Genomic DNA, 57671 nt, shown 5'->3' on the forward strand with positions numbered 1-57671 from the left:
CCAAAGACCGGACTCGACCTCACACCGCGTAACCCCCGCCGTTAAAGATCTCTAGACCGCGTATCAAAGACCAAACGCCACAGTCGCACCGCTCTACCTGCTCGTCGCTGGCCAGCGTGGCCATTGCGTTCCGCTGGTATCCGTGGTTGCGCATGGAAAGCTCGACGATCCAGCGGGGCAGGTGTCCTTGGTGTGCACTTCACCGGAGGTGGCGCCGCAGTCGCGGTCTTCATCGGGGACGCAGATGGGGCCGCGAAGACGGGGAGTGACTCAGTACGACGGTGGTCATGTGGTACTCGGGAAGCGGTAGCGCCTGCGAGGCGGGCTGTCGATGCTGGTGGCGTCAGGCATGTTCAGTCACCTCTTCCTGTGGGTCCGGGATGCGCTGTCCGCGTGACTCCGCCACCCGGAGCACGTCGGTCAGGGCCTCGGCCATTCGACAGGCCAGCCAGCGGTACTCATTGGCCGACAGCGCCCGCGCCGGGGGCCAGGACTTCGCGGGCGTGCTCCAGCAGTTCTTCTCCCATGCTGAGTTGGACGGCTTCGATGCTGTCGGCGAGTGTGGACAGGTAGCCCCTGCCGTCGGTGCTCAGGTAGCACGGGCGCCCGTCTGGAGTCGTCCACGGCAATAAGCGGTGGCCGACCAAGCCCGATGCCGCGTCGTACAGTTCCCTGCGTCGCATGCGGTCCGCGTCGCTCCTGGGCTTGGTCACCGTGCACCCCTGGCTGGGTCGCTGATAGGGACACGGTGACCGTAGGAGCTGACTGTGCGTCACTCCATGCATGCGCCAGGACAGTTCTTCACGACGCAGGGTGTGCGAAGTGCTGCGCTGCGTGGTAGCTATCCGACGACGCTCAAGTAGGAGGCCATGTCGACACACGTCCGATCCTCGCTCCATCGAATCACGTCGTTGACGCACTCTTCAATCGGAAAGGCGGGGCCTGGCGAATACAGCGATCCGCCCGCCACGGGTGCCATCCGTCCAGAAAGGGTTCAGCAGGTCTCGTCCTGCCATACGAGGAACTCCCGTGGGGCCTTCCTGGAAAGCAGGTCGACAATCGGCAGCTCCGCCAAGATGCTCAGCCACGCGTCGAGCGAGTAAGCACCGCCAGGGAACCACCATTCCGCGTGGCCTCCCAGATTTTCAAGCTCCTCGTCCAAAGAATACCTGAGCTCGAACATCACTTGAAGGTAGCCCACATGCTCCCCGGAGGAATCCGCTACCTCAAGCTGCCGGACCAGGCTCAAAGAAAAGGTGGGATCCGGTAGCCATCCCGCCTTTCCATACTGAAAGAGATACCCATCTGCGTCAGGGTCGTCAGGAACGTCGAATTGAACCTCAGAAAACCTTCGTACGACGTCGAAGAACCGCCCGTTCGGAGAGTCGACTGACACTGCGCCCGCAAACATCTCACGTGCGATCTCCACCGCTCCACGCGTTTGCTTCCCCTTCAACGGCCTGCCTTTCCGTCCTGGGTATGAGAACGCACACCGGACCCGCCGGCCAGTAGCCCGGCGGCCCCTCCGGTGAAACTTCCGGCAAGGCCAGAATCGGCGCATCCAGCGAGGAGGAGGGACTCCCGATCAGCTCACCCAACAATAGAGGATGGTGGAAGCGGCCTCCGGGTCAAGGTCCAGGCCTTCATCCGCCTTCTCCTCCGCCCACCATTGGCCCAGCTCGTCGATTTGCGAGACGCAAGCCGGTGCGAGTGAGGTCACGAGGACGTCGGAGACCCTGATCACAGCAGGACCGCCGTCACTCTCGGCCATGACCTCCGGGGCTTCTTCCCGGACAAGATCTTCGAACGAACGACCACTGAGATGAGCTTCCTATTCCAGAAGCGCTGCCTCTGCGTCGAAATTCCCCAGACAAACCAAGGGAAATGAATCGTCCGGACCGGCGTCCAGCACCCCGACCGCACCGGCCCGCGGTGCCACGAAGAATTTCACGACACTACTCACGGTTCACCCCGGGATCAATTCGACGCAGGACTGAGCCCCACCGGCCTCGTGAGACCCGCCCTCTGGCGTCAGTCCTCAACTGGTTCCACTCGAATGGGTTGAGCACCACCCAGATAGAGCATGCACCCCGCGTCCTCCACATCCGAGTTCTCTGGTGGGACCACGTAGATCCCTGCGGTGGGCGCGGGGAACCAGCCGAGATTACGCGGAGGGTCATACGCCTCGTAATGACCGACGTAGAGCCTCGCCGGCGGAATGGATACCGTACAAACATCTCCCACACGGAGCTCGGACAGCTCCGGTTCCACTCGATATGGAACCCATTCCCCGTGAGAGTTTTCACCCGGGAAGGAGAATGTGCCATCCCAGCGAAAATTCGAGGAGCGGTCGATCACCCCCCACGGCCATTCCACAATAATCCGGCGCGAATGCACCGCGACCACCCGAGCACTTGCCGGCTCACAGGAGACGACGACTTCGTCGCCGATCTCAGGGATCATATCTTTTCGCCACCACCAGTTCTGGCCGCCAGTCCAGCAGACCCCCTGGCCCAACGGCGCCACGAAAGAGGTTCACGATACTAGCCAGGGTTCATCCCGGGCGGCCCAGTCGTGTCGCGGGTCGGAGTCATCGCCAGAAGCGCCTCCGGGCACAGCTCGCGGCCCACAGTACCCACACCCTCTGCCGGGAGGGCCCCGGATACCTCGGGGCCCACGGTTTCGCAGGAGGACGTACTGAGCACAGAACGCGATGCGAATGGCCCGCCGGGGATTCCAGCGGGCCATTCATGGAATGCGGCGAGCACGTCCAGATGTGCTCGCCTCACTCCAGGGTCAGGCAGCGATCGTCAATTGTTCACGACGGGGTCGCTATTCCTCTTCGTGTACCGCAGAGATGGATCGCTCCCAATATGTCAAGCGATCCTCGGAATACTTGTTCAGTACCTCCCAGACGTCGCCGATGGAAACATGCGCGGGCACGTTGGCGGACACCATGCGCTGGCGCCACAACTCACTTTCGCAGCCAATCCTGCGGAGCTCATCGCGGACCGTTTCCACCAGTTCGGCGTCTTCCGTCCAGATCGCCACCGTGGAGTTCCCCGCATCTTTCACCTTGCGGGAAAACCACAGCCGGTCGTCGCTCCGCTCGGCTCGCACCTCGTCACCCAGGCTGACGCCGGTCACGAGAAACGGGATGCTGCACAGGCGGTAGGTGTCCGGGGCGGAGGTGTCGGCACCCCAGACGCTCTCAACGTGCACGCCGGTCTGCTCCGCGATTTCAGGGTCCAGTCTGAACGCGATCTTCACGGTAGCCGTTTCCTTCACCCTGGGATCCCTCCGTTGAGGAGCAAGAGGAACTGTAGGGGCCCCATATCGCTCTTGAGCTGGTTACAGTCCCGGCATGCTACACGCCCATTGCTGGCCTCACGGGTGCCACCCATGGCCACAGGCTGCCAGTGATCCAGTTCCATCTGGAAGTGCGGAGGTTTCACACCGGTGCGCGACGGGTTCGCAATGTCCACCGGGTCTCCGCAGTAGTCACACATCAGGTAGCCGTCGTTCTCGACGAGATTGCCGTCGACGATCTCCTGGCGCACCTTCTGGGTGAACTCGCACTTGCTGGGGCGCTTCTTCTTCGACGCGTTGTGGACGAGAAGGTCGGCTTCGCCGGCTTGGACGTGGTAGGTGTGCTGACCCGCGACGGTGAGGTTGTGGACGCGCTGGGTTCGGTAGGTGTCCGAAACCGTGGTGATCTGGACCCAGGTCCCCGCGGAGGTCTGGAGCCACATTCCTGGCTCCAGCTCACCCGCTTCCGCCCACCGCCCGAAGTCGGGCAGCCAGAAGGGATGTCCGTCAGTCGCCGTGATCTTGGCGGGCTTGGCCTTTCCGTTCTTGCCGTCGGTGTCGACGGTGAGCGTGACCAGGTGCTTGACGCCGTCACCGATGATGGTGTCGACGACGGGGCGCGCCTGGAGCTCACCGGTTTCCGGGTCGGAGGCCAGAACCATTTCGCCGATCTTCAGATCCTCGATGTTCTTCGCGGATCCGTCGGCCATGACGATCTTGGTGCCGGGAACGAAGCTGTTCGGCACGGGTTCCTGTTGCGGTATCGGGCAGGAACCCCCATCCGCCTCCGCCTTCTTGCCCTTTTGGGACGAAGCGCGATGCTTCCCCTTGCCCCCGTCCTTGGGCTTGGACTTGGACTTGGGCTTGTCACCGGCCTTGGCCTTCGGCTTGGCCTTGGCGGCCTTGTTGCTGCCCTTGACCGCGTCCGCGGCCTTCGCGCCCTTCTTCGCCCACTTCGCCGCGGTCGCCGCCGCGCCCACGCCGGGAATGGCCGCGGCCATGGACAGCGCCGCGTCCTCGTAGTTGCCCTCGGCCGCGTACCAGACGCCGTTGGCGACGTCCGCGACCTCGCCGATGACCGGGACCATGCCCGCCACGTCGAGGGCCGCGTGGCCGATGTCCGAGAAGGAGATGTCGTCGAAGAAGTGGCCGTCGATCTCGACGAACGAGATCGGGTTGCCGCCCGCGAAGGCGTAGCGGTTGCCCGTGTACGGGTCGGTGGCCAGGGACATGTCGTCCAGGGCGCCGCCGTACATGTCGCGGGTCAGGAACCGGTTGAGGCCCGGGTCGTAGTTCCGGAAGCCCATGTCATAGGTGCCGGAACCGTCGTCGTAGCGGTGGGCGTTGTAGCGGTAGTTGTTGTACTGCTCCTTGTCGGGGTTCGCGGCGTCGGGCTTGTCGGCGCCGGTGAACTGCTTCTCGTCGTCGGAGCCGTAGGCCGTGTAGCCGTAGGTGGCGCGGGTGTTGCCGTCGTCCTTGGTGACGGCCTCCACGTCACCCTTGGGGTGGTAGAGGTACTGCGAGTACTCCTTCGTCGCGTCGGTGTTGTGCTTGATCTGGGTGAGCTTCTGGCCCCAGGGCGAGTACTGGTAGGACTTGGTCGCCTTGCCGGCGACCTCCTCCCGCAGCACCTTGGACTCCATGCCCAGGTAGGTGAAGAGCGTCGTCTTGCCGCTCGTCCCGGACGTGGTCTGGGACGCGGTGCGGTCGAAGGCGTCGTAGACGTACGTCGTCGACTTCGCCGACGTACCCGTACCGGCCGTGTGCTTGGCGATGCGGTCGAAGCCGTCGTACGCGTACTTCTCCTGCACCGACCCGTTCGACGAGACCGTGTCCAGGCGGCCCAGCGGGTCGTAGTTGTACGTGGCGGAGACGCCGCCGGTCGTCGTCTTCAGCAGGCGGTTGCGGTCGTACGTCGACAGCGTCTTCGCGGTGCCCATCGTCTGCTCGACGATGTTGGAGTTGCCGTCGTAGACGTACTCCTCGGTGCCCGCCGCGTCGCCGGTCTTGGTGACCTTGGCGATGCGGTCCTGCGGGTCGTAGGCGAACGTCGAGACGGTGTCCAGGTAGTCCGCCGGGTTGTCGGCGTTCATCACCTTCGCCGTGTCCTTGGAGCGGTTCCCGTTCGGGTCGTACTCCAGGTCGTGCGAGGCGACGACCGTGCCACCGCTCTTCTTCTCCACCTGCGACTTGACCGCGCCGTTGAGCCAGTAGCCGTAGTCGACGGTGTTGCCGTTGGGCTTGACCTGCTTCAGCGGCTGGCCGCGGTCGGTGTAGGTGAAGGTGGTGATCTGCTGGTTGCCGGCCGTCGGCGAGTCCGCGTTCGTGATCTTGTTGATCATGTCGCGGACGTCGTACTCGGACTTCGACCACGTCACGTCGTGCGTGGTCGTCACCGGGTTGCCGTTGGCGTCGTAGGTCAGCGCGGTGGTGTTCTTCACCGTGCTGCCGAGCTTCTCCTCGACCTTGGACAGCTGGTTCAGCTCGTCGTAGGTCATCGTGTACGCGTCGGCCTTGGCGCCCGGCGAGAGGTCCTTGACCTCCGACAGCAGACCGTTGACGTCGTAGCGGTAGGTGAAGTCCTTCTTCTCGTTGTCGACGTCACCCGCGTTCGAGCGGACGAGCTTCACGCCGTCGGCGACGACCGTGCCGTCGGCCGCGTCCGTGAGCGTGATCTTCTGGGTGCCGGACTCCGTGAAGGAGTACGAGCCCAGCGAGACCCACTCGCCCTTGCGCTGCGTCTGGTTGACCGGCTTGGTGACCGAACCGGACGCGTGCGTGATCTGGTACGGGGCGTTGGTCGCCGCGCCGGTCACGTCACCGTGCCGGACGAAGACCTCGTACGAACCGTCCTGCGGGATGGTCAGCTGCCACGTGAAGGACGACAGGCCCAGGCCCTTGGGGGCGGTACGGGTGTCGTAGCCCCACTGGCCGGTGGCCGTGGACGTGGACCACGTGCCCTGCGAGGCCGTGTTGTGGACGTCGGAGGAGTCGACGACCACGACCTGGCTGCCGACGGGGATACCGTCGTCGGAGCGGGCCTTCTGGTTGCCGGACGGGTAGAAGTCCCACGTCATCGTCCGCTGCGACGAGCCACCGGCCGAGGTCAGCGTGTTCTTCGTCTGCTGGCCCAGGTTGTTGTAGTCGTACGTCGTGGTGATGTCGAACGGGTCCTGCGCGGACTTCGTCCAGCCGTTGTCGTAGTAGGTGTAGTGGGTGTCGTTGCGGACCGTCTGCCCCTGGGACGGCGGCGCGGAGACCCGCTGCAGCTGGCCGACCGCGTCGTAGAAGAAGAGCGTCTTGTCCGGGGTGTTGTAGCGGGTGTCGTCCTTGTCGAAGGGGCGGAGCTGCTCCTTGACCCGGTTCAGCTCGTCGTAGATCGTCTCGGACGTGTAGTCGGTCGCGTCGTCCGTCGTTTCGACGCCGCGCGGGCTGATCTCCTTGGTCTTGTTGCCGACCTCGTCGTACTCCAGCCTGGTCGTCCGGTAGGTGATGTTCCCCGAGCCGTCCTTGGAGTACGGGACCTTCACCTCCTTGGTCAGGCCACGCCGGTCGAAGACCATCTCGGTCGTGTTGCCCTCGGCGTCCGTCGACTTGTCGACGCGCCCGTCGAGGTCGTAGTTGACGGTGGTGAACGTGCCGGCGGCGTCGATCGTCTTGGTGACCCGGTGGTTCAGGTCGTAGACGTACTTCGTCGTGTAGTCGGCCGTGTCGGCGGTGGCGTTCTTCTTGGGGTCGACGACGGTGACCAGGTTGCCGACGTTGTCGTACTGGCTGGAGACCTTGTCGCCCTTGGCGTTGACCACCGAGACCGGCTGGTAGATCTCGTCGTACGTGTACGTGGTGGTGTAGTCGCCGACCGTCGCCGTCAGGTTGCCCTTGGGCTCGGTGACCGTCTTGACGTTGCCGACCTTGTCGTACGTGGTGGTCGTGCGCCGCTCGTCGTCGGTGTCGAGGTCCTTCGGGGCGAGCGTGGCGGTGACCTGGTCGGCCGCGTCGTACACGGACGAGGACTCCGCGCCGTTCGGCGAGAAGACCTTCACCATGTTGTTGTTGGCGTCGTACACCGGCGCCGGGGTGGTGATGAAGACACCCGCCGCCTGGTCCTTCGGCTGCTTCTGCTCCAGCGGGCGGCCGAAGTAGTCGTACGTCTGGGTGACCTTGGCACCCTTGGCGTTGACGACCTCGGTGGTGTTGCCGCGCTCGTCGTAGACGAAGGTCGTGACGTTGTTCAGCGCGTCAGTGATCTTCTTCGGGTAGCCGGCCGGGCCGAAGTCCGCGTAGAGCGTCGCGTGGCCGTTGGCGTCGGTCTGCTTGGTGGGCTGGCCGTACCCGTCGTACTCCGTCGCCGCCGTGTAGTCACCGGCGGTCGTCGTGGCGACGCCCTCCGGGTCCGTCACGGACGTCTGGTTGCCGAACTGGTCGTAGCCGAACTCCCAGGTGTTGCCGAGGGGGCTCGTCTTGCGCCACAGGTCGGCGGAGTAGCCGTCGAGCCGCGTCGTGTACTCGAACTTCGTCGCCTTGTCCGGGTACGAGGCCGGGTTGCAGTAGTCCGTGGGGTTGAACTGGGTCCAGGACTTGGTGACCTCGGCGTCCCACTGGCGCAGCGGGTAGCCCGTCTTCGCGTCGTAGCAGTACGCGGTCTTGGCGCCGTTGGCCTCCTCCATGTAGACGACGTTGTTGTCGGCGTCCCAGCTCATCTTGCTGGTCTGCGCCTTGGCGTTCGTCATCTGCACGGGACGGCCGAAGTCGTCCAGGACGTGGTCCGTGGCGCGCAGCTCGGCGTCGGTGACCTTGGTGTCGATGAACTTCGGGTTCGCCGTGTTCGGCTTGTAGGCGAAGTTCGTGGCACCGCCCAGGCGGTCGGTGATGGTCTGGGTCCACCAGTGGTACTTCGGGTCGTCGCCCTCCTTGGGGTAGTAGTACGCCAGGGAGGTCGCGTTGCCGCGCGGGTCGGTGGCCTTGACCAGCTTGACGTTCTTCATGCCCTGCGTCGCGTCGTAGGTGAACGCGAAGACCTTGGGCTGCGAGGACGCCTCACCGTCGACGACCTGCCCGAGCAGACCCGTGTCGGTGTAGTAGAACGAGATCTTCCGGCCCGAGATGTCCGTCATGGACTTCACGTGGTCGTAGATGTCGGGGTCGTTCAGGCTGGTGCCGGAGACCTTGGCACCCGTGTCGTTGATGTACTGGTAGCTCGCGTCACCCTTCTTGTAGTAGTCGAGGGTGAGCGTCTGACGGCCGGCCGGGTCCGTGATGTACGCCAGGAACTTGGTCGGCTTGTTCTTGGACCTGCGCTCCTCGTACGTGAACGTCTGCGTGTTGCCGTCATTGTCGACCGCCGACGTCATGTAGCCGTCGCAGCCGAAGAGGAACCGCGTCCCGTCCGGGCGCGTGAGCGTCCAGGCGTCGGGGACCGGGTCCTTGGTCGGCTTGCAGTCCAGGTTCGCCTTGGGCGTGACCTTGAAGTGGACGCCCGCCGGAGCCAGCCAGCTGCCGTCCGCCTGCTTGCGGAAGGTGTGCGTGGTGCCGTCGCCGTCCGGGAGCCTGATCTCGGTCGGGTTCGTGTTCGGGTGGAAGTCCAGCGGCGCGCCGAGCCGGGTCGGGCCGGAGACCTGCGCGGACCAGCCGTGACCGAGGACGGTGTCGGAGGTGTCCAGGGTGTTGTACGCCAGGCGCGCGAAGGTGTTCAGGCCACGGCCCGGGTTGTTGATGGCGTTGTACTGCCAGACGCTGTTGCCGGCCGCCACGTTGTTCATCAGCGACGAGCCCGCGCCGGTGTTCTTGCCCGAGTACGAGTAGAACTTCTCCAGGCCCAGCTGGTTGGAGGTCGGGTCCTCGATCGCCACGTTCTGCTTCAGCGGCGGGATGCCGCCGGTGCCGGCGGACAGCCAGGTGCCGTCGGCGACCTTGCGGACGTCCCAGCCCAGCACGTACTCGCGGCGCTTGTTGCCCGAGTCCGAGTTGATGGCCGTGTTGACCTGGGCCTGGATCGTGGCGGACTTGCCCGGCAGCAGCGCCGGGATCGCCGTCTTGAGCTGGTTGCCGCCCGTGGTGACGTCCGTTCCGTCCGGGAGCTTCCAGGTGTAGGACAGTTCCCGCTCACCGGCCGCCCACGCGGTGGCGGTGGTGTTGGTGACCGTGAAGTCCACCGTGTAGGTGGAGTTCGGGGTCATCCGGGCCGGGGTCGTCGGCGCGTAGTACGTGTCCTCGGTGGTCGCGTCGACGTAGATGACCCGCATGTACGGGCGCAGCTGCGGGTCGGCGGCCTCGGCCGACAGGAACAAGGTGCGCTCCTGGGGGCCGGTGGTGGACTCGTCCTTCAGCCTGACGGCCACGCCCTTGTTGCTGGCGGGGGTCTTGACCCAGGACTTCATCAGTCCGGTGGCGTCCCACCAGTGGCGGCCGACTTCGTCGGTGATCTGCGGGACGGTGTCGGCGACGGTCGCCGACATGTCGCCGCCCGGCGTCGTCCAGGCGGTGGTGGCGTTGGCGTTGTTCCAGGTCGCCGTCGTCTCGTCGAAATCGCGGGTCAGCGAGTGGAGCTCGTAGACGGCGCCGTTCGTCTCGCTGGTGGTCTCCGCGCCCCACATGTAGAACGTGTTCTCCAGCACCGTGGCGGTGGTGGGGATGTCGCTGGTGGGGAACTTCAGCACGGCACGGGTCTTGCCGTACGTGGAGGAGTTGTTGCCCACGCTCAGCCAGGTCTGCCCGATGTCCCAGGACTTGATCTTGTCCTGGTTGGTGGTGGGCTGGGCGGAGGAGAGGGTGGTGTCGGTCTGGCCCGCCTGGATGATCTTCATCGTCCGGCCGGCCTTGGGGATACCGACGACCCGGGTCGGGGAGCCGAGCAGCTCGCCGCCCTTGGTCTTGACCGCCAGCTGGTAGTAGTACGACTTGCCGATCTCGGCGGTGCTGGAGTCGGGGGTGGGGACGGCGGTGGTGTCGGTGTACGTCGTCGCGCTCGCCGGGATGGGGGCGATCAGCGTGGCGGCGGACGGGGTGAAGACCTGCTGCGTGGAGCGGTGCAGCTGGTACTCGACGATGTCCAGACCGCTGTCACCGGTGGTGTTGCTGTACTTGGCCCACGACAGCTCCGGACCGGTGGAGTGCACCACGGTAGGCGAGTTCAGCGCGGCGCCGACCTTGCCGTAGGTGACGGTCAGGCGCGGGTAGGTGGAGGTCTCACCGCCGTAGTCGTTGCCGTCGGCCGCCTCGTAGCGCGGACCGCCGGTCAGGGCGGTCGACGACTCGTCGGTGGCCTTCAGCACGAAGCCGTGGTTCGTGGCGGTACCCGAGACCCACTTCTGGACGGTGTCGGCGACCGGGAACTTGTGCCACTGGTTGTACTCGCCCTTGTTCTTCACGATCGTGGCCGGGTTCACCAGCCGGACCGCGTCGGCGAGGGTACGGGTGGTGGCAGAACCCGTGTCACCCAGGACGACCTTGCCCGCGGTGCCCTTGGAGAACCAACGCTGGGTGGAATCCAGCGTCTTCCACGTGGCACCGGTCCCGGTCTGGTTGACCGTGTAGCTGTTGGTGCCGTCCCGGTGGGTGACGGTGTACGGCGCGGCCGTGGCCGCGTCGGAGGCGGCCGGATAATGCACGTCGACGCGGTAGCTCGCGGTCTCCGGCACCTTCGGCTGCCAGGTGTACGTCTCACCGGTCGCGGTGTTCTTGTTGTACGCGTAGTCGCCGCTGATGGCCGCGCTCGTGGAGCCCTTGGGCCACTCGCCGACCGCCGCCGTGCCCGCGTCGCCGTCGTCCTGCTGGACGCTGGTCCCCGACAGCTCACCCACCAGGGTGCTGGTGTTGGACCAGGTCGCCGTCGACTCCGCCCACGAGCCGGTCGCCCGGTAGGCGCCGATGGTGACGTCGTTGCCGTTGGTGGTGTGCGCCTGGTCGAAGTACATTTCCAGGCGGGCGGTGTCGATGTCGACACCCGCCGGGATCTCATCGATCGGGAACTTGATCAGCGAGCGGGCGGTCCCGGTGTCCGTCTTGCCTGCCGACAGCTTCCAGGTGGTGTTGAAGTTCACCCCGGGCTGGTCGGACAGCACCATCGCGTCCTGCGACTGCGACGCATTCGGCGTGACCGTGATCGTCGGATCGATGACGACCGGATACTGCCGCTCCTTCGCCGCCAGCCAGGAGGCGTCCGGAGTGACCGTCAGCGTCCAGCCCTTGCCGTTCTTGGCGCGGGTGAGCTTCTGGGTGACCTGGGTGCTGTACGTGCCACCGGTCGGCGACAGCGTGTCCTTCTTCGCGTCCGTCATGTACGGCGCGGGGATCACCATCACCGGCGTCTGCGGTGCCTCACCGAACAGCGCGATGGAGCCGTCCTTGCGTACCTCGGGCGTCAGGCCCTCGGTGTCGAGGGTGAAGGTGAACTTCACCGGTCCGGCCGGGCGCTCGGCCAGGACGATGTTCTCCTTGACCTGGCCGGCACCGACGACGTACTCCAGGTCGGCCCCCGGCACCGCGCCCTTGTAGGTGACGGTGGCGCCCTTCGCCTCCGGCTTCAGCGCCGCCTTCGCGCCATGGAGGCCCAGCGTGACCGAACGGCCGTCGGGAGCCTCGTACCGCAGCAGCTTGTCGGGGCTCGTAACGAATGAACTGCGGGCGCTGTTGGTGGTGTTGGCGAAACCCTGGGCGGTGGGCTTGACCGCCGGGTCGATCGTCTTCCACGACGAGCCCGAACGGTACGACGTCGGCACCGCCGACAGCTCCGCCTGCACCCGCCCGTCCGACAGCTGCCAGAACCGCGCCTGCGACGTACGCCGCTCGGTCAGCTCCTTGACCCGCTTCGGCTCGGGCAGCGCCTGGCCCCTGGGCAGCTTTTCGCGGCTGGGTATCTCCAGCTTCCCGCCCTCGGGCGGTGCCGCCGCGGACTGCTCCTCGTCGTCCGAGAACCAGCCCGCGATGGTGTCGACGACGCCCTTGTCGTCACCATCGCCCGGCGCTCCCGGCGGAGCCGCGTAGGCGAGCTGCGGCAGTAGCGTGCCCGCCACCGCCGCCGCCACCAAACAGGAGACGTATCTCCTGTACGGAATCTTCACATCGATGCCTTTCGCAATGCGCCCATTTCGGCGCATGCGAAATGGGCACACGGAACGAGTCGGCCGGAGGTTTCCGGACCGGCTTTGCATACTGCGGCGTGATTTCTAATCAGGTACCTGAAGGTAAGTCAACCGTTCGGACAATCGGGACACTTCGGGACCGAAATGGGCGCCCATACGCCCGATTTTTCCGGTCGCTCGCGCCGGGCCGGGCGGCTGGTGTATAACCGCCCGGTTCCGCACCGAACTCATTTCACGGAAAGCCGCACTCCCATGGCATCCAGCACGGAATCCGAAAAGCCCGGCCCGGACCGGCGCGGTCCCGACCGGCGCGGTCTGGCGATCGCCGGTGCCGTCCTGCTCGCCTGCGGCGGTCTCGTCGGCTACGGGGTCCTGAACACCGAGGACCGGCCCGCGCCACGGGCCGTGCCGACCGCCGAGGTGACCTACGAGGTCACCGGGACCGGCACCGTCGAAATCTCGTACGCGGGGGGCACCACAAACGGCACGGCGGCGATCGAGAAGGCCGTCACCCTTCCCTGGAAGAAAACGGTCCAGGTGCCGGTCGGTTCCTCACCGAGCATCGGCATCATCCTCAACGGGAAGGGCGGCGAGGCCGGTTGCACGCTCGCCGTCCGAGGCAAGCACGTACAACGCGCCACCGCTTCGGGTACATACGGGCGCGCCACGTGCACCGGCCCCCAACTGACCGCGAAAAAGCCGTAAACAATAAAAAAGCGAATTCTCGGCACGACTTTTCTGAGGAGTGGGGCATTTGAGCCCGCGACGCAAAGCGCACGCGTACAAACCTCTGAGCATGAAACGCAGAACCTGGCTGACTCTCGCTGCCGTGGTGGCCGGCGGCGCGGGGATGGTCACCGTCGCCGTCGCCGGTCCCGGCGACGGGCCGGCCAAGGGCCCGGCCGAGCGGCCGGCGAAGCTGCGGACGCTGGGGCTCGGCGAGGGCAAGGCCGGCGAGCGGACGCTGCCGAGCACCGAGACCGAGGAGTTCTCGCTCATCGGGATCGGCTGGGGCGACGCGAAGACCCGGGTGACGGGCGACGCCAGGGTACGTACCCGGGACGCCGTGACCGGCAAGTGGACCGACTGGAAGCCGCTGGACCTGGACTCCCACCTCCCCGACGGCGCGGAGGTCCCCGAGCGCGGGGCGTCCGAGCCCACCTGGGTCGGCCCCTCCACCGCCGTCCAGGTCAAGGTGACGTCCGGCAAGGCGCTGCCCAACGACCTGAAGCTGCACCTGGTCGACCCGGGCGTCACCGCCGCCGAGTCGGCGAACGGGGCGGCCCTGCCGAAGGGCCGTGAGGCGGAGCCCACCCTCGCGGCCGAGAACGCGGCGTACGCGGTCGAGGAGACCACCGAGCCGGTTCCGGCGGACACGGCGACGGCGACGACGACCGCTCCGGCGACGACCGAGCCGACCGCCTCGGCCACCGCCACCGCAACGGAGACCACGCCGGCGCCCACGGAGACGACACCCACCGCGACGCCGACACCGACGCCCACCGCGACCGTTCCCGTCCCGCCGCCGTCCACCGTCAACCGGCCGCCGATCATCTCGCGCGCCGAGTGGGGCGCCGACGAGTCGATCGTCGACGACCCGCCGGAGTACCTGGACAAGATCCAGGCGGTGTTCATCCACCACACCGTCGACACCAACAACTACAGCTGCGCCCAGTCCCCCGCCATGGTCCGCGCGATCATGACTTACCACGTGAAGACCGAGGGCTGGAACGACCTGGGCTACAACTTTCTCGTCGACAAGTGCGGCCGGGTCTTCGAGGGCCGTGGCGGCGGCGTCGACCTGCCGGTCAAGGGCGCGCACACGTACGGCTTCAACAGCTACTCCACCGGTATCGCCTTCCTCGGCGACTTCGAGGGCGACGCCGCCGCCGGCAAGCCGGCCGGGATGCCGACCCGGGCCGCGCTGGAGTCGGCCGCCCGCGTCGCCGCCTGGAAGCTCGGCCAGTACGGCGGCAACCCGCAGGGCAAGGTCACGCTGACCGCCCAGGGCAACACCGGCGTGTGGGACGAGGGCGAGAGCGCCACGCTCAACGTCGTCTCCGGTCACCGGGACGCCTTCGCGACCGCTTGCCCCGGCCGCAACCTGTACTCCGAGCTGTCCGACATCCGCGCCTTCGCCGCCGGCCCGGGCCGCAACTCGGCGGTCCCCGCCGACGACATAGACCGTGACGGCATCACCGACCTGGTCGCCCCGCTGCCCAAGTACGCGTCCGGCGCGGGCCAGGTGAAGGTGGTGCGCGGCACCACCGACGGGCCGAGCCTCACCTCGCGCCTCACCATCGACCAGAACAGCACCGGCGTCCCGGGCGACAACGAGGCGTCCGACGCCTTCGGCACGGCGACCGCGTACGGCGACTTCAACGGTGACGGGTACGCGGACCTGGCGGTCGGCGCGCCCGGCGAGGACGACGAGTCGGGCCACACGGACACCGGTTCGGTCACCGTCCTCAATGGGCCGAAGCTCGACACCGGCACCTCGTACATGACCTCGCCCGCCTACCGCGTCAACGGCGACAAGCTGGGCACCGCCGTCACCATGGGCGACTTCAACGCCGACGGCAAGGCCGACGTGCTGTCGGTCGCGCCCGGCATCCCGGGCCGATGGTGGGTGTTCGAGTCGAAGAACGCCGCCTACCCGACGAAGGCCGGATACCTGAGCGACAAGGCCAACACCTCGGTGGTGTCCTTCGCGTCCGCCGCGAGCGGCGACTTCAACAAGGACGGGTACGCGGACGCCGCGATCACCTACCGCGACTCCTCCGGCGTCGGCCGGATCGTCGCCCTGAAGGGCTCGGCGAACGGCCTGGAGCGGATCGGCGTCCTCTACCCGCGCGGCGGCCGCTCGCTCGCCGCGGGCGACATCAACGGCGACGGGTACGACGACCTCGCGATCGGCCAGCCCAACGCCACCGAGTCGGGCCACACCGCCACCGGCGGCGCGGTCGCCCAGGTGCTGGGCTCCGCCACCGGCCTGACGGCCACCGGCCGGGCCACGTTCCAGCAGAACTCCACCGGTGTACCCGACACCGACGAGTCCGGCGACACGATGGGCGCGTCCGTCGCGATCGGTGACGTCAACCTCGACGGGTACGGGGACGTCCTGACCGGCCTGCCGGGCGAGGACCTGACGCGGGGCGGGGTGAACCAGGCCAACGCCGGGCAGGTCATCCTGCTGCGCGGCTCGTCCACCGGAATGACGGCCACCGGCTCGGTCGCGTACTCCCAGGACACCACCGGGGTGCCCGGTGACTCGGCCCCGAACGAGCGGCTCGGCGCGGCGGTCGTGCTGACCGACCTGTCCGGTTACGGCCGGGCGGACCTGGCGCTCGGCGCGGATGGCGAGTCGGCCAACAACGGCGTGATCCTCCAGCTGGACAACAGCAGCACGTCCGGCGTGGTCCCGTCGTCCGGCATCTACTACGGCGTCAACAGCCTGGGGGCCGGAACGGGCCTGAACATCGGCCGCCTGCTCGCGCCCTGAGCCGTCGACGTACGGTCACGCGCCGCGTTCGCGGCGCGAGACCACGGCCCGCAGCACCCGCCGGGCCTCGGCCGACACCTCCAGTACCGGCCGGAGCCCGGCGGCGGGCGGGCCGTCGGACGGTGTGCCGGCGAGGAACTCCAGGATCCGCACCTGGCGCCGTTCCTCGGCCTCCACCAGCGGCCCGCCGCCGAGCTGTTCGTGCAGCTCCAGCGCGGTGAGCGAGCACGCCTCCGCCCATGCGCGCAGCGCCGCCCCGTCCCACTCGGACGGGGCGGCGCCGAGCATTTTCCGTACGAGTACGGCGGAGTCGGCGTCGTCGGTCTCCTCCAGCGTCGCCCGTACCTCCCCCAGCCGCTCGGCCCAGCCCGCCCCGCCCTCGGCCACGCTCTGCCACAACGGGCGGAGGAGGTCGTCGGGCGCGGGGTCGAGCAGGGGAAGGCAGCGGTCGAGGCAGGCCAGCGCGGAGGCGGCCAGCCCCCGTTCGCCGGCCTCGGCGATCAGTTCCTGCGCGCTCTGACTCATGGACGTCTCCCGTCGCGGACGCGTACTCCCCTTACTGCGCCGCTTGGCCGGAATTCGTCACTGCGTGTGGCCGGAACCCATTGGTTCTGCGACGGCCGGGACCGGTCCGCGCATGGCCTTGGCGTGCTGCATCGCCGTCAGCCGGCGGACGACGAGGATGGCGCACAGGGCGGCCGCGACGCTCACGGCGTCGGCGACCACCAGCAGTTGTGTGGCACCCACGATTTCGTGGAACGTGTCGGCCTTGTCGTACGCCATCCCCGCTCCCCGCCCGAGGAGAGCCGTCAGGAGCCACAGCGTCCACCACACGTGGAGGACGGTGGCGCGTTGGTCCTTCGCCGGGGGCCCGTAGGGGTCATGCGTGCTCGCCAGCCAGCTCTCGCGGGCGATGCGGCGCGGCATCCACAGGTTCATGACGGGGACGAACCAGCCGCCGATGGCCCATCCCGCCCCACTGGTCAGCACGTCGGGGGCGAAGACGGCGGCGTTCACGCGCACGCGGTGGAGCCAGACGATGAAGACGACGGCGGTCGCGACCAGCGACAGCACCTGGAGCCTGCCCGCCCATGCCATGAGCAGGTCCGCCCGCTCGGCTCCGGACACCGGCCCCTCCCAGTGGCCCGCAGCCACGTCGCGGGCGAACCGGTGCATATGGACGTCGGCGAAGACCGCGAACAGGTCCACGACGATCACGACGCACAGCAGGGCGACGACGGCGCGACCGAGGCCCACTGGTGAGCGGAGGAAGGGCCCGGCGGCGCCTGCGGGCGCTGGGGGCGGGGGCGCGACGGACGCCGGCGGCGCCGGCCGCGGCCCGGCGGCGGGCGCCGTCACCGCGCAGGCGTCGCAGAGACCCTCTCCGGTCGAGGCAGTGTTCATCCCGCAGTCGGTGCACAGCATGGCCGAGCGGATCCCCCGTAGTCACGTCATGTACGCGACCGGTCGCGGCCGCCCGCGCACCGTATCCCAGCCGCCGGTCACCTTCAGCCGCCGGTCAGCCGGTCCGCGAGTGCCCGGAAGTCCTCCCAGGTCAGCTGCGGCCTGGCCGGGTCCCACAGTTTCTGGGCGACCGCCCGCAGCGGCATCCGGATGCCGTTCGCCACCTGATCGGCCGTCTGGGAGTTCGCCAGGTCGCACCAGACGGCGAACCGGCCGCCGAGGATCTGGTCCGCGTACCGCTCCGGCACCGCCGACGAGCCGCGCAGCACCAGCGGCGTCCACTCCTGGTAGATGCGGCGGCCGGTGGGATACGTGAACTGGTTCGGCTCGCCGAGCACGTAGTAGAGGTACTCGTCGTTGAGGTTCACCACCTGGCGGCCCTCGCGCAGGTACTCGACCGGCTCCCGCGCGCCGATCTCCTTGCCCGTCCAGTACTCGACCTCGATGTCCTTGTGGGGGTTCACCGCGCCCCCGGCGAAGAAGCCGTCGTTCCATGCCTTGGCCTTCTTCTTCTCGCCGCTGACGACGGCCGCGCGGTCGTTCAGCCAGCCGGTCGCCAGGTCCTCGACGCCCGCGCCCTGGCCGTACTTCTGCCGCGCGGCCCGGGCGAGCTGCGGGTAGGAGGCGGCCGGGTCGCGCACGGTCAGTGCCTGGTACTCGTCGGCGCCGATGTGGAACCAGGGGCCGGGGAACAGGTCCGCGTACTCGCGCAGCAGGTCGTCGACGATCCGCGCCGACTCCGGCTTGGAGATGTCGATGGCGCCCTGCCGGGGCGTGCCCTGGACGTTGCGCAGCTGGAGCTGCGGGTGCGCCCGCAGGACGGCACCGAGGTGTCCGGGCGAGTCGATCTCGGGGACGACGCTGATGTGCAGCCGGTTCGCGAGCGCCACGATGCGGCGTACCTCGGCCTTGGTCAGGTGCGGCCGGGAGACCACCTCGGGGTGGGAGCTGGACTCGATACGGAAGGCCTGGTCGTCCGAGAAGTGCAGGCCGAGCTGGTTGAGCTTGAGGTCGGCCATGTCGCGCAGCCGGTCCTCGATCCAGGCCGCGCTGAAGTGCTTGCGGGCGATGTCAAGGTTCAGGCCGCGCTGCGGCTTGGCGGGCCGGTCGCGGATGACGCCCTCCGGCACGGCGCCGCCGGAGCGGAGCGCCTGCTTGACGGTCCGGGTGCCGTAGAAGACCCCGGCCTGGTCCGGCGCGGATATCCGTACCCGTCCGCCCCGGGTGGTCAGGGTGTACGACTCGGGCCCGCCGGCCTGCCCGGTGTTCAGCGCCAGCTCGATGTCGCCCGTGCGGGCGGCGGCCTCGCCGCGGTACGCCGTCTTCAGCTCCCCGGCGAGCAGCCTGGCCTCGTCCGCGAGGACGCCGCTGCCCTTGGCGACGACGACCGCGCTGCCGCCGCCGGGCCGCCAGCCGGGGCCGCGGGCGGGTTCGTGCTCGCGTACGGAGGGGATGGTGCGGGGCGGGGTGGAGAGCGGATACGTCCGTGTGGGTGATGGAGTCGGCGACGCCTCGGGTGTCGTGGCCCGGGGGGTGGTGGCCTTCGGGGTGGTGGCCGCCGGAGTCGTCGCGGTGCCGGGCGCCGCGGTGCCCAGGTCGCCGTCGCCGCCGTTCCCGCAGCCCGCGACCGTGAGGGAGAGCACCACGGCCGCGACGAGACCCCCTGTGGAATGCCGGTTCACGCGCTTACCTCCGTCCATGGGCGGTCCATGGGTGTACGGAAACTCTCCCTTCCGAGTGAACTTCTCGCATCTCACGTACAGCGCACCCTCACCCTGGGTAACGTTGTGCCCCTTCCCTCACACCTTTCCCACATCTGCCGCTGTCCTTTTCGAGGAGCCCACGATGGCCGGCGACTCCACCGCAGGCGCCCCGAAGCGACCGCCCACCGCGGGGACCGCCCGCCCCCGGCACCCCCAGCCCCAGCCCGAGACCGCGCCGCCCGGAACCCCGCGCCCCGGAACCGACCGGCCCGTACCCGGCCACCGCCCGACCGGGCGGCGGGAAACCGCGACACCCCCCGCCACGCCCCTCGCCGCGCCACGCCCGGAAGTCGCCCGTACCCGCGCCATACCTGCCCAGGCCCGCGCCTCCCACGCCCCCGGAGGAGCCGAAGGGCTCGTCCGGTTCAACGCCGCGCCGGCCGGCGCCGCCGAGGCCTCGCTGCTCGCCTGCTGCGGCAGCCGCCGCTGGGCGCGGCGGATCGCCGCCCACCGCCCGTACCCCACGCTCGACGCCCTCCTCGCCGCCGCCGACGAGGCCGGCTACGACCTGTCCGGCGCCGACCTCGACGAGGCGCTGGCCGACGAGACCTCGTTCGCCCTGCCGCCGGGCACCCCCGCGGCCGCCCACCTGGCCTGGGACGCCGCGCACACGGCGTACGAGGACCGCTTCCGTCACGCGTTCGTGATCTGCCTCGACGGTCACCGGCCCGAGGAGTACCTGGACCAGGCGCTGGCCGGTATCCGCTCGCGCATGGGAAACCAGCGGGACGAGGAGCGGGCGATCGCCGCCGACGAGCTGCGGCGCCTGGCTCGCGCCCGTTTGTCCCGTCTGATCGGACGACCGGGCCCCTCGGGTAGCCCGTCCGTGCCTGTTTGATCACACCTGAGGACCCCGGGCGAGGGAACCGACAAGTCGTCGCTACGATGACCGGGGCCGGTGGACCGTACCCGGCCGGGTCAGACCGACATCGAAGCCGGCCGACCCTGATCCCCGCTCCCGGAGGGTTTTTCCGTGCCGGCTGGAACGCTGTACCGCGGCCGGGAAGGCATGTGGTCGTGGGTGGCTCATCGAGTCACCGGCGTCCTCATCTTCTTCTTCCTGTTCGTACACGTGCTGGACACCGCTCTCGTCCGCGTCTCCCCCGAGGCCTACGACGAGGTCGTCGCCACCTACAAGACTCCGCTCGTCGCGCTGCTGGAATACGGCCTTGTCGCGGCCATCCTCTTCCACGCGCTCAACGGCCTTCGCGTGATCGCCGTGGACTTCTGGTCCCAGGGCCCGCGCTACCAGAAGCAGATGTTCTGGGCCGTGATGGGCATCTGGTTCGTCCTGATGGTGGGCGCCCTCTACCCCGTCCTCGGCCACGCCGTACGCGAAGTGTTCGGGAGCTGACGCCAGACATGTCCACTGATCTGACCAAGTCCGCCGTCGGCCCCGTCGAGGACGAGAGCCTCTACGACGTCGACAACCCGGCTCCCCTCATCGAGCCGCCCCGCAAGCGGACGGGGAAGACCCCGAAGTCGACCCGTGGCAACTTCGAGATGGCCGCGTGGCTCTTCATGCGCCTGTCCGGCATCGTGCTGGTCGTCCTCGTCATCGGCCACCTGCTGATCCAGCTCGTGCTCGACGGCGGCGTCTCCAAGATCGGCTTCGCCTTCGTGGCCGGCCGCTGGGCGTCCCCGTTCTGGCAGGTCTGGGACCTGCTGATGCTGTGGCTGGCGATGCTGCACGGCGCCAACGGCCTGCGTACCGTCATCAACGACTACGCCGAGCGCCCGAACACGCGCCTGTGGCTCAAGGGCCTGCTGTACACCGCCACGGTGTTCACCATCCTTCTGGGCACGCTGGTGATCTTCACCTTCGACCCGAACATCCGCTAGGCACGGGGCTGAGGAAATCCGCATGAAGATCCACAAGTACGACACCGTCATCGTCGGCGCCGGTGGCGCGGGCATGCGCGCCGCCATCGAGGCGACGAAGCGCAGCCGTACCGCCGTGCTGACCAAGCTCTACCCCACCCGCTCCCACACGGGCGCCGCGCAGGGCGGCATGGCCGCCGCGCTCGCCAACGTGGAGGAGGACAACTGGGAGTGGCACACCTTCGACACGGTCAAGGGCGGTGACTACCTGGTCGACCAGGACGCCGCCGAGATCCTGGCGAAGGAGGCCATCGACGCCGTCCTCGACCTGGAGAAGATGGGCCTGCCGTTCAACCGGACCCCGGACGGCACCATCGACCAGCGCCGCTTCGGCGGCCACTCCCGCAACCACGGCGAGGCGCCGGTCCGCCGGTCCTGCTACGCCGCGGACCGCACCGGCCACATGATCCTCCAGACGCTGTACCAGAACTGCGTCAAGGAGGGCGTGGAGTTCTTCAACGAGTTCTACGTCCTGGACCAGCTGATCACCGAGGTCGACGGCGTCAGGAAGTCCTCCGGCGTGGTCGCCTACGAGCTGGCAACCGGTGAGATCCACGTCTTCCAGGCGAAGGCCGTGATCTACGCGTCCGGCGGCACCGGCAAGTTCTTCAAGGTGACGTCCAACGCGCACACCCTGACCGGTGACGGCCAGGCCGCCTGCTACCGGCGCGGCCTGCCGCTGGAGGACATGGAGTTCTTCCAGTTCCACCCGACGGGCATCTGGCGCATGGGCATCCTGCTGACGGAGGGCGCCCGCGGTGAGGGCGGCATCCTCCGCAACAAGGACGGCGAGCGCTTCATGGAGAAGTACGCGCCCGTCATGAAGGACCTCGCCTCGCGTGACGTCGTCTCGCGCTCCATCTACACGGAGATCCGCGAGGGCCGCGGCTGCGGCCCCGAGGGCGACCACGTCTACCTGGACCTGACGCACCTGCCGCCGGAGCAGCTGGACGCCAAGCTCCCGGACATCACCGAGTTCGCGCGTACGTACCTCGGGATCGAGCCCTACACGGACCCGATCCCGATCCAGCCCACCGCGCACTACGCGATGGGCGGCATCCCGACCAACGTCGAGGGTGAGGTCCTCAGCGACAACACCACCGTCGTGCCGGGTCTGTACGCCGCCGGTGAGGTCGCGTGCGTGTCGGTGCACGGCGCCAACCGCCTGGGCACCAACTCGCTCCTGGACATCAACGTCTTCGGCAAGCGCGCCGGCATCGCCGCCGCCGAGTACTCGGCCAAGGCCGACTACGTCGACCTGCCGGAGGAGCCCGCCTCCTTCGTACGCGAGCAGGTCGAACGGCTGCGCAACTCCACCGGCACCGAGCGGGTCTCCGTGCTGCGCAAGGAGCTGCAGGAGACGATGGACGCCAACGTGATGGTGTTCCGCACCGAGCAGACGATCAAGACGGCGGTCGAGAAGATCGCCGAGCTGCGCGAGCGGTACCTGAACGTGGCCATCCAGGACAAGGGCAAGCGGTTCAACACGGACCTGCTGGAGGCCATCGAGCTGGGCAACCTGCTCGACCTGGCCGAGGTCATGGCCGTCTCGGCGCTGGCCCGCAAGGAGTCCCGCGGCGGTCACTACCGCGAGGACTACCCGAACCGCGACGACGTCAACTTCATGCGCCACACCATGGCGTACCGCGAGGTCGGCGCCGACGGCACCGAGACCGTGCGTCTCGACTACAAGCCCGTCGTCCAGACCCGCTACCAGCCGATGGAGCGTAAGTACTGATGGCAACCCCCGTACTGGACAAGGTCGAGGCGGACTCCGCCGCCTCGCCGTACATCACGGTCACCTTCCGGATCCGCCGGTTCAACCCGGAGGTCTCGGACGAGGCGCAGTGGCAGGACTTCCAGATCGAGATCGACCCGAAGGAGCGCGTGCTCGACGGTCTCCACAAGATCAAGTGGGACGTCGACGGCTCGCTCACCTTCCGGCGCTCCTGCGCGCACGGCATCTGCGGCTCCGACGCGATGCGGATCAACGGCAAGAACAGGCTCGCCTGCAAGACGCTGATCAAGGACATCAACCCGGAGAAGCCCATCACGGTCGAGGCCATAAAGGGCCTGACGGTCCTCAAGGACCTGGTCGTGGACATGGAGCCGTTCTTCCAGGCGTACCGCGACGTCATGCCCTTCCTCGTCACCAAGGGCAACGAGCCGACGCGTGAGCGGCTGCAGTCCGCCGAGGACCGCGAGCGGTTCGACGACACCACCAAGTGCATCCTGTGCGCCGCGTGCACGTCGTCCTGCCCGGTGTTCTGGAACGACGGCCAGTACTTCGGTCCGGCCGCGATCGTCAACGCCCACCGCTTCATCTTCGACTCGCGTGACGAGGCCGGCGAGCAGCGGCTGGAGATCCTCAACGACAAGGACGGCGTGTGGCGCTGCCGCACCACGTTCAACTGCACGGACGCCTGCCCGCGCGGTATCGAGGTCACCAAGGCCATCCAGGAAGTGAAGCGCGCGCTGATCACGCGCCGCTACTGACGCTTCCCGACGTCCGCTTTCCGACGTCTCGCCGAAGGGCCCGTTTCCTCGTGGAAACGGGCCCTTCGCCGTGCACGTCGCCCATACCGGTGGTTTGGCCGAACTACGCGTAGACCAGATGGATGCCTCGGGCATGTAGTGGAGATCGGCAATCCGACTCACCCCCCGCGAGGTCCCCATGACGGAAGCCGTCGCGTTCCCCCAGGACCGCTCCTGCCCCTACCACCCGCCCACCGCCTACGCACCGCTGCGCGAGTCGCGCCCACTGTCCCGGGTCACGCTCTACGACGGCCGCTCGGTGTGGATGGTCACCGGGCACGCCACCGCCCGCCAACTCCTGTCCGACCAGCGGCTGTCCACCGACTCCACCCACGAGGCGTTCCCGGTCCCGACGGCGCGGTTCGCGGCCGTACGCAGCCGCCGCCGCGCCGCGCTGCTGGGCGTGGACGACCCCGAGCACAACGTACAGCGGCGGATGCTCATCCCGAGCTTCACGCTCAAGCGCACGGCCGACCTGCGGCCGCGCATCCAGCGGACGGTGGACGAGCTGATCGACGCCATGGTCGCGCAGGGGCCGCCGGCCGAGCTGGTGTCCGCCTTCGCCCTGCCGGTGCCGTCCATCGTCATCTGCGACCTGCTGGGCGTGCCGTACGCCGACCACGACTTCTTCGAGGAGCAGTCACGCCGGCTGCTGCGGGGCCCGGAGGCGACGGACACCGAGGACGCCCGCGAGCAGCTGGAGGGCTACCTCGGCGATCTGATCGAGCGTAAACGCGACAAACCCGGGGACGGTGTCCTCGACGACCTGGTCGCACAGCAGCTCGCGCAGGGCCGGCTCGACAAGCAGCTGCTCATCGAGCTGGCCACCATCCTGCTCGTGGCGGGTCACGAGACCACGGCGAACATGATCTCGCTGGGTACGTTCACGCTGCTCCAGCACCCGGAGCAGCTGGCCGAGCTGAAGGCCGATCCGGCGCTGATGCCCACCGCCGTGGAGGAGCTGCTGCGGTTCCTGTCCATCGCGGACGGGATGCTGCGGGTGGCGCGGGAGGACATCGACATCGCCGGGGTGACGATCCGGGCGGACGACGGCGTCGTCTTCTCGACGTCGGTCATCAACCGGGACACCTCCGCGTACGCCGCACCCGACACGCTGGACTGGCACCGGTCCGCCCGCCACCATGTCGCGTTCGGCTTCGGCATCCACCAGTGCCTGGGGCAGAACCTGGCGCGGGCCGAGATGGAGATCGCGCTGCGGACGCTCTTCGAGCGGCTGCCGGAGCTGCGCCTGGCGGCGCCGGCCGGGGAGATCCCGTTCAAACCGGGGGACACGATCCAGGGGATGCTGGAGCTCCCCGTCACATGGTGAAGGCGGTAGTGATGGACATTCTGATCGACAAGAGCGTCTGCATCGGTGCCGGGCAGTGCGCCCTGACCGCGCCGGCGGTCTTCACCCAGGACGACGACGGGTTCAGCGAGCTGGTGCCGGGCGGCGAGGACGGCGCCGGGAGTCCGTTGGTGAGGGAGGCGGCCCGGGCGTGCCCGGTGGGTGCCATCAAGGTGGCGACCTGACGATGACCACCCGGCGGGGCGCTGCCCCGCCGGGGCGGTCGGATTGTCAGTGCCGTGCCCTACCGTCGTGGTCATGGTGGGGACCGAGAAGAGCCTGGAAGTCAGGCTGTACGAGGCGGGGGTGCGGGAGCGCACCGGGGGCGGCGCCGCGGTGCAGGAGCTCCTGCAGTCGCTGACGGTGGCGGAGCAGCGGCGGGCGGCGCTGTGGTTCCACGAGAAGCTGTGCCGCAGTGGCGCCGGCCGGGGCGACGAGTGGGCGGTGTGGTGGCTGTCGACGCGGCGGCTGGGGTGGTCGGCCGCGGAGGCGGACGAGCTGCTGCGCCGGCTGGTGGGTGCGGACGCGCTGGTCGATCCGCAGCAACTGCTCCAGCAGTTCGCGCCCTTGACGCTGCTGCCCCTGTCCGCCGCGGTGGAGTCCGGCGGGTGCGACCGGATGCTTCTGCGTGCCGCGCGCACGGCGTCGCTGTCGGCCTGGGGCGACCAGGACGAGGACGCGGCGAACGCGGTGATACGGCGGCGGCTGGACGCCCTGATAGGGCCGGACGCGGAGGACGGCACGGGCCTGCCGGGCACCCTGCTGGACGACGAGGACGGCTACGGGCCCCGGATGCGGGCCGAGCACACCGGGATGCTGGGCGGGCCGGGGGTGGCCGCGTTCCTGGAGCACTGCGCCGGCCAGGACAAGACGCGCGCCACCAAGCGGTGGCGGAAGCGGGCCGCCGAGCTGCTGGCGGGGGCGGAGCGGGGCGAGGAGGTCGTACGGGCCCTGCTGGAGGGCATGGCGGAGCAGCCGGAGCATCTGGTGGTCGCGCCGCAGTCGTGGGGTGTCCGGCGGTGGGCGGGCATCGCGAGCGAGCGCAACGAGCGGCTGGTGCGGGGACTGCTGTGGACGGCGGCCGCGCTGCGGGGCGCCTGGGTGGTGCCGGCGATCGGTGAGGTGGCCCTCAACGCGGGTACGGGCACCGGCGGTTCGGGCGGCTGGTGCCGCAACGCGCGGATCGCGACGGGCGCGGTGGCGGTGCTCGGCGAGTTCGAGGGTGCCCAGGACGAGCAGGCGGTGCGGTGGCTGGGCCGGTTGAAGGGCAGGGTCCGCAACAGGACGGTGCTGAAGGGCATCGCCACGTCCCTCGACGCGGTTGCGGCCCGCAGCGGGCTCACGCCGTCGATGCTCGCCGAGCGCGGGGTGCCGTCCCTGGGGCTGGACGCGCGCGGGATGCGGGAGGAGGAGCTGGGGGCGTACACGGCCGTGCTGTCGGTGGAGCCGTCGGCCACCGCCTCGCTGAGCTTCCGGGGCCCGCAGGGGCAGGTGCTGAAGTCGGCGCCCAAGGCGGTGCGGGAGGAGTACGGCGAGCGGGTGGCGGCCGTCCGCGAGGCGTCGAAGCGGCTGCGGGCCCTGCTGTCGGCCGAGCGGGCGCGGCTGGAGGAGCACCTGGTGGCGGGCACGCGATGGCCGGGCGCCGACTGGGAGCGGTACTACGCCGACCATCCGGTGACGGGGCCGTTGGCGCGGGCGCTGGTGTGGGAGGTGTGCGCGGACGGGGCTGCGGCCGGGACGGGCTGGGTTTCCGGGGTGCCCGAGCGGGCGGCCGGTGGATGGGCGCTCGCGGGCGCGGAGGGGACCGCGGTGCCGCTCGGCGCGGGGGCGCGGCTGCGGCTGTGGCACCCGGTGCGGGCGGACGAGGACGAGATACGGGAGTGGCGGGCGGTGCTGGGTGAGCGTGCGGCGCGCCAGCCGTTCCGGCAGGTGCTGCGGGAGGTGTACCGGGGCGTGGGCGTTCCGGCCGGGGGGCGGGTGCTGGAGTACGGGCGGGTGCGGGCGCTGATGGGTGAGCGGGGCTGGGGAGGCGGGCAACTGGGGTACTTCGGCGCCGGGTACGCCACGGAGATGGTGCGGGAGCTGCCCCGGCGCGGTGACCTGGCGGCCGGGGCGGAGGCGGCGTGGCGGGCGGTGCTGCCGCTGGAGCTGGTGGACCGGCGGGACGTGGACGGTGGCATCGCGTCCCGGTGCGTCACGGGAGCGCTGCGCTTCGAGCGGTGCGAGGGCGGTCCGCGCGCGCCGTGGGAGGCGGCCGGGACGGGGGCGGTGCCACCGCTGGTCCTGTCGGAGGCGCTGCGGGACGTCGCTCTGTTCACGGAGGTGGCGGCGGCACCGGCCCAGTGAGGGTGGCCGCGTGAGTACGAGCCCGTGCGGAGATGAGCATCCGCGCCCATGCCGTGGCGGTGTCCCCGCGGCGAGCATGGTGCACACCCGCACGGACGGAAGGACCTGACGGTGAACCACGGCACATACGCGACCCCCCAAGGACCATGGCGGCCGGCGCACCAGCCTCGCCGGGGGCGGCCCGTCGTGGCCGTGCTGGCCGGGGTGCTGTGGGCGGTCACCGTCGCCTCGCTCGCCTGGCTGGCGTGCCTGGTGGCCATGGCGGCGGTCTGGGGCGCGGCGGCCGGGGCACCGATGGGGGGCTTCCTTCTGCGATGCGCCCTGATCGTCGCCGGTGCCGCCGCCGCCCTCATCGCCCTGGCATGCGCACCCGGCATCCGCCGGATGGCCCCGTCGGCCCGTCTGCTGCTCACCGGCGCCCTGGCCTGCCCGGCGCCCACGGCCCTCGCGATCTGGACCTGGATCCACGCCGGTTGACCGCCCACCCAGCAACTTGAACATGTTCAAAGAGAGGTCTACAGTCAGGGCCATCACCATTTGAACGCGTTCAAAGGAGGGTGGGGGATGGACCTCACTGTTGTCGCGTACGTCATCTACCTGCTGATCAGCGTGGCGCTCACCATCTGGGTGGCCCGCACGCTCAGCCGGAACGGGCGGATCTTCCTCGCCGATGTGCTCCAGGGCAACGAGAAGCTCGCCGAGGCCGTGAACCACCTGCTGGTGGTGGGCTTCTACCTGGTCAACTTCGGCTTCGTCGCCCTCTACCTGAGCCAGGACGAGACGGTCGCGGACGCCCGGCGGCTGTTCGAGGCGCTGTCGGTCAAGCTGGGCGTCGTCCTGCTCGTCCTCGGCGTGATGCACCTCGGCAACGTGTACGTACTCAACAAGATCCGCCGGCGCAGCACGCTGGACCGGGAGCAGACGCCGCCGGTGCCGCCGCAGGGCTGGACGGGTCCAGCCGCCGCGACCGGCATGTGACGATGCGGCGGCTGACCGTGCTGTACGACGCGCGGTGCCCGCTCTGCGTCCATCTGCGGCACTGGCTGGCGCGGCAGAGGCAGCTCGTCCCGCTGGACCTGGTGCCGGCCGCCTCCGAGGAGGCCCGGCGCCGGCTCCCGGACCTGGACCACCGGGCCACGCTCGACGAGATCACGGTCGTCGGGGACGCCGGGCAGGTCTACCGCTCGACCGCCGCGTTCATCGTGTGCCTGTGGGCCCTGGCCGAGTACCGGTCCAAGGCCCACTGGCTGGCCACCCCGGCCGGGATGCCCTTCGCCCGGGCCACCGTCCTCGCCGCCGCCACGTGGCGCGAGGCCCTCGCACCGGCGGGCGGGCGGGGGTGCGGGGACGGCCGGTGCGGCGTACCGGACACGCCCCACTAGGCTCGGGCAGCGTGAAGGACGTGAACGACGTGACGGACGCCCAGGCGCCGAAGCCCGCCCGGCCCGCCAAGGCCCCCAAGAGCGAGCAGACCCGCACCCTCATCCTCGAAACCGCGCTCCGGCTCTTCCAGGAGCGCGGGTACGACAAGACGACGATGCGGGCCATCGCCCAGGAGGCGGGCGTCTCCGTCGGCAACGCCTACTACTACTTCTCCTCCAAGGAGCACCTGGTCCAGGGCTTCTACGACCGGCTGGCCGCCGAGCACGAGGCGGCGGTCCAGCCGGTCCTCGCGGGCGACAGGGACCTCGCGGTACGGATCCGGGACTCGCTGCTGACGTGGCTGGACGTGGCCGAGCCGTACCACCCCTTCGCGACCCAGTTCTTCAAGAACGCCGCCGACCCCGAGAGCCCGCTCAGCCCCTTCTCCGCCGAGTCGGTCGCGGCCCGCGAGGCCGCCATCTCCATCCACGAGCGGCTGCTGTCCGGCTCCGACACCAAGACCGCCCCGGAACTGGCCGGGCTGCTCCCGCAGTTGATGTGGCTGATGCAGATGGGGCTGGTGCTGTTCTGGGTGTACGACCGGACGGAGGGCACCGAACGCAGCCGTCGCCTCGTCGAGCGCACCGCGCCCATCGCCGCGCGGGCGATCGCGCTGTCCCGGTTCCGGGTGCTGCGGCCGCTGGTGCGGCAGGTGCACGAGGTGCTGGAGGAGTTCATGCCGGGCGCGGTGGCCACCAAGAAGACCTCACCTAGATCCAGTTGAGCTGCCACAGGCGCCAGATGCCCGTGCCGTCCGACAGGTACTGCGACCCCGCGACGTCGGTCGTGCTCACCACGTAGTCCTTCTTCTGCCACAGCGGGACGAGCGGCACGTCCGCCGCCACCTGCCACTGGATCGACTCGAAGTCGCTCATGGCCCGGCCCCGGTCGCCGTACTGCTGGGTGGAGGCGATCAGCCGGTCCACGCCGGGGCTCGCGTACCCGTTGTGGAGGGTGTTCCCGCGCCCGACGAGGGGCTGGGTGAAGCTGTCGGGGTCGGGGAAGTCCGGCAGCCAGCCCAGCCCGTACGCGTCGTACGCGCCCTTCGCGTACCCCCTCTGGAAGGCCTTCCACTCCACCTCGACGACCTTCACCTCGAACAGCCCTCCTGCCTCCAGCTGCCTGCGCAGCTCGGCGGCTTCGGCGGCGTACGTGGGGCGGCGCGGTGGCCGTAGGTGAAGCGGACCGGCGTCTCGACGTCCGCGTCCCGCAGCAGCTTCCTCGCCCGTTCCGCACTGGGCTCCGGATTCTCGTCGTGGAAGGCGGTGTTGTGGCCGGGGAAGCCCTTGGGGATCAGGGAGTAGAGGGGCTCCACGGTGGAGTGGTACGCGCCGGTGACGATCCGCGACCGGTCGACGAGCGCGGCGATGGCCTTGCGTACCGCCTTGTCCGCCATCGGTGAGCCGTCACGCAGGTTGAGGACGAGGTTGCGGATCTCGGGGCTGTCGGCCTCCGTCATCTGGACGCCGTCCGCGCTCGGGTCCAGCCCGGACAGCATCTTCGGAGGCAACTGGCGGTGGGTGACGTCGACCTCGCGGGCCGTCCAGGCGGCGGCGAGCGCGTCGGAGTCCTTGAAGTACCGGATCTCCACCGGGCCACCGGGCTTGCGGATGGCGCCCTTGTAACGGGGGTTGGGTTCGAGGAAGGCGCGACTGCCCGGCGCGTACGCGGTGAGGACGTACGGACCCGAGCCGTCGACGCCATGGCCCTCGCGCAGCGCGCCCTTCGGGTACTGGGTGCGGTCGACGATCGCGCCGGCACCGGTGGCGAGCTTCTGCGGGAAGGTCGCGTCCCGGGCGCCGAGGTGGAAGGTGACCGTCAGGCCCTCGGCGTCGACGCGCCGGAGGTCGGGGAAGAGCGCCCGCGGACCGACGTCCGACCTTATGGCGAGCACCCGCTCGAAGGAGTGCTTGACGTCCTCGGCGGTGACCTTGCGGCCGCTTGCGAAGCGCAGGTCGTCGCGGAGCACGCACCGGTACGTCTGGAGGTTCATCCCGGTGAACTCACAGGCGACGGCGGCGTCCGGGACGGGGACGGTGGAGCCGGGCTCGAAGGTCAGCAGCGACTGGAAAACGTTGCTGTACAGGGCCCACGAGCCGGCGTCGTAGGCCCCGGCGGGATCCAGGGACGTCACCTCGTCCGTCGTGCCGACGGTGATCGGGTCGTCCCGGCCGCCGGCCGAGGGAAGTAACTGCCAGCCCCCGATTCCGGCCGCCAGCAACAGGACGCAGATGACGAGGACTCGTAAACGCACCGACCGCATGCCGTGATTCCCTTCACGCCACCCCTGCCGCGACGGAGTCACCCAATCACACGCTGTTGAATTGTGGAAGGCTGAACTTTCACACCGTCATCATGCTTGTGTGGACGCCAGTTGAACGACCGTGATGTCGGACGGCGCGCCCACCCGGACGGGCGGCCCCCAGGCGCCCGCGCCCCGGGACACGTACAGCTGGGTGTCGCCGTACCGTTCGAGCCCGGCGACGGTGGGGTTGGCGAGCTCGGCGAGGACGTTGCCGGGCCAGAGCTGACCGCCGTGGGTGTGGCCGGACAACTGGAGGTCCACCCCGTGCCGTACGGCGTCGTGGATGACGACCGGCTGGTGCGCGAGCAGCACCGCGGCGCGCGCCCGGTCGCGGTCGCCGAGGGCGGCGGCGAAGTCGGGGCCGTCGCCGTGGTTCTCGCCCGCGACGTCGTTGACCCCGGCGAGGTCGAACCCGGCCGTCTCGACGCGCTCGTTGCGCAGCGGGCGCAGGCCCAGTTCGCGTACGTGGTCGACCCACTCCTCGGCCCCGGAGAAGTACTCGTGGTTGCCGGTCACGAAGAACGACCCGTCCCGGGCCCGGAGCTGCGCGAGCGGCTCGGCGGCCGGGCCCAGGTTCTCGACGCTGCCGTCGACCAGGTCGCCCACGACCGCGACGAGGTCCGGCTGGGTGGCGTTGATCGCGTCCACGATGCGCTGGGTGTGGGCCCGCCCCAGGATGGGCCCCAGGTGGATGTCGCTCACCACCGCGATCCGGTACCCGTGCGCGGCACGCCCCAGCTTGGCGAGCGGCACGGTGACCCGCTTGACGCGCGGCCCCCGCAGGACCCCGTAGGCCCCGTACCCGACGGTGCCCACGGCCGCGGCCGCCGCGGCCCCGCCGACGACCCGCGACACGAACAGCCGCCGGGAGACGGCGGCGGGTGCCTCCGGCGCGGTGGCGGTCGGGGCGGTGAGGGTCGAGGCGCCGGCGGCAGCAGGGCCGCCGGGCGCGGAGGCGGGTGCGCCGGGTGCGGCGGCGCCGGGCGCTTCCGGCGCGGGCGCGGCGGCGCCGGGCGAGGTGGCGAGGGCCACGGGGCAGCCGGCTCCGGCGGGCACGGGGCTCTCGGGCGCGGAGGCGGCCGGCGGGGAGGCGGCCGGCGGGGACTGCGCGGCGCCCGTCGGGGCGCCGGGGCCGTCCGGTACCGGAAGCGTGCCGGGTGCTGCGGTGACCGGCGTGGGCGTCCCGGACCCTGCCGCCCCGGGCATGGGCGCCCCGGGCGTTCCGGACGCCCGGCGGTCCAGGGCACGGCGCAGGAGGGGACGTATCGCCTCACCCACCACCAGGGCGAGGACCACGTACAGCAGCAGCGCCAGCCACAGGAAGCCCGGCCAGGCCACCACCTGCTGGAGCCAGAACGGCGCCCCGGCCCGCCCGGCCGTCAGCGCGCCCACCGACAGCAGCGGCAGCACGATCAGGGCGACCGTGCCCGCCCGCCGCGCCACACCGCCCGGCACCGTCACATCGCGCACCAGGCGGCGCCATACGTACCAGTGCACGGCGCCCAGCAGGCCGAGGACAGCGACGAGCACCAGCAGGACCAGCAGCACAGCCCAACCCCCTATTCGTGGCGTGAGCCGCGGCGCAACGCGCGCACGCCACGCAACCCGATGACACCCACCACCGTCCCCAGAACAAAGGACGTCACGGCGAGCAGCAGATGAACCCAGAAGTAGGCAGTCGGGTCGCCCGCGTCGTCGAAGGCGAGACCGCTCGCGTCGTTCCAGAGATTCTTGACGAAAGTGATCCAGATGAACCAGCTCCACACCCCGAAAGCGAGCAGGAACCAGGAGGCGGAGCGGCTGAGCTTCATGGGTTCAGTATCGTCGCCGCCGCTCGGGGGCCTCCTGCGGGGTGTGGTGTCGGCTTCCGCGAAGCCTCCCTGTACGTTCTCGACCGTGTCCGCTCTGAGAAAGACCGCGCTGACGGTCGCCACCGCCGCGCTGCTGCCCGTCCTCACCGCCGCTCCGGCCCTGGCGGCTCCGGGCCCGGACAAGGAGGACAAGCAGCCGAAGCCGCCCGCCGCCATGTCCACGGTCGGCGGGGTGAAGCTGGGCAAGCCCGGCACGCAGGTGAACCTGGCCCCCGGCGTGCCCGTGCTGCCCAAGGAGGTGACGGGCCGCTCCTGGATCGTGGCGGACGCGGAGAGCGGCGATGTGCTGGCCGCGCACAACGCCCACTGGCGGCTGCCGCCCGCCTCCACCCTGAAGATGCTGTTCGCGGACACGGTGCTGCCCAAGCTCCCGAGGACACAGGCGCATGTGGTCACCGCCGAGGAGCTCGCGAAGGTCGGCGAGGGCTCCAGCCTCGTCGGGGTGAAGGAGAAGCAGAGCTACACCGTCCACGACCTGTGGCTGGGCGTCTTCCTCCGCTCCGGCAACGACGCCGTGCACGTCCTGTCGTCGATGAACGGCGGCATCGCCAGGACCGTCAAGGACATGAACGACCGCGCCGACGAGCTCCAGGCGCTCGACACGCACGTCGTCTCACCGGACGGGTACGACGCCGTCGGCCAGGTCTCGTCCGCGTACGACCTCACGCTCATCGCGCGCAGCGGCATGCAGAACAAGGACTTCCGGGAGTACTGCTCGACGCCGCGCGCGAAGTTCCCCGGGGAGGTCAAGCCCGGCAACAAGAAGCGGTCGACGTTCGAGATCCAGAACACCAACCGGCTGCTGACGGGCGACTACGGCATCCCGGCCTACCAGGGCATCGCCGGCGTCAAGAACGGCAGCACGACGCACGCGGGCGCCACCTTCACCGGTGTCGCCGAGCGGAACGGCAGGGTGCTGCTGGTCACCGTCATGAACCCGTCGGCGAAGGAGGGCCACGCCGTCTACAAGGAGGCGGCGCGCCTGCTGGACTGGGGTTTCTCGGCGGCCGGGAAGGTGAAGCCGGTCGGCGAGCTGGTGCCGCCGAAGTCGGCGCGGACCGGGACCGGGACGGGCGAGAGCGGCGGGAGCGGGCAGACCGGCCCGGGCGGCGGTGACCAGGCCGCCGGTGAGGGCAACGGCAAGGCGACGGTCGCCGCGGCCGGCGGCTCGGGCGGGGCCGGGACGGCGCTGGCGGTGGCCGGCGGGGTGCTGGCGCTGCTGGCGGGCGGGGTGTTCCTGGTCAACCGCCGCTGGCCGCTTCCCGATCTCGTACGCCGTCGTCGTCACACTGAGCGGTAGCAGCCGCCGCCCTGGAACCGGTCGCCGTCCACGCGGCGCAGAACAGCAGTAGCTTGGCGGTGAAGTTGATCCACAGCAGGAGCGCGACGGGCACCCCGAACGCCCCGTACATCGACTTCGCCGCCACGCCCTTCATATAGCCGCCGAGCAGCAGCTTCAGCGCCTCGAAGCCGACCGCGCCGATCAGCCCCGCCACGACGAGGCGGCGGCGCGGCGGCTGGACGCCGGGCAGCAGGGTCAGCACGTACAGCAGGATCAGGAAGTCGGCGAGGACGGCGACCGCGACGGCGCCGGTCTGGAGGAGTACGCCACCGGCGCCGCTGCCGGAGATCCCGAGCCGTTCGGCGGTCCAGCCGACGGCGGTGGAGCCGAGGCCGGAGGCGGCGAGCGAGGCCAGGCCGGTCACGCCGAGGCCGAGGAGGATCACGGCGTCCTTGCCCTTGCGTACGAAGAGGTTGTCGTCGTCGCAGTCGTCGATCCCCCACACCGCGCGCAGGCAGTCCCGCATGGAGCCCACCCAGCCGATGCCGGTGAACAGCAGCAGGGCGCCCGCGACGAGCCCGACCGTGCCGGCGTTGGCGACGAGCGCGTCGAGGTCGAGCTGCTCGGAGATGCCGGGGACCTGCTCGGCGAGCTTGTCCTCGATGCTGCGCAGCTGCGCGTCGCTGAGCAGCGCGGCGCCGACGGCGGCGGCCACGGTGATCAGCGGGAAGAGCGCCAGGAAGCTGATGAAGGTGATGGCGGCGGCCAGGCGGGTCCAGTGGGCCTCGTCGAGGGTCTCGTACGAGCGCCAGGCGTGCGTACGCATGAGGCGGGCGGCCCAGGGGCCGATGACGGGGAGCTTGGTCAGCCAGTCCATGTGGTGCGCCTACCCTCTCGTCCCGAAGACGAGTGCGCGTGTCCCCCAGAAGCGCAGGCAGGTGGCGAGGACCATGCCCACGCCGAGGCCGGAGACCGTGTCGGCGAGCGGGGACGTGAGCCCGAGCCCGTGGTGCGACACGCCGAGGCACGCCAACTGCACGGCCGCGCCCGCGAGATTGACGCCGAAGAACGCCCCGTACTGGCGGAGGTGGATGCTCCGGCGGCGGTACGTACCGAGGGCGTTGCCGAGGTACGCGACGGTGCAGCCGGCGAGAAAGGCGAGGGCCTTGGCGGGGAGGGGGTCGAGGTGGGGGCGGAGGAGGAGGAAGAGGGTGAGGTCGGCGGCGTACGCGAGGGCGCCCACGCCCAGGAATCCCACGAGTTCGCGTCCCATCACAGGCCCCCTCCTCACCGGCCCCCTCCTCACAGGTCCGCCACCGCCATCCCGTACATCGACAGCCACGCGAGCCCGATCACGGCGAGGGGACGGTCGCGCAGGACGACGTCCTCGGGGGCGCCGGCGGTGCCGCGGTCGGCGAAGACGGCGTAGCGGAGGACGGCGAGGATGAAGGCGATGGTGGAGAGCTGGCGCCAGGTGCCGCTGTGTTCCAGGGCCCAGAGGCAGTAGCCGAGCACGGCGACGCCGGCGGCGAGCTGCCAGACGAAGCGGAGGTAGCCGGTCGTGTACTCGTTGAGCAGGACGCGGGTTTCGCCGCCCCGGCCCGCCATCTGCACGGCCTCCGAATAGCGCTTGGCGGCGACCATGAAGAGGGCGCCGAAGCCGGTGGTGATGAGGAACCAGCGCGAGAGCGGAATGCCGAGCGCCACCCCGCCGATCATGGCACGCATCACGAAGCCGGTCGTGACGACGGCGAGGTCGACGACGAGGACGTGCTTGAGGCGGAGGCAGTAGGCGAGCTGTATGACGAGGTACGCGGCCAGCAGTGCGGCCGTCAGGTCGTTGCACAGCGCGGCGCCGCCGACGAGCGCCCCCAGCGCGAGGACGCCGCCGGTCCCGTACGCCACGGACACGGGGACGTCCCCGGCGGCGACGGGGCGGCGGCACTTGACGGGGTGGGCGCGGTCGGCGTCGGCGTCGCGCGCGTCGTTGATCAGGTAGACGGCGGCGGCCGCGGCGGTGAACAGCACGAAGACGATGCCGAGTTGGAGGGCGGTGTGCCGGGACGCGAGCTGCCCCGCGGCGGCGGGCGCGGCGACCACGAGGACGTTCTTGACCCACTGGCGGGGCCGCGCGGCCCGTACGAGCCCGAGCGGCAGCACGACCGCCTGGAACACCGGGCGGGTGACGGCCGCCGCGACGGTCGGCTCACCCACGGCGGCGCCCCAGGTGCCGTGCGGCGCCCATGCAGAAACGATCCGCCCCATCCCGCAGCACCCAGCGCCGCCCCACCCGCGCCGTCACGGCACCCAGCAGGGCACCGGCGGCCACGTCGGTCGGGTAATGCACGCCCACGACGAGCCGGGACAGCCCCATCGCCACCGCCACGGACAGCCCGAGCCGCCGAACCCCCGGCCGCACCGCCCCGAACACCAGCGCCGCCGCGACCGCAGCGGCGGCATGCGAACTCGGAAACGAATACCGCCCCACAACCGGCCTGAACGGCCCCCGCACGTGGACACCTCCGCCCGCCCCCTCACCGCACCCGCAACGCCCCACCGACGCGGCCGGGACCGCTGGGACTGCTGGGACCGCTGGGTGTGCCGGGTGTGCCGGGTGTGCCCGCCGACCGTGGTTGGCGGGGCCGCCCGGGACCCCGGCGCGGGAGCGGGAGCCAGGGGCGCGAGCGGGGCCGCCCGAGGCCCCCGCACGGGGGGCGGAGCCGGGGGCGGGCATGGCCTCCAGGGCGCGGGCACCCGCCGCGGGCACGGCATTCGGGGCGCCGACGCCCAGGCCGTGACCGGCACCGGGGGCCGGGGCGCCCGCCGCCGGTGCGGCAGCCGGGGCGGGGGCGCCCACCGTCAGCGCAGCCCCCGAGGCGGGGGCGCCGGTCGCCGGTGCGGCAGCCGGGGCGCCGGGGCCGTGGCGGCCGGTGAGGTCGGCGGGCGCGGTGGGCGCGGCGGGGGCGGACGTGGCCGGAGCGCACGCGCAGGGGCCGGTCAGGGTGGCGGGGCGGGGGCGGCGTACCAGGCGTTTCAGGGACATGCCGGCCAGGTGGGCCGTGGCCGTGAGGGCGGTGGCGCGGAGCCAGGCGCCGCGGCGCGGACGGTCGGTGGCGGCGCCGACGAGGCCGGCCGCGAGCCAGAGCGCGCCGTGTTCGCCGGCGTACGACAACGTCCGGGCGGTCGCCGCCACCGCCGGCCGGCGGTGGCCGTAGGCGTGCAGCGCGCTCAGCAGCGACCGGTCGGCCCCCGCGTATCGCATCCTCCGCCACCCCTTTCCTCGTCCGTGGACGGGTGCACCAGGGCCGACTCTGGCGTGCCGCCCGCCCGAGGACGCGGCAATCTTTCATGACACTCGTTTAATCACCCATTTCGGCGAGCCGGGCGACTCAGCCGACAAAGCCCCCAAATGCCCCGAGTCCGGCGATACGGTCCCGTCCATGCCGTCCACGCCGCCCACGCCGCCCACGCCCGAGGCCGACAACCCCACCGAGCCGGTGACCGGCTGGGGCCGCACCGCTCCCAGCGTCGCCCGCGTCCTGCGCCCCCGCAGCTACGAGGAGGCCGCCGCCGCGGTCCGCGCCTGCGGCACGCGCGGGGGCATCGCCCGCGGCCTGGGCCGCGCGTACGGCGACGCGGCGCAGAACGCCGGCGGCTCCGTCCTCGACATGACCGCCCTCGCCCGCATCCGCTCCATCGACGCCGACGCGGGCCTCGTCGTCTGTGACGCGGGCGTCAGCCTGCACCACCTGATGGAGGTGCTGCTGCCGCTCGGCTGGTTCGTCCCGGTCACCCCCGGCACCCGCTACGTCACCGTCGGCGGAGCCATCGGCGCCGACATCCACGGCAAGAACCACCACGTCTCCGGCTCCTTCAGCCGCCACGTACGCGCCTTCGACCTCCTCACCGCCGACGGCACGATCCGCACCGTCGTCCCCGGCACCGACCTCTTCGACGCCACCACCGGCGGCATGGGGCTGACCGGAGTGATCCTCTCCGCCACCGTCCAGCTCCTCCCCGTCGAGACGTCCCTGATGTCCGTCGACACCGAACGCGCCGCCGACCTCGACGACCTGATGGCCCGCCTCACCGCCAACGACCACGGCTACCGCTACTCCGTCGCCTGGATCGACCTGCTCGCGCGCGGGGCCGCCACCGGCCGCGCCGTCCTCACGCGCGGCGACCACGCCCCGTACGACGCGCTCCCCCGACGAGCGCGGCGCGACCCGCTCGCCTTCCGCCCCGGCGGCAGGCTGCCGGCCGCGCCCGCCTTCGTACCCGAAGGGCTCCTCAGCCGCGCGACGGTCGGGCTGTTCAACGAGCTCTGGTACCGCAAGGCGCCCCGCCACCGCACCGGCGAACTCCAGCGCCTGTCCGCGTTCTTCCACCCCCTGGACGGCGTCCCGCACTGGAACCGGGTGTACGGGCGCGGCGGCTTCGTCCAGTACCAGTTCGTCGTCGGGTACGGGCACGAGGACACCCTGCGCCGCATCGTCGCCCGGATCGCGCGCCGGGGCTGCCCGTCGTTCCTGGCCGTCCTGAAACGGTTCGGCGAGGGCGACCCCGGCTGGCTCTCCTTCCCCATGCCCGGCTGGACGCTGGCGCTGGACATCCCGGCCGGGCTGACCGGCCTCGGCGCGTTCCTGGACGAGCTCGACGAGGAGGTGGCGGGCGCGGGCGGCCGTGTCTACCTCGCCAAGGACTCGCGGCTGCGCCCGGACGCGCTGCGTGCCATGTACCCGCGCCTGCCCGAATTCCTCGCCCTGCGCACCGAGTTGGACCCGCGCTCGGTGTTCACCTCGGACCTCGCCCGCCGCCTGGGCCTGTGAGGCCTGTAAGGAGTACGTCGTCATGAAGGATGCCTTCGGCGCCCCCCAGTCCCTGCTCGTCCTCGGCGGCACGTCCGAGATCGCCCTGGCCACCGCCCGCCGCCTGATCGCCCGCCGTACGCGGACGGTGTGGCTGGCCGGCCGCCCCTCCCCCGCCCTGGACGCCGCCGCGGCGTCACTGCGCGAACTGCGCGCGGGGCCCGACGCGGCGGCCGTCCACACCGTCCCGTTCGACGCGCTGGACCCCGCCGCGCACGAGGACGCCCTGGGGAAGGTGTTCGCCGAGGGCGACATCGACATGGTGCTGCTCGCCTTCGGCGTCCTGGGCGACCAGGCACACGACGAGCAGGCGCCGCTCGCCGCCGTACGCGTCGCCCAGACCAACTACACCGGCGCCGTCTCCGCCGGCCTGACCTGCGCGAACGCGCTGCGGGCGCAGGGGCACGGCTCGCTGGTGGTGCTGTCGTCGGTGGCCGGTGAGCGCGCCCGCCGCGCCAATTTCATCTACGGCTCCAGCAAGGCCGGCCTGGACGCCTTCGCCCAGGGCCTGGGCGACGCCCTGCACGGCACGGGCGTGCACGTCATGGTCGTCAGGCCCGGCTTCGTACGGACCAGGATGACGGCCGGGCTGGCGGAGGCCCCGCTGGCGACGACACCGGAGGCGGTGGCGTACGCGATCGAGCAGGGGCTGCGGCGCCGGTCGGAGACCGTGTGGGTACCGGGCACGCTGCGCGTGGTGATGTCGGCCCTCCGGCACCTGCCGCGCCCGCTCTTCCGCAGGTGCGTCTCAGGTGCGGGTGGTGGCCGGTTCGTCGACGGGTGAGCCCTGGGCGGGCACGGACGGCGCGGGGCGGCCGGCGCCGAACTCGTACTCGTACAGCTTCCGCCACACCCCGTCCGCGCCCTGCTCGTACAGCGCGAAGGAGCCGACGGTCCACGACGCCTCGAAGTCGGCCAGCTCCTCGTACGCCCGGTCCATCGCCTCCTCCGCGATGCCGTGCGCCACGGTCACGTGCGGGTGGTACGGGAACTGCAGCTCCCGCTCCAGCGGGCCCGACGTGTCCCGGACCCGCTGCTGGAGCCAGGAGCAGGCCGCCGCGCCCTCCACGACCTGGACGAAGACGACCGGCGACAGCGGCCGGAAGGTGCCCGTGCCGGACAGCCGCATCGGGAACGCCCGGCAGGCCGCCGCGACCCCGGCGAGGTGCGCCCGGACCGCGGGCAGCCGCGCCGCCTCCACCTCGGTCGGCGGCAGCAGGGTGACGTGCGTGGGGATGCCGTGCGCGGCGGGATCACCGAAGCCCGCGCGCCGCTCCTGGAGCAGGCTGCCGTAGGGCTCCGGGACCGCGATCGAAACGCCGAGCGTTACGGTCCCCACGTCGTTCTCCTCAGTTCAGTCGTCGGCTTCAGCCGCCAGTGTGGCGGCTGTACCCATCGCGTGGCCAGAGTCGTTGGATCCGGCACGGGAGCAGCGCCGGTGCCGTACCGGCCCGTTTCAGTGCTTGGCGGGAAGGAAGCCCACCTTCTCGTACGTCTGCGCGAGCGTCTCGCCGGCGACCGCGCGGGCCTTCTCCGCACCCTTGGCCAGGATGGAGTCCAGCGTCTCGGGGTCGTCGAGGTATTCCTGGGTGCGGGTCCTGAAGGGGGTCACGAAGTCGACCATGATCTCGGCGAGGTCGGTCTTCAGAGCGCCGTACAGCTTGCCCTCGTAGCTCCGCTCCAGGTCGGGGACGGAGGTGCCGGTGAGGGTGGACATGATCGTCAGCAGGTTGCTGACGCCCGGCTTGTTCTCGGGGTCGAAGCGGATCACGGTGTCGGTGTCGGTCACCGCGCTCTTCACCTTCTTCGCGGTCGCCCTCGGCTCGTCGAGGAGGTTGATCAGGCCCTTGGGGGTGGAGGCCGACTTGCTCATCTTGACCGACGGGTCCTGAAGGTCGTAGATCTTCGCCGTCTCCTTCAGGATGTACGGCGCCGGGAGCGTGAACGTCTCACCGAAACGGGAATTGAACCGCTCCGCGAGATCGCGGGTGAGCTCGATGTGCTGGCGCTGGTCCTCACCGACCGGGACCTGGTTCGCCTGGTACAGCAGGATGTCGGCGACCTGGAGGATCGGGTACGTGAACAGGCCGACCGTGGCGCGGTCGGCGCCGTGCCTGGCGGACTTGTCCTTGAACTGCGTCATGCGGGAGGCCTCGCCGAAGCCGGTGAGGCAGTTCATGACCCAGCCCAGCTGGGCGTGCTCGGGGATGTGGCTCTGGACGAACAGCGTGCAGCGCTCGGGGTCGAGGCCCGCGGCGAGCAGCTGGGCGGCGGCGAGCCGGGTGTTGGCGCGCAGCTCCGCCGGGTCCTGCGGGACGGTGATCGCGTGCAGGTCGACGACCATGTAGAAGGCGTCGTGGGTGTCCTGCAGAGCGACCCACTGACGGACCGCACCGAGGTAATTGCCGAGGTGGAACGAGCCGGCGGTGGGCTGGATTCCGGAGAGCACGCGGGGACGATCAGAGGCCATGTTCCTCATTCTCTCAGGTGCCGCCGACAGCTCGGGAACCGATCGGGGGCGGGCGGTGTATTCAGAGTGTGAGGACGCGGGAGGGGGGCCGCATCGTCGTCGACGAGGCCGCGGTGATCGCACGCGTACGCGCCGGGGAGGCGGAGGCGTACGCGGAGCTGGTCCGCGCCTTCACGCCGGTCGCGCTGCGGGCGGCCGTCGCTTTCGGCGCGGGTGCGGACGCGGAGGATGTGGTGCAGCAGGCGTTCTTCAAGGCGTACTGCTCGCTGGAGCGGTTCCGGGACGGCGCGGCCTTCCAGCCGTGGCTGCTGCGGATCGTCATGAATGAGACGAGAAACACAGTGCGCTCGGTGGTGCGGCAGCGGGCCGTCGCGGGGCGGGAGGCGGAACTGCTGGCCGCCGAGCCGCTGATACCGGAGTCGGCGGACCCGGCGGTGGCGGCCGTGGAGCTGGAGCGGCGGGCGTTGCTGACGGCCGCGCTGGAGGCGCTGAGCGAGGAGCAGCGCCAGGTCGTCACCTACCGGTATCTGCTGGAGATGGACGAGGCGGAGACGGCGGAGGCGCTCGGCTGGCCGCGGGGCACGGTGAAGTCGCGGCTGAGCCGTGCGCTGAAGAAGCTGGGCCGGATGCTGCCCGGCGGGCCCGAGTGGGAGGAGGTGAGTGATGAGCACGGGTGAGGAACGTGGCCGCAGGGCGCGTGACCTGGAGCGTGGGCTCGAGCGGGAGCTGCGGGAGCTGGGGCGCGGGCTGCGGGTGCCGGACGTGGGCGGGCAGTCCATGGCCGAGCGGGTGCTGGCGCAGCTGCTGGCGGAGTCGGTGCCGGTGCCGGTGCCGGTGGCGGAGCCGCCGGGGCGGGGCGAGCGGATCCGGGCGTGGGCCCGGCGGCGGTGGCGGGCGCTGGGGGTCGCGCTGTCCGGCGCGCTGGTCGTGCTGGTGCTCACGCCTCCGGTGCGGGCGGCGGTGGCGGACTGGTTCGGCTTCGGCGGGGTGCAGGTGCGGTACGACCCCTCGGCGACGCCCGCGCCGGGGGCCAGCCCGGTGGTGCCGGGGTGCGCGTCGCCGGTGCCGTTGGCGGAGGCGGGGCGGCGGGCCGGGTTCGAGCCGCGGGTGCCCGGTGCGCTGGGGGCGCCGGACGCGGTGTCGGTGGGCGAGGCGCCGGGCGGCCGGCATGTGGTGAGCCTGTGCTGGCACGAACCGGGCCGCACGATACGGCTGGACGAGTTCCCGGCGCGGCTGGACGTCGGCTTCGGCAAGACGGTCCGGGAGGAGCCCGAGTATGTGGAGCTGGGCGGCGTCGGGCCGGGGTACTGGTTCGCGCGCCCGCATCTGCTGACCTTCCCCATGACGGACGGGGAGGGCAGGCTGTGGACCCACTCGCAGCGCACGGCGGGCCCCACGCTGTTGTGGACCGGCCACGACGGTCTGACCCTCCGCCTGGAGGGCGAGCCGTCCCAGACCCGCGCCCGGGCCATCGCCGAGTCGACGTAGGGCCCGGGGCGCCGTCCACACGGCTTCGTGGACGGTGAGCCACCGGCCGGGAGCCGCCGGGACCGGAAGGTTGAGGTCCCGGCTCCGGACCGGCCGGAGTGGCCCGGGGGCGCCCAGGGCCGAGGCGGGGCCGGACCGGGCGTGGCCCGCCCGGGCCAGGCCGGGTGCCGACCGGGCGTGATCCGCCCGGGCCCGGGAGCCCGGGGGTGACCCGAGGGCCGGGAGCCGCCCCGGGGTGGGCCACCAGGGCCCGGCTCCGGGGGCGCGCCTGAGGGTGGGCGTCTGCCGGAGGCCGGGAGCCGCCCCGGGGTGGGCGGGGGACGCAGCCGGGCGCCACCCCGGGTGGGTCACCCCCCGCCGCGGCGCCGGACCCGGGGCGGGCCTGGGGGTGGGCGTCAGGCCGGGAGGCCGGGGGCCAGGTGGGCGGCCATCAGGTCGGCGACCTCGGCCCGGATCGTGGCCAGGGCGTCCTCGTCGCCGGTGCGGGCGGCGGTGACGCCCCGGTCGATCCAGTCGGCGACGGCCGCCATGTGCTGCGTACCGAGACCGCGGGAGGTGAGGGAGGGGGTGCCGATACGGATGCCGGAGGGGTCGAACGGCTTGCGGGGGTCGTAGGGGACGGTGTTGTAGTTGACGACGATCCCCGCCCGGTCCAGGGCCTTCGCGGCGATCTTGCCCGGCACGTCCTTGGGGGTGAGGTCCATCAGGATCAGGTGGTTGTCCGTGCCGCCGGAGACCAGGTCGAAGCCGCGGACGAGGAGCTCCTCGGCGAGGGCCTTGGCGTTGGCGACGACCGCGTGCGCGTAGTCACGGAAGGAGGGCTGGGACGCCTCGTGGAGGGCGACCGCGATGGCGGCGGTGGTCTGGTTGTGCGGGCCGCCCTGGAGGCCGGGGAAGACCGCCTTGTCGATGGCCTTGGCGTGCTCCTCGCGGCACATGAGCATCGCGCCGCGCGGGCCGCGCAGGGTCTTGTGGGTGGTCGTGGAGATGACGTCCGCGTGCGGCACCGGCGACGGATGGGCGCCGCCGGCGATCAGGCCGGCGATGTGGGCGACGTCGGCGACGAGCACGGCGCCCGCCTCGTGGGCGATCTCGGCGAACGCGGCGAAGTCGATGGTCCGGGGAAGGGCGGTACCACCGCAGAAGATGACCTTGGGGCGCTCCTTGAGGGCGAGGTCGCGCACCTCGTCGAAGTCGATGAGCCCGGTGTCCTGGCGTACGCCGTACTGGACGCCGCGGAACCACTTGCCGGTCGCGGAGACCCCCCAGCCGTGGGTGAGGTGACCGCCCATCGGGAGAGCCATGCCCATCACGGTGTCGCCGGGCTCGGCGAAGGCGAGGTAGACGGCGAGGTTGGCCGGGGAGCCGGAGTAGGGCTGGACGTTGGCGTGGTCGACGCCGAAGAGGGCCTTGGCCCGGCCGATGGCGAGCAGCTCGACCTGGTCGATGTTCTGCTGGCCCTCGTAGTAGCGCCGGCCGGCGTAGCCCTCGCTGTACTTGTTCTGCAGGACGGTGCCCGAGGCCTCCAGGACGGCCTGCGAGACGTAGTTCTCGCTCGGGATCAGCCGAAGCGTCTCGCCCTGCAGGCGCTCCTCCGCACCGACGAGCGCGGCGAGTTCGGGATCGGTGGTGACGAGAGCCGGGTGGTGAGCGGGAAGGGGAAAGCTGGTCATGGCGTCCTCCAGGGGGCCGGCAGCACGGACAAGGTCTCCGGGTGCCCAGGCGGGCGGCACCCTCGTGTGGTCTGCCGCGCACGGCTCCCCCGGGGTCGGTTCCCCGTACGCCAGTCGCCGCGCGTACCGCCCAGCCTAGGCCCTGCCCGGCCGATCTTGCCGGGCAGGGCCTAGCCGCCACACCGCCCGCGAGGTTTCTTCGTCCGCATGGCGAGCGACGATAGAAAGGGGCGCCACCACCGCCCCCGGCCGCAGGACGAACGGAGACCCCGTGTCGAGAACACTAGAGGCGATCGCTTCCGCGGAGGCGCACAGCGCGCACAACTACCACCCGTTGCCCGTCGTCGTCTCTTCGGCGGACGGTGCCTGGATGACCGACGTCGAGGGACGCCGCTACCTCGACATGCTCGCCGGCTACTCGGCGCTGAACTTCGGCCACGGCAATCGGCGGCTGATCGAGGCCGCGAAGGCGCAGTTGGAGCGGGTGACGCTGACGTCGCGTGCGTTCCACCACGACCGGTTCGCTGACTTCTGCGCGCAGCTGGCCGAGTTCTGCGGCATGGAGATGGTGCTGCCGATGAACACCGGGGCGGAGGCGGTGGAGACCGCCGTGAAGACCGCCCGCAAGTGGGGGTACCGCGTCAAGGGCGTCCCGGACGGGATGGCGAAGATCATCGTGGCGGCGGGCAACTTCCACGGCCGTACGACCACGATCGTCAGCTTCTCCACCGACCCCGAGGCGCGGGCGGACTACGGCCCGTACACACCGGGGTTCGAGATCGTGCCGTACGGCGACCTCACGGCGATGGCCGAGGCCATGACGGACAACACCGTGGCCGTGCTGCTGGAGCCGATCCAGGGCGAGGCGGGCGTGCTGGTGCCTCCGCCCGGGTATCTGCCGGCGGTCCGGGAGCTGACCCGGCAGCGGGACGTGCTGTTCATCGCGGACGAGATCCAGTCGGGCCTGGGCCGCACGGGCCGGACGTTCGCGTGTGAACACGAGGGCGTGGTCCCGGACATGTACGTGCTGGGCAAGGCGCTGGGCGGCGGTGTCGTGCCGGTGTCGGCGGTCGTGTCGAGCGCGGCGGTGCTCGGCGTCCACCGGCCGGGCGAGCACGGTTCGACGTTCGGCGGCAACCCGCTGGCCTGCGCGGTGGCGCTGGAGGTCCTGGCGATGCTGCGCACGGGCGAGTACCAGCAGCGGGCGGCCGAGCTGGGCGACCACCTCCACCAGGAGCTGGGGCTCATGGTGGGCCAGGGTGCCGTGGAGGAGGTGCGCGGCCGCGGCCTGTGGGCGGGCGTGGACGTCGTGCCGAGCCTGGGCACGGGGCGGGAGGTCTCGGAGAAGCTGATGGACCGCGGGGTCCTGGTGAAGGACACCCACGGCTCGACCATCCGCATCGCCCCGCCCCTGGTGATCAGCAAGGAGGACCTGGACTGGGGCCTGGAACAACTGCGCCAGGTGCTGCGCTGACCGTCGGCGAACGGCAACCATCCCGGCGCCCCGAGCGGCGTTGACCGTCAGGGGGCGGTGCCCGGCACGGGGCGGTGACCCGGCGCGGGGCGCTGCCCGGCACAGGAGCGGTGGCCCTGCCCGCGGGGCGGTGGCCCGGGGCGCCGGGCCTGGGGCGCCGGGCCTGGGCCGGACCAGGGCCGCCCCGGTCAGGGAAGGCCGCGGCAGAGGGCGTCCAGGGCGCCGGTCCAGGCGCTGTCCGTGGGGGTGGCGTAGCCGACGACCAGGGCGTCGCGGCCGCGCGGCACGTCGGGGTGGCGGAAGCGGTCCAGGCCCTGGATGGCCAGGCCCTGCCAGGCGGCGGCCTGGACCACGGTGGGTTCGGTGCCCGGTGGCAGCTCCAGTACGGCGTGGAGACCCGCCGCGATGCCGCTCACGCGGATGTCGGGCGCCCGTTCGGCGAGCGCGGCCACGAGCTGGTCGCGCCGCCGGCGGTAGCGCAGCCGCATGCCCCGTACGTGCCGGTCGTAGGCGCCGGAGCGGATGAACTCCGCGAGCGTCAGCTGGTCCAGCGCGCTCGACACCCATTCGGAGTGCCCCTTCGCCGCCAGTACGTCCCCCACCAGATCCTCCGGCACCACCATCCACCCCAGCCGAAGTCCGGGCGTCAGGGACTTGCTCGCCGTACCGAGGTAGACGACGCGCTCGGGGTCCAGGCCCTGGAGGGCGCCGACCGGCTGGCGGTCGTAGCGGAACTCGCCGTCGTAGTCGTCCTCCAGGATCAGCGCGCCCGTCCGCCGCGCCCAGTCGACGGCCGCGGCGCGCCGGTCCGGCGGCAGCGCGCCACCGAGCGGGAACTGGTGTGCCGGCGTGATGAGGACGGCGCCCTGGCGGCCCAACTCGCCCGTCCGGGTGCCGTGTTCGTCGAACGGCAGCGCGGGCGTGCGCAGCCCGGCCTCCGTGAGCAGGTTCCAGTGGATGTCGAGCCCGTACGACTCGACGGCGACGTCCCGCACCCGGCGCCCGCGCAGCACCTGTGCCATCAGCCGCAGCCCGTGGACGAAGCCGGAGCAGATGACGATGCGGTCGGGGTCGGCGTACACGCCCCGGGCCCGTGCCAGGTAGTCGGCGAGGACGGTACGCAGCTCGATGCGGCCGCGCGGCCCGCCGTAGCCGAGCGCCTCGTGCGGGGCGGACATCAGCGCCCGGCGGGCCGCCTTGAGCCACTCGGCGCGCGGGAAGGAGCCGAGGTCGGGCATGCCGGGGTGCAGGGTGTGCGCGGCGGGCCGGCGGACGGGCGGGCGCCGGACCGGAACGGGGGTGGCCGCCGCCCCCCGCCCCGGCCCCCCGCGGTGCCCCGCCCCCGGGCCGGGGCGCGGGGCGGCGCGCCGGGCCACGCGCGTGCCGGAGCCCTGACGGGCGGTGAGCCAGCCCTCGGCGACGAGCTCGGCGTACGCGTCGGCGACCGTGTTGCGGGCGATGCCCAGGTCGGCGGCGAGCGACCGGGACGAGGGCAGCCGCGTCCCGGGTGCCAGCCGCCCGGCCCGAACGGCCTCCCGCAGCGCGTCCATCAGGCCGGACCGCAGCCGCGGACCCCGTAGCTCCAGGTGCAGATCGGCCCCGAAAGTGGCCCAGGAATCCGTCATGGAAGTGGACCATACCTCTGCGCCACACCCCCCGTACGGTGATCACATGACGACGAACACGAACGCGGACACGACCACGAACGAGTACGCGACCGAGCACACCCCCCGCCTCGCCTGGGCCCAGCAGGCGCCCGAGGTCTACAAGGCCATGGTCCGGCTGGACGCGGCCGCCCGTCAGGGCGTCGACCCGGTCCTCCTCGAACTGGTCAAGATCCGCGCCTCGCAGCTCAACCACTGCGCCTACTGCCTCGACATGCACACCAAGGACGCGCTGGCGGCCGGTGAGTCGGTCGAGCGGATCGTCCAGCTCAGCGCCTGGGAGGAGTCGCGGCACTTCTACACCGAGAAGGAGCTCGCCGCGATCGAACTCGCCGAGGCCATCACCGTCCTCACGGACGGTTTCGTCCCCGACGAGGTGTACGAGCGTGCCGCCAAGCACTTCGAGGAGACGGAACTGGCCCAGCTGATCGCCGCGATCACCGTCATCAACGCCTGGAACCGCTTCGCCGTCACCAGCCGCATGGTCCCGGGCCACTACACGCCGGGCCAGTTCCAGGGACTCGTCAAGTGACCGGTGCCGTCGCCGCGTTCCGCGCCCTGCACCACGGGCGGGCCCCCGGGGATCCTTTGGTCCTGCCCGGCCCGTGGGACGCCGCCAGCGCCCGGGCCTTCGCGGACGCCGGTTTCCCGGCCCTCGCCACGCCGTCCGCGGGGGTGGCGGCGTCACTCGGGTACGAGGACGGGGCGACGCCCGCGGACGAGATGTTCGCGGCCGTCGCCCGGATCACCCGGTCGGTGTCCGTCCCGGTGTCGGCGGACGTGGAGGCCGGCTACGGCCTCGCGCCCAAGGAACTGGTCGCCCGCGTCCTGGACGCCGGCGCGGTCGGCGTGAACCTGGAGGACTCCCGGGCCGGCACGCTCAACGACCCGCGCGCACACGCCGACTGGCTGGCGGAGGTACGGGCCGAGGCGGGCGACCACCTGTTCGTCAACGCCCGCGTGGACACCTTCATCCGGGGCGTCACCGACCCCGAGGAGGCCATCACCCGGGCGCGGCTGTACGTCGAGGCGGGCGCCGACTGCGTCTACCCCATCGGCGTACCGGCCGAGCACCTGCCGCTGCTCCGCGCGCGGATCGACGGGCCCATCAACGTGGCGCCCTTCCTCGGCAGCCCGCCGGTCGCGGAACTGAGCCGCCTGGGCGCCACGCGCATCACCTTCGGTCCGGGGCTGCTGCACCGTGCGATGGCGGCGGTGCGGGACATCGCCGATCAGGTGCGGCGCAGCTCGTAGACCGTGCCGTCCTCGGTGTCGGCGGCCTTGGTGAAGCCGGCGCGGGTGACGACCCCGTGCGAGGGGGTGTTGCCGTGGTCGACGGTGGCGCGCAGAACGGTCACCTCGGACCGGGCGAAGGCCCAGTCGGCGAGGGCGCGCAGGGCCTCGGTGGCGAAGCCGTGGCCGCGGGCGCCCTCCACCAGGTCGTAGCCGACCTCCGCGCGGCCGTCCGCGTCCGGGGCGGCGTGGAACCCGATGGCGCCAACCGCGCGCCGGTCGGAGGCGCGGACGAGGGCGTACGTGCCCCAGCCGGGGGCGGAACGTCCCCGCCTCGCGGGCCCTCGCGACCATCCCGCCGGCGAACCGGGTGCCCTCCGGCGGGCCGCCGTCCGCCCACACGAAGCCGCCGTTGCCGCCGCCGTGCAGGTCGTCCCCGGACCTCGGGGTCACCTCGCACAGCAGCAGCCGTTCGGTACGGAGGGAGTCGGCGTACCAGCGCCAGACCGCCGGGCGCGGCAGGCCCTCCAGGTCGGTACGGCCCGTGGCCCACAGTAGGGTCGACCAGGGGTCGTCGGTGCGCGGAACGTGGGGGAAGAGGCGGTCCAGGACGCGGGCGCACAGGTGGTCGGGCGGGCGCCAGTCGGGGACGTCGAGGGCGCCGAGCATGTCGTACGTGTGCAGCAGCACCTCGACGATGCCCATCGCGGCGAAGCCGTCCGCCCCGGCCATACCGAACGGGTGCCAGGCCCGTACGCCGTCGGGTGTGGTGCGGACGGCGGCGGACAGGAGCCCGCCGGTCGCCTCGATGACGCGGACCAGTCCGGCGGGGGTGGTGCCGGGCTCGGCGCTGATCTCGAAGGGGACGTAGGAGTCGGTGGAGCGGCCGGTCAACTGGGTGGCGTAGCCGGTGAAGTCGTCGGCGATGTGGACGGCCGTGTCGTAGCAGCTCCACTCAAGACCGGCCGCCGGCGCGGACCAGTCGCGGTCCGCCACGCCGCGCAGAGCGCGGGCGGTCACGGCGACCGCTTCGTCGATGTCCTGTGCCGCGACGGTCCCCGTGTTCCCCGTGATCCCCATGGCGGCGACCCTAGAGCCGTACGGCTGCCGCGGCCACCGCATTTCGCCGTTCGGGGACCGGGGCCGCGTAACAGTGGACGGCCACCGTCCGCCCCGGCCCCCACTCCTGCTGCCCGGTGCCGAGCCGTTGCCGGCCGAGGCGTTCGTACAGCGCGATCGCCGCCACGTCGCCGGTGACGGCGTCCAGGACGGGGTGCAGCCCGCGCTGCCGCGCCTCGCGTACGGCCCGCTCGACCAGCCGCGCACCCCATCCGTCCGCACGGGCGCCCGGGGCGACGAACAGCCGCCCCACCACGGCGGTGGGCCCGCCGTCCCACATCGCGGGCGCGACGTCCCCGTCCCGGGCGGGCGACAGCGCGATGTGCCCGACGACCCGCCCGTCCCGCACGGCCATCCAAGCCCCGGTGAGCCCGTCCACCGTGAGCCAACCGGCCGGATCGGCCGGCCAGTCGGTGGGATGGCCGTCGTGCGCGTGTACGTCGGCGAGGACGTGGACGCATTGGCCGATATCCGCTGAGCCGCGTTCCCGTACGTGATCCATTCTTGGAGCCAAACCCACGTCACACGCGTATCCGCCGCAGACTTCGAAGGGACCACCGTGACCACCGCGACCACCGACCGCCCGGAGCCACCCCTCGTCGGCGAGGAACGCGCGATGCTGCGCGCCTTCCTCGACCACCACCGCGCCACCCTGGCCATGAAGTGCGAGGGCCTGTCCGACGAGGACCTGCGCCGCCGCTCGATGCCCCCCGTCGACGCTCTCCCTCCTCGGCCTGGTCCGCCACATGGCGGAGGTGGAACGCGCCTGGTTCCGCCGGACCATCAACGGCGAGGACGTCCCGCTGGTCTGGTCGCCGACCGACGACTACCAGGCGGCGTACGACCCGACGGGCTCCACCCGCTCGGAGGCGTTCGCCGCCTGGGAGGCGGAGGTCGAACACGCCCGCCGCATCGAGGAGTCGGCCGCGTCGCTCGACGTCACGGGCCACAACGCCCGGTGGAACATCGACGTGTCCCTGCGCCACGTCATGCTGCACCTGATCCACGAGTACGCGCGCCACAACGGTCACGCGGACTTCCTCCGCGAGGGCATCGACGGGACGGTCGGGGCGTGACGCACCGAAGGGCATGGACATCGACCGAAGTCGAGGTTGGAGGCTGTGGCGCGTAACGAGCCCCGCTCCGCCACGCGTCCGTCAGGAGAGACATCATGAGCCCCGAGGGCACGGTCACCGGCGTCGCCGTCCCGCAGGAGGACGTGGACGCCATCGTCGCCTTCGTCGCCGGCGTTCAGCACGCGCAGCAGAACGCGCTGCCCGACACCTTTATGAGCGGCTTCCGCCAGGAGGCGTTCTGGACGACCGCCCATGGGAAGCGGCTGACCGTGGACCCGGCCTCGCTGGTGGCCGGGAACTCGGTCGCCGTGTCCGGTACGCCGCTGTACGTCCTGGCCGAGGACGACGGCGTGTGGCGGGTCGCCGCCGCGCAGAACACCAAGGTCATCGACCCTGAGACGCTCGCCGCGGGCTGACGCCGCCGGCCGCGGGGACCACACGGGTGGATTCGCCCGATTATCCTGGTTTTGTGGACGATCGCGGTGAGCAGAGGCCGCCCGGCGGCGGAGTGCGTCCGGAGATCCTCGCCTCCTGGCAGCGCTCGCGTTCGCTCGGGATCGACACCGAGGGCGCTGCCCTGCCGGTCGAGACCGACCTCGATCCGGACTCCCGGCTCCTCAGGGCCGCCGGGCCGGTGCTGGACCAGCTGTGCGAACGGTTCTCCGGCCTGCCCGTCACGGTGGCGCTGGCCGACGCCCGGGCGAACATCGTGGACCGGCGGGGCGACCCGGTGGGGCTGGAGCTCATGGACGCCGCCTCCCTGGTGCCGGGTGCCAATGTCGACGAGCGGTTCATGGGCACCAGCAGCGTCAGCATGGTGCTGAGCACCCGGGTGCCCTTCATGGTCGTCGGCCAGGAACACTTCCTGCACAACCTCAAGGAGCTGACCTGCATGGCCGCCCCGGTGCGCGACCCGGTGGGCGGCACCGTGCAGGGCGCGGTCAACCTCTCCGTACCCAGGGACCTCGCCGAACCCGGCATGGCCCTGGTCCTCCAGGACGCCACCGACCGCATCGCCGAGCGCCTGCTGGAACTGAGCACCGCCAGGGAACGCAACCTGATGAGCTCCTTCCTCCGGGCCAGGGAGCGCGGCGAGCACGCCGAGCTCCACCTCGACTCCGGCGAGCTCGCCCGCCTCGGCGCGGCGGCGCCCCGGCTGGCCCCGGACGAGCGGCTGGCGCTGCTGGAGAGCGCCATCGAACTGATCGGCTCCGACAGCGAGGCGTTCGCCGAGGTCCCGCTGGCGGGCGGCCGGGTGGCCACACTGCGCCGCCGGGCGCTGCACCACGGCGACGCGGAAGGCGCGGCCGTCGAGGTCACCTTCGCGGACGCGGGCGGTGACACGGGCGGTGACATCGGCCGTACGGGGGCCACCGCGACCGCCCCGGACGGCCGTGACGTACCGCTGCTGCGCCGCCCGGCCGGCGAACCCGACCGGCCGGAGCCCGACCAGGACGACGCGCCCGGCGATCGGCCCGACGCGTGGCTGCTGCTGGTGGGCGAACCGGGCGTCGGCCGCCTGGCCGCCGAGGCGCGCGGGCGGCTGTCGCTGCTGAACGAGGCGGGCGTCCGCGTCGGCACCACCCTGGACATGCGGCGCACCGCCGAGGAGCTGGCGGAGATCGCCGTGCCGCGGTTCGCCGACCTCGTCGTGGTCGACCTCGTGGAGAGCGCCCTGGCGGGCGAGGAACCCCCGGCGGGGCGGCTCGGCCCCCATGCGGCGCTGCGCCGGATGGCCGCCTGGGCCGGCGAGGACTCCCGCGACGCGCGGATCGGCGGCGTGGACGAACCGGTCGCGTACCCGCCCGGCAGCCCGCAGGCCCGGTGCCTCGCCACCGGCCGGCCGGTCACCGACTCGGTGCTGACCGCCGCCCTGACCGGGCCCCCGGCCGGCGCCGAACACCCCGTCGACCTGCTCGGCGAGGGCGTGCACTCATACCTGGGCGCCCCACTGTGCGCCCGGGGAGCCGTCCTGGGCCTGGCAGGGTTCTACCGGCGCGGCCGGACCCGGCCGTACGAGCAGGACGACCTGACCCTGGCGGGCGAGCTGGCGGCCCGTACCGCGATCAGCGTGGACAACGCCCGCCGCTACAGCCGCGAGCGCGACGCCTCCCTCACCCTGCAACGGAGCCTGCTGCCGCGCGACACGCCCCGGCTGACCGCCGTCGACCTCGCCTCCCGCTACCTGCCCGCCGACGCCCGGGCGGGCGTGGGCGGGGACTGGTTCGACGCGATCCCGCTGTCCGGGATGCGCGTGGCCCTGGTCGTCGGGGATGTGGCCGGCCACGGGCTCCAGGCGGCCGCCACCATGGGCCGGCTGCGTACGGCGGTGCACACCCTGGCCGCCATGGACCTGCTGCCCGAGGAGGTCCTGACCCACCTGGACGACCTGGTCAGCCGTACGTCCGGCGACCCCGCCCACGGGGAGGACCCCGCGACGGCGGCGACCTGCCTGTACGCCGTGTACGACCCGGTGTCCTGCCGCTGCACGGCCGCCCGGGCCGGTCACCCGCCGCCCGCGCTGCTGCCGCCGGACGGTGCCCCGCGGCTGATCGACCTGCCGGCCGGCCCGCCGCTCGGGCTCGGCGGACTCCAGCCGTACGAGTCCGCCGCGGTCGACCTGCCCGAGGGCAGCCTGCTGGCCCTCTACACCGACGGCCTGCTCAAGGAGAGCCGCGGCTTCGGCGACACCGACACCGACGCCCGCACCCGGCAGCTCCTGGCCGCCCTCACCGGGGCGGAACAGTCCCTGGACCGGATCTGCGACCGGGTCACCAGCGCCCTGCTCCCCGACGGCCCGCGCGACGACGTGGCCCTCCTCCTGGCCCGCGTACACGCCCTGCCCGACGACCGGGTGGCGTCCTGGGAGCTGCCCTCCGACCCCTCGATGGTCGCCAGAGCCAGGGAGCTGACGCACCAGCAGCTCGCCGAGTGGGGCCTGACGGACCTGGACTTCAGCACCGGCCTGGTGGTCAGCGAGCTGGTCACCAACGCCGTACGGTACGGCGGCCGGGGCCCCGTCTGCCTGCGCCTGCTGCGCAACGGCTCCCTGATCTGCGAGGTGTCCGACCGCAGCAACACCTCCCCGCGCATCCGCCGCGCGGCCACCACCGAGGAAGGCGGGCGCGGCCTGTTCCTGGTGGCGCAGTTCACCAAGAGCTGGGGCGCCCGCTACATGCCCCAGGGCAAGACGGTGTGGGCCGAACAGGTCCCGCACACCGGCCGGCACGCCCCGGAGCCCGACGAACAGGCGCTGCTGTCCATGTTCGACGACCCGGGCTGAGCCAGGGACCGACTGACCGCGAAGGGCGGTGTACGCAGTGGTTGAGCACCGGATACTGGGACCGGAGGACGGCGAGCTGTACCAGCCGCAGCAGGCGTGCGGGGACCGATTCCTGGTCAACAGCCGTGAGTGGGGCGGCCACTTCTCGCTGGTCGAGCACCGCCTGCCACCGAAGGTGCTGGCGGCGCCCGTCCACCGGCACACCCACGAGGACGAGTTCAGCTTCATCCTCGAGGGATCGGTGGGTGCGAGGTTCGGGGACGAGGAGGTCGTGGCCCGGCCCGGCGATCTCGTGTTCAAGCCGCGCGACGAGTGGCACACCTTCTGGAACGCGGGCGAGACCCCCGCCCGGCTGCTGGAGATCATCTCCCCGGGAGGCCTGGAGGAGTTGTTCCGGTGGCTCGACCAGCTGGGCGGGGAACCGAGCCCGGAGCAACTGGAGCAGAAGGCGCGCCCGTACGGCTGCTCGACGGACATGGACGCGACCATGGCACTCATCGCGAAGCACGGCCTGGTGTTCTAGGCCATGTCTTCGAACCGGCCTTTCACTGCTCGCCGACCGGGGGTTGACGGGCGAGGAACTCGGCGAACGCTTCCGACTGCTTCGGGTCCACTTCCCCGGCCGCGTCCGGCAGGGGTATCAGGGCGCCGTACGCCCGCTGTTCATGGACGCCGACGCTACCCTCGCAGCCGCCGCCGGCCCCGCCCCCCGTACCGCTCCGAGCTCCGGGCACCGGGCACCGGGCTCCGGGCTCCGGGGAGGGCCGTCACGCGGTTGGGGTGATGGTGGGTGGGGGCGGCGGAGGGGGCGGGCATGGTGGCGGGGGCGGAAACCGTGGTCGGGCCGGAGCCACGGCGGGAGGTGGCGGGGGCCCCGACGGGGGACGGCTGGGCCGCCGGGGCTGCTGGGCCGGGGCCGGGGGCGGCGGAGGCGGGGGCGGCGGGGGCGGGGGCGGCTCCATCGCAGGCAGCAGTGGCCCGCCCGCGCGCAGCCGGGCAATGGTCAGCTCGGCGCGGCGGCGTGCCTGCGGGGCGTCGTCGCGTTCGTAGACGAGCCGAAAACCGGCGAAGCCCAGGTTCTGGGTGGCCAGCAGCCGGTAGCCGAGCGCGTGGGCGATCTCCTCGATCCGGCGCTGCTTCGAGGCCGTGAGCTGACCGGGCAGCAGCTCGACGCGGCCACGGCCGTCGAAGCGCGCGCGTATCTCGTCGTCCGTCACCTGATCCACTCTCGAGAGGTCGGCGGCCAACCGGCCGCTCCACACCACGATCGTCGCACGCGCCCGTCCGGTTCGGGCACCGTTCCGGGCCGCCCTCCCTCCCGAGGGTCGCGGGCTCCGGCACCCTGTCAAGGGCGCTTCGCGTCGGCTTCGCCGATGGGCTTCGCCCACCCTTGACAGGCCGCCTCCGCCCGCGCGTTTTCTCTCGGAGGGCGGCCCCGGGGAGCGGGCATCCGGGGGGGCGCACTGCTTTGCCGGCGTTCGTGGCCGAGGCGGCCCGGCCGGGGCAGGCGCGGCAGTGGAATGGGGCGGTGGCGGCACGGCTTGGCGGGTGGCCGCCGTTTCTCGGTTGCGGTACAGGACCTCGCTTCGGTGGGTGGTGGGTGCGCCCCAGTGGCATGGGGCATCCGGGCTCGGTCCGGCGACTGCGGGTGGGTGAGGGGTGGGGGTTCCGGCAGGTGGCTGGGGTGGGTGCGGGGTCGGGCCTGGGCGGAGCCCCACCCGGTCAGGGCACGGCAGGCACCCGGCCGCCGGGACGGCAGGGCCGGGGCGCGGCCTCCCGGACAGTCGGGCGCGGCCGGGTCGGTCCGGCCACCGACACTGGCCGTCGGGCCCCTCACCGCTCCCCTGCCCGGGGCGCTCGAAGTCCGGGAAGGGGCGGCCCCCTGGCCCCTCCAGTCACACCCGTGTCGGACCGCCGGAGTTGTGGGCGGGATGGGACACCCTGTGCCCGGATGCTCATGGTCGGGAGGTGTCCTACACCGCCCACAACTCCCCAGCCCCGGTGCAGATGTGACGGTAGGGGCCCGTGAGGCGTCCTGGTGAGGCAGGCGGGGCCAGGGGGCCTTCGAGCCCCGCACGCCGTGCCCGCGTGACGCCAGACGTCGGCCGTCGTGCCCCGTCAGGACCAGGTCGGCCCGGTGCCCGGGGCAAGGCCGAGCCCCTCGCCTTGAGGAGTCCGGCGGGGGACACCGGTGCCCCGCAGGGTGCTGCTTCCTGTCCGGCACAGGCACGGGGTGCGGCCTCCCCGGGCAGTCCCCGGGGGTGCCGGGCACGTCATCGGAGCCACAGGGCGGGCCCCTCCGGCCCCTCCAGTCCCAGCCGTATCGCCCTGCCAGAGTTGTGGGCGGGATCGGACACCCACAGCCCGCACACCACGACGGGAAGGTGTCCCACACCGCACACAACACCCCGAACCCGGTGCTGGCGTGACCAAGGAGACGGGTGAGACCTCCCTGCGTGACAGGCGGGGCCCAACCGGGGCCGTGAGCCGACAGGCCGGGCAGCCTCCGCCCTGCCGCCCTGCCGCCCTGCCGCCCAGCCGCACCGATGCTTTCGCCCCGCCCACCGGTGGCCGGGCTCTGCCAGGGCGACACCCAGGCCCAGCCACCGCCCCACGCCGGCCACCTGCCTGTGCCGAGCCGACCGCCGGGCCGCAGTCGCCGAGCCCAGCCACCACCGCCCCATCGCACTCCGGCGCACCCACCACCGGCAGGAGCGAGGTCCTGTACCCCGGCCAACAGTCGAGCGGCACCCGCCAAACCAACAGGCCACCGCCCCATTCCACTGCCGCGCCCCCTCCGCCGCCCGCCCTCCCGGCCACGAACGGCACGGGCAAAGGGGCGCCCCTCCTGGACCCGTTCCCCCGGGCCGCCCTCCGAGTGGGAAAAGGCGGGCGGAGGCGGCCTGTCAAGGGTGGGCGAAGCCCATCGGCGAAGCCGACGCGAAGCGCCCTTGACGGGGCGCCGGAGCCCGCCACACTCGGAGAGAGGGCGGCCCACACGCCCACCATGACCAGGGCGTTCAGGCCGAGGTCTCGGCTAGGAGGGGAGCCACGCCCGCCACGTCGCCTCGTTCTGCTTGACCCACTTCTCCGCCGCCGCCTCCGGGGAGAGCTTCTGCTCGGCGATCATCAGCGCCACATCGTTCTGCGCCTCCGTCGTCCAGCGGAAGTTCTTCAGGAAGGCGGCCGCCTTCCCGCCCTTCTTCGCGAAGTCG

The 57671-nt window shown here is 71.5% G+C and carries 48 protein-coding genes, 4 pseudogenes and 1 riboswitch (1 of these 53 running past the window's edge); of the genes and pseudogenes, 27 read left to right on the forward strand and 25 right to left on the reverse strand.

Annotated features, from left to right (window positions below; translation table 11 throughout):
• Positions 1-343 precede the first annotated feature (343 nt).
• From BKD26_RS11325 to BKD26_RS11345, 6 genes and pseudogenes are all read right to left on the reverse strand, one after another.
• Positions 344-683 (reverse strand): annotated as a pseudogene (locus tag BKD26_RS11325) (hypothetical protein).
• Positions 684-994: 311 nt separating this feature from the next.
• Positions 995-1429 carry a hypothetical protein gene (locus BKD26_RS39740; protein WP_143662637.1) on the reverse strand — a complete coding sequence of 145 codons (435 nt, stop codon included), beginning with the start codon at positions 1427-1429 and terminating at the stop codon, positions 995-997.
• Between the two features lie 156 nt (positions 1430-1585).
• Complete coding sequence (locus tag BKD26_RS11335; RefSeq protein WP_084897737.1) at positions 1586-1771, reverse strand: hypothetical protein; 186 nt, start codon at positions 1769-1771, stop codon at positions 1586-1588.
• Between the two features lie 260 nt (positions 1772-2031).
• A complete protein-coding gene (locus BKD26_RS39745) occupies positions 2032-2463 on the reverse strand; it encodes a hypothetical protein (RefSeq protein WP_143662638.1) in 432 nt (143 codons plus the stop codon).
• 369 nt (positions 2464-2832) lie between these two features.
• Complete coding sequence (locus tag BKD26_RS11340; RefSeq protein WP_179166505.1) at positions 2833-3270, reverse strand: DUF4265 domain-containing protein; 438 nt, start codon at positions 3268-3270, stop codon at positions 2833-2835.
• A gap of 14 nt (positions 3271-3284) precedes the next feature.
• Complete coding sequence (locus tag BKD26_RS11345; RefSeq protein WP_084897739.1) at positions 3285-12404, reverse strand: DNRLRE domain-containing protein; 9120 nt, start codon at positions 12402-12404, stop codon at positions 3285-3287.
• A gap of 237 nt (positions 12405-12641) precedes the next feature.
• Between BKD26_RS11345 and BKD26_RS11350 the strand changes: the two genes are divergently transcribed.
• Together BKD26_RS11350 and BKD26_RS11355 are read left to right on the forward strand one after the other, a co-directional pair.
• Positions 12642-13094: a hypothetical protein gene (locus BKD26_RS11350; protein WP_241518605.1), complete on the forward strand. Its 453-nt coding sequence runs from the start codon at positions 12642-12644 to the stop codon at positions 13092-13094.
• Positions 13095-13185: 91 nt separating this feature from the next.
• Entirely contained in the window at positions 13186-15891 is a 2706-nt protein-coding gene (locus tag BKD26_RS11355) for an N-acetylmuramoyl-L-alanine amidase (protein ID WP_179166506.1), read from the forward strand.
• Between the two features lie 15 nt (positions 15892-15906).
• On the opposite strand, the gene BKD26_RS11360 is transcribed toward BKD26_RS11355, so the two are convergent.
• The 3 genes from BKD26_RS11360 to BKD26_RS11370 all read right to left on the reverse strand — a co-directional run bounded on the left by BKD26_RS11360 (position 15907) and on the right by BKD26_RS11370 (position 19037).
• Positions 15907-16416, reverse strand: a complete 510-nt coding sequence (locus tag BKD26_RS11360) for a hypothetical protein (protein ID WP_084897741.1) — start codon at positions 16414-16416, stop codon at positions 15907-15909.
• 57 nt (positions 16417-16473) lie between these two features.
• The gene (locus tag BKD26_RS11365; protein ID WP_084897994.1) at positions 16474-17295 is read right to left on the reverse strand and encodes a DUF4328 domain-containing protein; all 822 of its coding nucleotides are present in this window, start codon (positions 17293-17295) and stop codon (positions 16474-16476) included.
• A gap of 104 nt (positions 17296-17399) precedes the next feature.
• Positions 17400-19037 (reverse strand): glycoside hydrolase family 20 protein, encoded by a 1638-nt coding sequence (locus BKD26_RS11370; RefSeq protein ID WP_241518606.1) that lies wholly within the window; start codon positions 19035-19037, stop codon positions 17400-17402.
• Between the two features lie 388 nt (positions 19038-19425).
• On the opposite strand from BKD26_RS11370, the gene BKD26_RS11375 reads away from it, so the two are divergent.
• The 12 genes from BKD26_RS11375 (at position 19426) to BKD26_RS11430 (ending at position 29374) form a co-directional block, all read left to right on the forward strand.
• Positions 19426-19956 carry a 2-oxo-4-hydroxy-4-carboxy-5-ureidoimidazoline decarboxylase gene (locus BKD26_RS11375; RefSeq protein WP_241518621.1) on the forward strand — a complete coding sequence of 177 codons (531 nt, stop codon included), beginning with the start codon at positions 19426-19428 and terminating at the stop codon, positions 19954-19956.
• Positions 19957-20091: 135 nt separating this feature from the next.
• On the forward strand, positions 20092-20472 hold the full coding sequence (gene sdhC, locus BKD26_RS11380) for a succinate dehydrogenase, cytochrome b556 subunit (protein ID WP_073753758.1): 381 nt from the start codon (positions 20092-20094) through the stop codon (positions 20470-20472).
• 8 nt (positions 20473-20480) lie between these two features.
• Positions 20481-20960, forward strand: coding sequence for a succinate dehydrogenase hydrophobic membrane anchor subunit (locus tag BKD26_RS11385; RefSeq protein ID WP_073753756.1), 480 nt, complete (start codon positions 20481-20483; stop codon positions 20958-20960).
• Between the two features lie 22 nt (positions 20961-20982).
• Entirely contained in the window at positions 20983-22737 is a 1755-nt protein-coding gene (gene sdhA / locus BKD26_RS11390) for a succinate dehydrogenase flavoprotein subunit (RefSeq protein WP_084897744.1), read from the forward strand.
• Complete coding sequence (locus tag BKD26_RS11395) at positions 22737-23495, forward strand: succinate dehydrogenase iron-sulfur subunit (RefSeq protein WP_084897745.1); 759 nt, start codon at positions 22737-22739, stop codon at positions 23493-23495. Before sdhA ends, BKD26_RS11395 begins: the two co-directional genes overlap by 1 nt.
• A gap of 178 nt (positions 23496-23673) precedes the next feature.
• Positions 23674-24864, forward strand: a complete 1191-nt coding sequence (locus BKD26_RS11400) for a cytochrome P450 (protein ID WP_084897746.1) — start codon at positions 23674-23676, stop codon at positions 24862-24864.
• A gap of 11 nt (positions 24865-24875) precedes the next feature.
• A complete protein-coding gene (locus BKD26_RS11405; RefSeq protein WP_084897995.1) occupies positions 24876-25067 on the forward strand; it encodes a ferredoxin in 192 nt (63 codons plus the stop codon).
• Positions 25068-25140: 73 nt separating this feature from the next.
• A complete protein-coding gene (locus BKD26_RS11410) occupies positions 25141-27228 on the forward strand; it encodes a DUF4132 domain-containing protein (RefSeq protein ID WP_143662639.1) in 2088 nt (695 codons plus the stop codon).
• A gap of 111 nt (positions 27229-27339) precedes the next feature.
• Positions 27340-27705 carry a hypothetical protein gene (locus BKD26_RS11415; protein ID WP_206603682.1) on the forward strand — a complete coding sequence of 122 codons (366 nt, stop codon included), beginning with the start codon at positions 27340-27342 and terminating at the stop codon, positions 27703-27705.
• Positions 27706-27792: 87 nt separating this feature from the next.
• Positions 27793-28206 (forward strand): hypothetical protein, encoded by a 414-nt coding sequence (locus BKD26_RS11420; RefSeq protein ID WP_084897748.1) that lies wholly within the window; start codon positions 27793-27795, stop codon positions 28204-28206.
• A 2-nt stretch (positions 28207-28208) separates the two neighbouring features.
• The gene (locus tag BKD26_RS11425) at positions 28209-28610 is read left to right on the forward strand and encodes a DCC1-like thiol-disulfide oxidoreductase family protein (protein WP_084897749.1); all 402 of its coding nucleotides are present in this window, start codon (positions 28209-28211) and stop codon (positions 28608-28610) included.
• A gap of 20 nt (positions 28611-28630) precedes the next feature.
• Positions 28631-29374: a TetR family transcriptional regulator gene (locus BKD26_RS11430; protein WP_241518623.1), complete on the forward strand. Its 744-nt coding sequence runs from the start codon at positions 28631-28633 to the stop codon at positions 29372-29374.
• Here the strand turns inward: BKD26_RS11430 and BKD26_RS11435 are convergent.
• From BKD26_RS11435 to BKD26_RS11445, 3 genes and pseudogenes are all read right to left on the reverse strand, one after another.
• Positions 29361-30913 (reverse strand): annotated as a pseudogene (locus BKD26_RS11435) (ABC transporter substrate-binding protein). The gene BKD26_RS11430 and the pseudogene BKD26_RS11435 overlap by 14 nt on opposite strands.
• Positions 30914-31003: 90 nt before the next feature.
• Entirely contained in the window at positions 31004-32503 is a 1500-nt protein-coding gene (locus BKD26_RS11440) for a metallophosphoesterase (RefSeq protein ID WP_084897750.1), read from the reverse strand.
• 11 nt (positions 32504-32514) lie between these two features.
• A complete protein-coding gene (locus tag BKD26_RS11445; RefSeq protein ID WP_084897751.1) occupies positions 32515-32766 on the reverse strand; it encodes a hypothetical protein in 252 nt (83 codons plus the stop codon).
• An 85-nt stretch (positions 32767-32851) separates the two neighbouring features.
• Between BKD26_RS11445 and BKD26_RS11450 the strand changes: the two genes are divergently transcribed.
• Complete coding sequence (locus tag BKD26_RS11450) at positions 32852-34126, forward strand: D-alanyl-D-alanine carboxypeptidase (protein WP_347104703.1); 1275 nt, start codon at positions 32852-32854, stop codon at positions 34124-34126.
• Here BKD26_RS11450 and BKD26_RS11455 read toward each other — a convergent pair.
• From BKD26_RS11455 to BKD26_RS42240, 4 genes are read right to left on the reverse strand one after another with little or no spacing between them, the layout of a single operon-like run.
• Positions 34068-34985 carry a YihY/virulence factor BrkB family protein gene (locus BKD26_RS11455; protein ID WP_084897752.1) on the reverse strand — a complete coding sequence of 306 codons (918 nt, stop codon included), beginning with the start codon at positions 34983-34985 and terminating at the stop codon, positions 34068-34070. The two genes, BKD26_RS11450 and BKD26_RS11455, sit on opposite strands and share 59 nt — an antisense overlap.
• Before the next feature lie 9 nt (positions 34986-34994).
• Complete coding sequence (locus tag BKD26_RS11460; protein WP_084897753.1) at positions 34995-35381, reverse strand: GtrA family protein; 387 nt, start codon at positions 35379-35381, stop codon at positions 34995-34997.
• Between the two features lie 29 nt (positions 35382-35410).
• Positions 35411-36283: a decaprenyl-phosphate phosphoribosyltransferase gene (locus tag BKD26_RS11465; protein ID WP_241518624.1), complete on the reverse strand. Its 873-nt coding sequence runs from the start codon at positions 36281-36283 to the stop codon at positions 35411-35413.
• A gap of 31 nt (positions 36284-36314) precedes the next feature.
• Entirely contained in the window at positions 36315-37370 is a 1056-nt protein-coding gene (locus BKD26_RS42240; RefSeq protein ID WP_347104706.1) for a phosphatase PAP2 family protein, read from the reverse strand.
• A gap of 178 nt (positions 37371-37548) precedes the next feature.
• Between BKD26_RS42240 and BKD26_RS11480 the strand changes: the two genes are divergently transcribed.
• Positions 37549-38937 (forward strand): FAD-binding oxidoreductase, encoded by a 1389-nt coding sequence (locus BKD26_RS11480; protein WP_084897755.1) that lies wholly within the window; start codon positions 37549-37551, stop codon positions 38935-38937.
• Between the two features lie 22 nt (positions 38938-38959).
• Positions 38960-39760: a decaprenylphospho-beta-D-erythro-pentofuranosid-2-ulose 2-reductase gene (locus tag BKD26_RS11485; protein WP_084897756.1), complete on the forward strand. Its 801-nt coding sequence runs from the start codon at positions 38960-38962 to the stop codon at positions 39758-39760.
• Here the strand turns inward: BKD26_RS11485 and BKD26_RS11490 are convergent.
• Both BKD26_RS11490 and trpS read right to left on the reverse strand, forming a co-directional pair.
• A complete protein-coding gene (locus BKD26_RS11490) occupies positions 39725-40315 on the reverse strand; it encodes a 2'-5' RNA ligase family protein (RefSeq protein ID WP_084897757.1) in 591 nt (196 codons plus the stop codon). The genes BKD26_RS11485 and BKD26_RS11490 overlap by 36 nt on opposite strands.
• Before the next feature lie 117 nt (positions 40316-40432).
• Positions 40433-41446 carry a tryptophan--tRNA ligase gene (gene trpS / locus BKD26_RS11495; protein WP_084897758.1) on the reverse strand — a complete coding sequence of 338 codons (1014 nt, stop codon included), beginning with the start codon at positions 41444-41446 and terminating at the stop codon, positions 40433-40435.
• A 68-nt stretch (positions 41447-41514) separates the two neighbouring features.
• Here trpS and BKD26_RS11500 point away from each other — a divergent pair, with 68 nt between their 5' ends.
• Both BKD26_RS11500 and BKD26_RS40190 read left to right on the forward strand, forming a co-directional pair.
• A complete protein-coding gene (locus BKD26_RS11500) occupies positions 41515-42123 on the forward strand; it encodes an RNA polymerase sigma factor (RefSeq protein ID WP_084897759.1) in 609 nt (202 codons plus the stop codon).
• Positions 42110-42934, forward strand: a complete 825-nt coding sequence (locus BKD26_RS40190; protein WP_084897760.1) for a hypothetical protein — start codon at positions 42110-42112, stop codon at positions 42932-42934. The genes BKD26_RS11500 and BKD26_RS40190 overlap by 14 nt, the downstream gene beginning before the upstream one ends.
• A gap of 395 nt (positions 42935-43329) precedes the next feature.
• Here the strand turns inward: BKD26_RS40190 and glyA are convergent, their stop codons facing one another.
• Complete coding sequence (gene glyA, locus BKD26_RS11510; protein ID WP_084897761.1) at positions 43330-44607, reverse strand: serine hydroxymethyltransferase; 1278 nt, start codon at positions 44605-44607, stop codon at positions 43330-43332.
• 36 nt (positions 44608-44643) lie between these two features.
• Positions 44644-44735: riboswitch (ZMP/ZTP riboswitch) on the reverse strand.
• Positions 44736-44878: 143 nt separating this feature from the next.
• Between glyA and rocD the strand changes: the two genes are divergently transcribed.
• Positions 44879-46081, forward strand: coding sequence for an ornithine--oxo-acid transaminase (gene rocD, locus BKD26_RS11515; protein ID WP_084897762.1), 1203 nt, complete (start codon positions 44879-44881; stop codon positions 46079-46081).
• A gap of 188 nt (positions 46082-46269) precedes the next feature.
• Here rocD and BKD26_RS11520 read toward each other — a convergent pair whose 3' ends face one another.
• On the reverse strand, positions 46270-47706 hold the full coding sequence (locus BKD26_RS11520) for a PLP-dependent aminotransferase family protein (RefSeq protein WP_084897763.1): 1437 nt from the start codon (positions 47704-47706) through the stop codon (positions 46270-46272).
• 46 nt (positions 47707-47752) lie between these two features.
• Here BKD26_RS11520 and BKD26_RS11525 point away from each other — a divergent pair, with 46 nt between their 5' ends.
• Together BKD26_RS11525 and BKD26_RS11530 are read left to right on the forward strand one after the other, a co-directional pair.
• Positions 47753-48277: a carboxymuconolactone decarboxylase family protein gene (locus BKD26_RS11525; RefSeq protein ID WP_084897764.1), complete on the forward strand. Its 525-nt coding sequence runs from the start codon at positions 47753-47755 to the stop codon at positions 48275-48277.
• Positions 48274-48999, forward strand: a complete 726-nt coding sequence (locus BKD26_RS11530) for an isocitrate lyase/phosphoenolpyruvate mutase family protein (RefSeq protein WP_084897765.1) — start codon at positions 48274-48276, stop codon at positions 48997-48999. Before BKD26_RS11525 ends, BKD26_RS11530 begins: the two co-directional genes overlap by 4 nt.
• Here the strand turns inward: BKD26_RS11530 and BKD26_RS42245 are convergent.
• Positions 48978-49253, reverse strand: a pseudogene (locus BKD26_RS42245) (GNAT family N-acetyltransferase); the annotation flags it as partial. The gene BKD26_RS11530 and the pseudogene BKD26_RS42245 overlap by 22 nt on opposite strands.
• Before the next feature lie 401 nt (positions 49254-49654).
• Here BKD26_RS42245 and BKD26_RS42250 point away from each other — a divergent pair.
• Complete coding sequence (locus BKD26_RS42250) at positions 49655-49849, forward strand: hypothetical protein (RefSeq protein WP_347104709.1); 195 nt, start codon at positions 49655-49657, stop codon at positions 49847-49849.
• A gap of 219 nt (positions 49850-50068) precedes the next feature.
• On the opposite strand, the gene BKD26_RS11540 is transcribed toward BKD26_RS42250, so the two are convergent.
• Positions 50069-50599, reverse strand: a complete 531-nt coding sequence (locus tag BKD26_RS11540) for a GNAT family N-acetyltransferase (RefSeq protein WP_084897766.1) — start codon at positions 50597-50599, stop codon at positions 50069-50071.
• A 114-nt stretch (positions 50600-50713) separates the two neighbouring features.
• Between BKD26_RS11540 and BKD26_RS11545 the strand changes: the two are divergent.
• The 4 genes and pseudogenes from BKD26_RS11545 (at position 50714) to BKD26_RS11560 (ending at position 54979) form a co-directional block, all read left to right on the forward strand.
• Positions 50714-51173 (forward strand): annotated as a pseudogene (locus BKD26_RS11545) (DinB family protein).
• Between the two features lie 95 nt (positions 51174-51268).
• Entirely contained in the window at positions 51269-51589 is a 321-nt protein-coding gene (locus tag BKD26_RS11550) for a hypothetical protein (protein WP_084897767.1), read from the forward strand.
• A gap of 53 nt (positions 51590-51642) precedes the next feature.
• Positions 51643-54456 carry a SpoIIE family protein phosphatase gene (locus tag BKD26_RS11555; RefSeq protein WP_241518607.1) on the forward strand — a complete coding sequence of 938 codons (2814 nt, stop codon included), beginning with the start codon at positions 51643-51645 and terminating at the stop codon, positions 54454-54456.
• A gap of 37 nt (positions 54457-54493) precedes the next feature.
• Positions 54494-54979, forward strand: a complete 486-nt coding sequence (locus tag BKD26_RS11560) for a cupin domain-containing protein (RefSeq protein ID WP_179166508.1) — start codon at positions 54494-54496, stop codon at positions 54977-54979.
• A gap of 22 nt (positions 54980-55001) precedes the next feature.
• Here BKD26_RS11560 and BKD26_RS11565 read toward each other — a convergent pair whose 3' ends face one another.
• The 3 genes from BKD26_RS11565 to BKD26_RS11575 form a co-directional block, all read right to left on the reverse strand.
• Entirely contained in the window at positions 55002-55190 is a 189-nt protein-coding gene (locus BKD26_RS11565) for a hypothetical protein (RefSeq protein WP_084897769.1), read from the reverse strand.
• 33 nt (positions 55191-55223) lie between these two features.
• Positions 55224-55673, reverse strand: coding sequence for a hypothetical protein (locus BKD26_RS11570; RefSeq protein ID WP_084898001.1), 450 nt, complete (start codon positions 55671-55673; stop codon positions 55224-55226).
• 1820 nt (positions 55674-57493) lie between these two features.
• Positions 57494-57671, reverse strand: partial view of an ABC transporter substrate-binding protein gene (locus BKD26_RS11575; protein WP_084897770.1) — the end only. 782 nt of this gene lie beyond the right edge of the window; only the last 178 of its 960 coding nucleotides appear in the window; the start codon falls outside the window, past its right edge — the gene reads right to left on this strand; its stop codon occupies positions 57494-57496.

This window comes from Streptomyces sp. CB03238 (assembly GCF_002099185.1).
Lineage (GTDB): Bacteria > Actinomycetota > Actinomycetes > Streptomycetales > Streptomycetaceae > Streptomyces.

What these genes read in the sequence shown, in the direction of transcription:
- BKD26_RS11335 (WP_084897737.1), bottom strand. Translation starts at nt 1,771, where the DNA reads ATGGCCGAGAGTGACGGCGGTCCTGCTGTGATCAGGGTCTCCGACGTC.
- BKD26_RS39745 (WP_143662638.1), bottom strand. Translation starts at nt 2,463, where the DNA reads ATGATCCCTGAGATCGGCGACGAAGTCGTCGTCTCCTGTGAGCCGGCA.
- BKD26_RS11345 (WP_084897739.1), bottom strand. Translation starts at nt 12,404, where the DNA reads ATGCGCCGAAATGGGCGCATTGCGAAAGGCATCGATGTGAAGATTCCG.
- BKD26_RS11350 (WP_241518605.1), top strand. Translation starts at nt 12,642, where the DNA reads ATGGCATCCAGCACGGAATCCGAAAAGCCCGGCCCGGACCGGCGCGGT.
- BKD26_RS11355 (WP_179166506.1), top strand. Translation starts at nt 13,186, where the DNA reads ATGAAACGCAGAACCTGGCTGACTCTCGCTGCCGTGGTGGCCGGCGGC.
- BKD26_RS11360 (WP_084897741.1), bottom strand. Translation starts at nt 16,416, where the DNA reads ATGAGTCAGAGCGCGCAGGAACTGATCGCCGAGGCCGGCGAACGGGGG.
- BKD26_RS11365 (WP_084897994.1), bottom strand. Translation starts at nt 17,295, where the DNA reads ATGAACACTGCCTCGACCGGAGAGGGTCTCTGCGACGCCTGCGCGGTG.
- BKD26_RS11385 (WP_073753756.1), top strand. Translation starts at nt 20,481, where the DNA reads ATGTCCACTGATCTGACCAAGTCCGCCGTCGGCCCCGTCGAGGACGAG.
- sdhA (WP_084897744.1), top strand. Translation starts at nt 20,983, where the DNA reads ATGAAGATCCACAAGTACGACACCGTCATCGTCGGCGCCGGTGGCGCG.
- BKD26_RS11395 (WP_084897745.1), top strand. Translation starts at nt 22,737, where the DNA reads ATGGCAACCCCCGTACTGGACAAGGTCGAGGCGGACTCCGCCGCCTCG.
- BKD26_RS11400 (WP_084897746.1), top strand. Translation starts at nt 23,674, where the DNA reads ATGACGGAAGCCGTCGCGTTCCCCCAGGACCGCTCCTGCCCCTACCAC.
- BKD26_RS11405 (WP_084897995.1), top strand. Translation starts at nt 24,876, where the DNA reads ATGGACATTCTGATCGACAAGAGCGTCTGCATCGGTGCCGGGCAGTGC.
- BKD26_RS11410 (WP_143662639.1), top strand. Translation starts at nt 25,141, where the DNA reads ATGGTGGGGACCGAGAAGAGCCTGGAAGTCAGGCTGTACGAGGCGGGG.
- BKD26_RS11420 (WP_084897748.1), top strand. Translation starts at nt 27,793, where the DNA reads ATGGACCTCACTGTTGTCGCGTACGTCATCTACCTGCTGATCAGCGTG.
- BKD26_RS11425 (WP_084897749.1), top strand. Translation starts at nt 28,209, where the DNA reads ATGCGGCGGCTGACCGTGCTGTACGACGCGCGGTGCCCGCTCTGCGTC.
- BKD26_RS11445 (WP_084897751.1), bottom strand. Translation starts at nt 32,766, where the DNA reads ATGAAGCTCAGCCGCTCCGCCTCCTGGTTCCTGCTCGCTTTCGGGGTG.
- BKD26_RS11455 (WP_084897752.1), bottom strand. Translation starts at nt 34,985, where the DNA reads ATGGACTGGCTGACCAAGCTCCCCGTCATCGGCCCCTGGGCCGCCCGC.
- BKD26_RS11460 (WP_084897753.1), bottom strand. Translation starts at nt 35,381, where the DNA reads ATGGGACGCGAACTCGTGGGATTCCTGGGCGTGGGCGCCCTCGCGTAC.
- BKD26_RS42240 (WP_347104706.1), bottom strand. Translation starts at nt 37,370, where the DNA reads ATGCGATACGCGGGGGCCGACCGGTCGCTGCTGAGCGCGCTGCACGCC.
- BKD26_RS11480 (WP_084897755.1), top strand. Translation starts at nt 37,549, where the DNA reads ATGCCGTCCACGCCGCCCACGCCGCCCACGCCCGAGGCCGACAACCCC.
- BKD26_RS11485 (WP_084897756.1), top strand. Translation starts at nt 38,960, where the DNA reads ATGAAGGATGCCTTCGGCGCCCCCCAGTCCCTGCTCGTCCTCGGCGGC.
- trpS (WP_084897758.1), bottom strand. Translation starts at nt 41,446, where the DNA reads ATGGCCTCTGATCGTCCCCGCGTGCTCTCCGGAATCCAGCCCACCGCC.
- BKD26_RS40190 (WP_084897760.1), top strand. Translation starts at nt 42,110, where the DNA reads ATGAGCACGGGTGAGGAACGTGGCCGCAGGGCGCGTGACCTGGAGCGT.
- glyA (WP_084897761.1), bottom strand. Translation starts at nt 44,607, where the DNA reads ATGACCAGCTTTCCCCTTCCCGCTCACCACCCGGCTCTCGTCACCACC.
- BKD26_RS11520 (WP_084897763.1), bottom strand. Translation starts at nt 47,706, where the DNA reads ATGACGGATTCCTGGGCCACTTTCGGGGCCGATCTGCACCTGGAGCTA.
- BKD26_RS11525 (WP_084897764.1), top strand. Translation starts at nt 47,753, where the DNA reads ATGACGACGAACACGAACGCGGACACGACCACGAACGAGTACGCGACC.
- BKD26_RS11540 (WP_084897766.1), bottom strand. Translation starts at nt 50,599, where the DNA reads ATGGATCACGTACGGGAACGCGGCTCAGCGGATATCGGCCAATGCGTC.
- BKD26_RS11550 (WP_084897767.1), top strand. Translation starts at nt 51,269, where the DNA reads ATGAGCCCCGAGGGCACGGTCACCGGCGTCGCCGTCCCGCAGGAGGAC.